The organism is Corynebacterium sp. sy017 (assembly GCF_017918135.1).
Lineage (GTDB): Bacteria > Actinomycetota > Actinomycetes > Mycobacteriales > Mycobacteriaceae > Corynebacterium.
Genome location: NZ_RZUE01000003.1, coordinates 1 through 57,671, shown reverse-complemented (window position 1 = coordinate 57,671; position 57,671 = coordinate 1). Strand labels below are relative to the sequence as shown.

Genomic DNA, 57,671 nt, shown 5'->3' with positions numbered 1-57,671 from the left:
GTCAGTAGTTCTTGCCTGAAAAGGATTATTGTTTACGTATTCATTCATCGTTTCTAACCTACAACGTCTTAGCGACATAGGGGGTTCTTCACCCTACCCCTACCGAATTTTTCGCCTTTTCTTCAAGAAAGTACAGTGCAAAAACCTTGCACGGCTTTAACAATTCCTCTTGCACATGGCACAATAATGAGTATGTCTACTGCTGATAGTTCATCTGAAAAACTCATGCCTACAGGCGTTGATGATGCACTTTCCGATGCGGAAATACAAAAATATCGCTTAGAGATCGATCGCCTCGACCGAGAAATCCTCAGCGCAGTAAAACGACGCGCAGAAATATCACAATTGATTGGCAAAACACGCCTAGGTTCTGGTGGCACAAAACTCGTCCACACTCGCGAAGTAGCAATCATCAACCAATTCCGAGCAGAAATCGGTGAAGAAGGACCAGCTTTAGCACAGTTACTACTGCGCATGGGACGTGGCAAACTCGGCTAATTAACGCTAGCTTGGAAGAAGATAATACAAACCTTTGCTCAACCCCCTCAAGGAGCATCACATGAGCACTGACATCACTTCTCTACCCCAGTGGCACAGACTCACCGATCATTACACTGACATAAAAAATACAACTCTATCTGCGCTTTTCGACGCTGATGCTCAGCGTACACAAAACTTTAGCTATGAAGCAGCCGGTCTTTATATTGATCTGTCTAAAAATCTCATCAACGAGACGACTATTGCATTACTCATTGAGTTAGCCGAGGCAAGAGGATTATCTCAAAAAATCGCTGATATGTTTGCTGGAAAACATATCAACAATACTGAAGATCGCGCAGTGCTCCATACCGCCTTGCGCCTGCCCAAAGATGCTGAGTTGGTCGTCGATAAGCAAAACGTTGTCGCTGATGTGCACGAAGTGCTAGAGAAAATGCGTAACTTTGCCACTGCGCTTAGAACTGGCACTTGGCGCGGTTTCACAGGTCAGCGCATTGATACAGTAGTCAACATTGGCATCGGAGGTTCCGACCTGGGGCCTGCCATGGCCACGCGAGCACTACGCAGTTATGCCACGGCAGGCATTAAGGCACATTTTGTCTCCAACGTCGACCCTGCAGACATCAGTGCAGTGCTTGAGCAATGTAATCCTGAATCTACTGTGTTTATTGTTTCTTCTAAAACCTTTACAACTCAAGAAACACTGGCAAATGCTCATGCTGCTAAGCGTTGGCTGATCAAGAAACTAGGAGATGAGGCGGCTGTAGCAAAGCATTTTGTTGCTGTGTCTACCAACACCGAAAAAGTAGCAGATTTCGGTATTGATACTGCTAATATGTTTGGTTTTTGGAACTGGGTCGGTGGACGCTATTCCATGGATTCCGCTATTGGTTTATCCCTCATGGCAGTCATTGGTCCACAAGATTTTATGCGCCTGCTCGATGGTTTTCATGACATGGATGAGCATTTCGCTCACACAGAACTTGCGCATAATGTTCCTGTACTTATGGGACTATTGGGAGTCTGGTACAACAACTTCTATGGTGCGCAAAGCCACGCAGTGCTCCCCTACAGCCAAGACCTTGGTCGATTCCCTGCCTATTTGCAGCAACTAACTATGGAGTCCAACGGTAAGTCTGTGCATCGTGATGGAACGACAGTAACGCTACAAACAGGAGAGATATTCTGGGGTGAGCCTGGCACAAATGGTCAGCATGCTTTTTTCCAGCTCCTACACCAAGGGACAAAACTTATTCCAGCAGACTTCATCGGTTTCGCCCGCCCACAACAAGACATCCCCACAGCAACAGGCGATGGCAGTATGCATGATTTGCTGATGAGCAATTTTTTTGCACAAACAAAGGTACTTGCCTTTGGTAAGACCGCAGCAGCAATTACTGCTGATGGCGTAGATCCCGCATTAGTACCGCACAAGGTCATGCCAGGTAACCGCCCTACCACTACCATTTTGGCACCAGAACTGAATCCTTATGCTCTGGGGACATTAATTGCTCTATATGAGCATATTGTGTTCGTCGAGGGCGCAATATGGGATATCAATTCCTTTGACCAATGGGGGGTCGAACTCGGAAAACAACAAGCCAATGATTTAGCAGCTGCTGTGAGCGGAAAAGAAAAAGCACAATCTGGCGATAGTTCTACTGATGCGCTTATTGGATGGTATCGAAAACATCGTGATGAGCAGACCAACTAAGCACAAGCTAGGTACATGATAGAACGAGCCCCTATAGGAGAACCCCAAACACCGGGGTTAACTATAGGGGCGCTTTGTGAGCGATACGTGATGTTGAAGCACTTTTAGGCACTTCAACTAATGGATGTTATGGGCGCACCGGACGGTCTGTAGTGAGCTTTGCGTTGATAAAGCGTGTAAGCCAAGCAGGAGAAAAATGAGAGAAGGCATACATCACTTTTGTTTGCAGACCTACTGGCTGATGTACCTTAGCGATCTTACCGCGTTCGCTTTGTACCATGTCAGCGACAGCTTGTGCAATATCATCTGGTCCTAGACGCACACCCATCTTTTTAGTACCACTGGTAGATACTCCATCGAGCATTCCTGTGTTTACGTAGAGGGGCCACAGTGATGATACTGTGATGCCGTCCTGTTCCCACTCAAGATTAAGCGCTTCAGTAATACCGCGTACCGCAAATTTTGTTGCAGAATAAACTGCCATATCAGGGGTACCATAGATAGCTGATGCAGATGCAAGGTTTACCAGCTTGGCATCATGTGCTGCTTTAAGATACGGATATGCTGCACGTGAACCGTTGAGCACTCCTTTGACATTGACATTCACTAAGAACTCATCACGCTCGTAGGAACCTTCTTCCATAAAAGGTCCCGCATAAAGGACACCAGCGTTATTAACAACGACTTTAATTTCGCCACCGGTATGACCAGCAAAGTCTTTGAGTGCTTCTTCCCATGACTGTGGATCAGTCACGTCCAAATGCCCTGAATAGATTTTTCCTGAGCCAAGATCTTCGGTTTCGATCCACCCAAAATCATCAACTATGTCATATACGCCTACTGTCCAACCACGTCGAGCCAACTCTAGTGCTGTTGAACGTCCAATTCCGCGGGCAGCGCCCGAAATAAATACTGTTGAAGCCATATACCTATATTAGAACTTCTACTTAGTCTTCAGAAAGCATTTTCTCATCTTTTTCTTGCATAGCCCCTATCAAGGGGTTAAAAATCTTATGGAACCACCACAAACCACATAGCTATCAGGTGCAAAATAGCTGCTACAACTGTAGCGGTATGAAAATGCTCATGAAAACCATAATGACGCGCTTGCCTACCTGGCCAACGAAAACCATACATCACCGCCCCAAGCGAATAGACAATTCCACCAGCGAGAATCAGCCAGACCACCGCTGCACCGGCATTGACCCATAGCTGGGACATCAACGGCACAATCAACCATCCCAAAACCAAGTACACCACTACATCTAACCAGCGTGGGTGATTGATCCATACAAGGTTGAGCACAACACCTAGCACCGCTCCAACCCATACAGTACCGAGCAACCATATTGTTTGTTGCCGCGACAAAATTATAAGACTCAATGGCGTGTAGGTAGCAGCAATAAACACAGCGATCATGGCATGATCTGCCCTACGCCACCATTGCACGGTTTTCTTATGACGCCACGGTCCTAGGTGATAGGCAGCAGAAACACCAAATAGCGCACATAGTCCCACCGCATATACGCATACTCCCATAGCTTGCCACCACGGCAGCGTCATCCAGGCATAGGTAGAAAGAACGGTACCAGACACAAGACTTAGTACCGCACCGATAAAGTGCACTTTGCCACGCCCGCTTGGTCTTGGACCACGATTCCACACATAGCGGGTTCGCGCAATGAGGTCTTCGTGTTGCTGTTGGGTCATAGCAATCCAGCTTAGTCCAGGAAGATAATACAGAAAAGATAGACAGATCTGTCTATACAAAATATACCAGTCTGTTAATTTGCTCACATTATTCGTCGGATAGCCCCTCACGCGGCATAAAATCACCACTTATGCGTTGAACCATGACGAGCATGAATATGATTCATCAAGCATATGGAAGAACAAGCAAACTAGAAAAGGAAATACATGACTACACCCCACCCCACCCGTAAACGCACCACATGGATAAGCAACTTCGGTGTTCAAGTCATTATCGGCCTGATTGTCGGTCTTGTACTCGGCTTTCTTGCCCGAAAGAATAATGAAAATAATGACTGGCTCACCAATGCACTCGAAGCAATCGGCGACACTTATGTGCAGCTACTTAAATTACTCATTCCGCTCCTTGTCTTCACCGCCGTTGTCACTTCCATCGCTAATTTGCGTAAAGTAACCAATGCAGCACGACTAGCAGTTTCGACGCTCATGTGGTTTGCCATTACGGCATTCTTCTCTGTAGTGACTGGCATTATCGTCGCCCTGCTCATAAAACCAGGAGAAAATACCACAATCGACCCGAGTAATGCCGCCGATCCTTCCAAGGTAGGAAGTTGGTTCGGATTTTTAGAATCCATAGTGCCAGTAAACTTTCTCGGGTTAAGCGCTAGCGCTACCGATTCTGGGGCAATCAACATAAATTTCAATGTGCTACAAATCCTCATTCTTTCTTTAGCAATTGGCATTGCCGCAATCCAAAGCGGTAAGGCAGCCGAGCCTTTCTTTGCTTTTAACGAATCTTTGCTAGCCATCATTCAGAAAGTTTTATGGTGGATCATCCGTCTCGCCCCCGTTGGCACAGCTGCACTCATTGCTCACGCAATCGCTAGCTATGGTTGGGAAGCACTTGGTTCACTAGGTAAATTTGTTATCGCTGTTTATCTTGGTTTAGCGCTGGTACTCGGCATTATTTACCCAGCTGTACTACGTTTTGCACGTATCCCGGTCATTGGATTCTATCGACGCATCGCTCCGGTCACGTCGCTTGGCTTTGTTACTCGATCTTCCATGGGCGTAATGCCAGTAACACAGCGAGTATCTGAACAAGCTCTTGGTGTTCCTCGCGAATATGCGTCTTTCGCCATTCCACTAGGTGCAACAACAAAAATGGATGGTTGTGCTGCTGTTTACCCTGCTGTTGCCGCTATTTTCGTTTCACAATTCTATGGTGTATCACTCGACTTCACAGATTATTTGTTGATTATCTTCGTCTCAGTAATTGGTTCCGCTGCCACAGCAGGCACCACTGGTGCCACTGTTATGCTTACTTTGACACTTTCTACACTTGGTTTGCCATTAGCAGGTGTAGGCTTATTACTTGCCATTGAACCTATCATCGATATGGGACGTACCGCAGTCAACGTCACCGGTCAGGCTTTAGTAGCAGCTGTAGTGTCTAAACGCGCAGGTATTCTCAACGAACAAGTATGGAACCATGATTAATTTTTCAGAACCAGCTGATGTAGTAGCGCCACAGCTTTTAGGCTGCGTACTACATCATGCCGGTGTTTCTATTCGATTAACTGAAATAGAAGCCTATCTGGGAACTGAGGATGCTGCCTCACATACGTACCGCGGACCAACACCACGTAATCGTGCAATGTTTTCTGCTGGTGGCTGCATGTACGTCTACGTCTCTTATGGTATCCACCGAGCAGGAAATATTGTCTGCGCACCTCAAGGAGTAGGACAAGGCTGTCTCCTACGTGCAGGTGAAATAGTCGAAGGGGTTGAACTGGCACGTCAACGCCGTGGCAACTCTATCCCCTTTGCACGTCTGGCACAAGGGCCAGGAAATCTCGGCTCAGCTCTAGGACTTGATCTTATTCATAATGGCGCATCCATACATGGTCCGGATTTTATTTTGACGCCCAGAACCCAACAACCACACTGGGTTCGTGGACCTCGAATCGGCATTTCTAAAAATACTGAAGCCCCTTTGCGCTTTTGGATACCAGGAGACAAAACCGTTAGCTCACCGCGCAGCGCACCAGCTCACATCTAGCCGCATGGAGTTAAGTATTCTGCTTGATTACTCAGAACACGAGCATAAGAACCAGGATAATTCTGCTGAGCAGAGCATACGGCACTCTTGTCAGAACCGTAATCATAGTAAATGGGAATGATATACCCACCATCATATCCAGCATCGCTAAGAGAACGCCCCTGCGAATCATCTTTCCAAGCTCGCAATGAAGGACACGCTCCTGGTTTTGTTGTTTTCGCCCCAGGATATGCACTCAAACGCTCTTGAACAGTTTGAGCTTCATATGGCGTCGATTCGGCGAAAACAACATTATCGACGATAAGAATATAGTGACCATCACATTGTGGTTGTTCATACGCAGCCAAACTACTCACCCCAGCAGAATTAGATCCTGCAGAAGGGGCTGCATTGTTTATCACATCACCTGCATCGCACGTCACAACATCTGCTAATAATTCTCCCGGAATACCCATGCTGATCAGCTGCTGCTTATCCCAACATGACCTTGCCAAGCCCATACCACTTGTTGTTCCGGCAGAACGAACATACTCCCATTCGGTTCCCGTCCAATGCTGTAACCCCCGACCAGAATCAGAGGCATAAAGACCAGTCTTCGCCCATTGTCCATCACAAAATGACACAACCGTATCACCAGATTCACCATGTGATATTGAATCACCATGCTGAAAAATAAGATTGCCGCCATCTTCTACTTTGTTCAGCGCATTGCAATCGCCATAACCTACTGCTGGTTCTACTGCTACTACATCAAGCTCTTCTTTTGCGTTCGACGTCGGCTGTGCACTTTCCTGTGCAGAAGTAGCATATGTAGAACTAACAGATGTAACAGAACTTTTCTCTACTGATTTTTCACTCGTACCATTGCTCACCGTAAACTGCGCAGCAGAATCAGCGGTGTGATTAGTCGACCTACCACTTAAAAAGAACCAGCCGATAGCGATAAGAGCAAGGAGAACAATAAACACAACAACCAGAACAATAAATTTTTTTCCTTTGCCAGAATTGCCGGGTCTAGCATTATTGTGCGGTACTGACTGCGGGGTATCCCAAATGCTATTGTTCATCTGCTCTCTACCTTTTCCTGCTTTCTTTCCTGTGTTCCTGGAAAAAAAAATTTCACTACGACTGTTATGTCGTCGATAAGCGTTATTTATTACACACAACGTGACCCAAGTCTGATTATGCGCCCACAAAATAATCCCGAAGACAACAACTTAAACTTGTCTCCGGGATATGCAAGAACCACCCGACGTTCTTTGGCTAATAAATGCTTAAGGCTCTATCTCAAGCACAACCATGCGGTGATCGCTACTGGTCTTAGGATCCATCAGCTCACCCAAAGGCTGGTCGCTCTTTGGCCACACAACGTGTGAACCCTTCACGTTCAGACCGCGAGAAGGTAATACATAATCAACACGCAAATTACCCGGCGTTGGGTCAGAAAAATCGGCAGTGTCATTTTCTGCAGGGTTACTGTGCGTATCGTTGCCTGGTTGCCTTGCCGCCTCCACTGCACCTTCCGAAGTTGGTTTCGGATCTACCACACGCTCCTGCTCCAGCAATTGCTTCACGCCTGTGAAACCTGCGCCACCATCACGCGGGTCAGAGTTTTGGTCGCCGAAGACAATGAATTCCGCATCTGGTGCTAAACCACCGCGTTGCCCCTGGTCATCAATGATCCATTCTGCCTCTTTGCCGCCATGAATGTAATCGGCAGTGAGGCGAATTTCATCGGAATTGCGGCGCCCATTGCGTTTCTCGGGTCCATCGAAAGACGGCGGTGTGGGGTGGGAAATAAGAAGGTGAATCTCTTTGTTTCCAATTTCTACTGGCAAATCCCAGTGTGACTTACTGGATAAACGCAGCTTGTCAGCATTGGCACCATAATAATCTGCGGGCATGAGATTATTTGGCATGTCTTTCCATAGAAGTTTCTGGAAACTTCTTAGAGCATCCGTTTTGAGTGGGTATTTCGAGAGTACGGCTATTCCGTATTGGCCAGGAAACTCACCATATCCCCATGCGTCGTTTGCCTCATGTAAAACGTCGTTATTGTCTAGATCAAGCCCTGAATCCACACCGGTATTCACTTCGGCGCTGAATGAGTACTTGTAGGCGTTATCTAGATAATTCTCCTGGAACAATTTCAGTGCTTTACCCTCCGGGTCATAGTCAAATTCGTTAATGACAAGCACATCTGGGTTCTCGCTCTTGATGATTGTGGCAATAACGCCTGCCTGCTCATTATTAGGTGTGGAGAGATCTTCAATAAGCTTGCCCTCCGCCTTGCGATTTAGGCTGGCATTATAGGTTGCAAACTTGATGGATTCCTTTTCCTGTTTTTCTTTCTGTCCTTCGTTTTCTTCTTCGTTTTTATCATGTGCCACTGTGCTTGCCGACGCCTGTGCTGATTCTTTGTTGCCTTGTTTCTCTGTACTGTTCTCATCGGTGGAACATGCGACGAGAGCACAGGTTAATGCTGCTGTGCTGAGGAGGGAGATGATTGTTCTTTTGTTCATGTTTTCATGCTAATGCGCGCAGGTGAACATGAAGGGAACGCTGTATAAACACGGGATATAAACTCTGTTGCTTGAAATTCCGTGCGTGATGGTGTTCTTGAAAGAATATGCCGGTGCGCTGCTGGGACTCGAACCCAGCCACCTACCAACTAGGCAGCGCCAGTAGAGGAAACTGATTGTTCCTCACTACGAGTGATATAGCCAAACTCTTCCAACTGGAACCGAAGAAACAAACCAGGCTCATTATCCTCTAGCCACTTATCAACAGCAGCTTGACGCTCTTCACGGGACTTACCTTCAACGCCAAGACGTTCCATAAGAACAGGAACATTCGTGGGAGGCTTATCATCACGAGCAAAAGACATATCATCCCACAACCGCTCAAGAAACACCTCATGCGCCGTTGGCATAAGACACCTCCACATTTATCATCGGCAATTCGCCAGGCTCAACAGAAACAACTTTTATAGTAGCACCAGGCGGAATCAGAAATTCTTGCTGCATAACTAATTTTTCTTCGTCGCTACCATTCGTCGGCATCCAGATACCGGGTGTACCTTTCTTCGCCTCCACACGCAGCAACGCACCCGCCTTGCCGTACGTGGTGAACTCATTTGTAGCAACTTCACGAGAAGAAGTGATAGGAGTAAAACGCTCCTGCTTCTTCTTCCAGCCAGGAAGAGTATCTAAGTCGTCAGTACCAAAAGTATTGTGCCAGTTACGCACACCACGCCACATCAACACATCCGACTGCAACGGAGTCTGCCTAGCAGCACGATCCAAATCACGAGCAACACCAACCGCCTCTGCATTATATTCTCTTCCCTCAACAAACGCCTGCACCTTCTCATAAAAACGATCCCTCCCCTGCCACCGCTCCAAAGCCGCACGAGTCGAATCATCCACCAAACGATACACACGCTGATTCAACGGATTATCCGAACCAGTAAACTCACGCCGAGTATTCAACGCCAACCCAAAATCACGCAACGTCCGACTACCAGAGGCACGCCACACATCTCCCAACTCACGATTAATCCGCGGCAACTGCTCATCATCAGTCACCTCAATCCCCAAACACCGACAATTATCGTGATACCCACCCAACTGACCAAACACCGTCTCAGAAGAATACACACCACCACGAGACGCCAACATCAAACAAAAATCACACGCCCCAGGCTCAGGAACACGCGCATACCGCGTACCAGCACGCGCCACCCCCAACTCAACCGTGCGACGAGCAGGAGCAACCACCAAACGATTCACCACACCCTGCAACTTCCGCAACGCCACAGCCACCTGCGCCCCATCACCGGTATCATCAACACGCATCCCCCACCTATACGACGCCACCGCCTGCTCATACCCCACAGGATCAGCAACCTCAGGATATGCCAAGTTAGATAACTCATCGTCAAGAGAACGCTGCAAAAACAAATAATCCGCTGCGGCATACGCAGCCTGCTCACCATAAGCAGCAACAATGGCAGCAAAAGGCTCCTCGAGAATACGTTTCCGCTCTAGAAAACCCGTCCCCTCAGTCGCTTTCCACCACGCCAACAAATCACGCTGTGCCAACAGCTCTATCCCATTAAGCGTCATGGACACACGCTAGCTGATACTTTTATTTGGTCCTGACCATAATTCTTCCGTACGCACAAAAATGTGGATACCTTACATCTGTGCGTAAGATATCCACATTTTCTTGTGGGCGAAGGGGGACTTGAACCCCCACGTCCTTAAAGGACACTGGCACCTGAAGCCAGCGCGTCTGCCATTCCGCCACTCGCCCTTTAGTTCATCTTCCTATTTTCATTAGAAAGTTTAGAAAGATTAAGTTCATGGAAAACTCTATACTTCTGGTTTTCATCTGACAAATGAGCAGCTTATTGAGGCTATAGTGTTCTTCTAGAATAAGATAAACGTCGAAAGTGAGGAAAAAGCCTTACAAATCCCTGCGTTTCTTGTAAAGAAGCTCATAACCTCTTAAAGTCTTTAACAAGAAAATAGCGTCCTTTCAAGAATAGGTAGCATTATGAGCAATCCTTTTATCGACCCAGTACAACAAAACCAAAATCAGCATAACTTTAACTCTGTCCCCCAGCCTTACCAGAGTTATCCGCCTCAAATCATGCAACAAGCTCACTTTGCTCAAGCACCAATACAATCAAATAAGAGTGTCCTCATTGCTGCTGTTCTTGCTTTCTTCTTGGGTGGTCTTGGGCTACACAATTTTTACTTAGGGTACACCAAGCAAGGTCTGACCATGCTTATCCTACTCCTCATAGGATCAGTGCTCACTCCAATTCTCATCGGTGTCCCTATTGTTGTCGCAGTCGAAATCTGGGCTTTCGTCGAGTTCATTATGATTCTTACTCGATCAGGTCGATTCCAGACAGATGCTCATGGTTTCCTGCTCTAAACATTCATCATCTGAATTTTTCTTACAACCTATCTCAGTTCACATAAAGCTCCGCAGAGCACTTGTGGACTGAGATTTTTGTGCATATGGGGAGCATAGGGCAAAAGGCAAGAGAAAAAAGCTACAAAGACTTATGATGGTTCCAGCTAATCTCTTTGCCAAAGAAAGAATATGGAGCGTATGAAAAACCCAAGAGTTGTTGCTTTTATTGCTATTATTCTCAGCGCCTTAAACTTGCGCACGATGATCGTAGCTTTGCCACCACTTATGCCGCATATTAGCCAAGAACTCGGGTTCAATACGACGACTATTGGTGTCCTCGGTACCTTGCCTACCATTATGTTCGCAGTTTCTGCATTTGCAGTGCCGCATATTATGAGATTCCTCAATATCCCTCAGGCACTATGCGTGGCCATGCTCATTACTGGACTTGGGCAATTTTTTAGAGTTATCGGCCCCAACCCAGTATTTCTATTTTTAGGTACGGGCTGTGCTCTTTTCGCCATTGGTATGGGAAACACTATTTTGCCTTTGGCATCACGTGAGTTTTTCCCAGAAAAAGTTCCCACGATCAACACAACATATCTCTTTACTATGCAAATCACTATGGGATTGGCACCAGTTGTGGTGGGCTTGGAGTCTATGCCTGGTTGGCAACTCACCCTAGGAATGTGGGGCATTTTAGGTATTGCTGCAGCAGCTGCGTGGTTACCACTAGCTCGTATTCGACGACCTCACACTCCACAGCATGAACAGCACAGTAAGAATGATACTGGAAAGAAAAAGGCAAATATCCCGGTATGGAAGACAAAAGTTGGCTGGGGACTAGCATTCATGCTTGGCTGCACTTCTTTTGTTACCTACACCTTAATTGCCTTTATCCCGCAAATATATGTGGAAGCAGGAATGTCCAAGCAGTTTGCTGCCACTATGCTAGGCATTTGGTCTTTTACTGGCATAATCCTTAATGCAAGTGGACCTTGGTTGGTCGGAAGATTCAATAGTGTGTTCATTTTTGTGGTGATTTCTGGAGCTTGTTCCATCGTCGGCACGCTAGGGCTGGTGTTTGCCACTAATTCTGCACCAGTATTATGGGTTATTATTTCTGGTCTTGGTCCGCTTTCTTTCCCAATGTCACTCACTCTTATTGATTCACGTGCACGCACTATGCAGGGCGCGACGTCCTTATCTTCTTTCATGCAGGGTATCGGGTACACAATTGCATCTCTTGGCCCGTTTTGCGCCGGTCTTTTGCATGATATTTTCCACGATTTCCATGCAGCAAGCATTTTGACTGCAAGTTTCACCGTTATGATGATCGTCGGTGGCTATTTTGCTACGCGCCAAGTATTTGTGGAGGATCAACTTGCCCGTCGCTTGTCGACGTCGCCGCAAAGTGCATAAGGCAACTGCGTAATCTTCTCATAAGCCTATGTTCTGGTGTCAAAGGCAGTAGAATCATACGGTATGAGTGCACAATTCGATGACGCAACGTTGAGCAAGCGCCTTGCCCTAGGTACAGGGGAAGTTCTCAAAGGAATAAGAAATGTCGGTGTCTTGCGTGGGCGAGCTTTGGGCGAAGCAGGTGATGATCTCGCACAGAATTGGATTGCTCGTGCGCTGAAGCAGCATCGCCCGCAGGATGGTTTTCTTTCTGAGGAAGCTGCTGATAATCCTGAGCGTCTGCACAAGAACCGAGTATGGATTGTGGACCCGCTTGATGGGACTAAGGAATTTGCCACTGGCAGGCAGGATTGGGCAGTGCATATTGCGCTGGTAGAAGATGGGGTTCCTTCTCATGCGGCCGTTGGGTTACCTGATTTGGGCGTGGTGTTCCACACATCTGATGCACGTGCTGTGACCGGTCCTTATGCGCAAAAAATTGTGCTTTCGCATAATCGTCCTCCAGCGGTAGCAGTGCATATTGCCGATAAGCTTGGATTCAGCACTGATTCTTTAGGTTCCGCAGGTGCTAAAGCAATGCATGTCCTGCTTGGCGACTATGATGCTTATATTCATGCTGGTGGACAGTATGAATGGGATTCTGCTGCTCCTGTTGCAGTATGCCAAGCAGCCGGGTTGCATTGTTCACGCCTTGATGGTTCCCCATTACGCTACAACAACAAAGACACTTATCTTCCTGATCTGCTTATTTGTCGTATGGAACTTGCCGACGAAATCCTCCGCCTTGCTGCGCAATTTCATGCTGAGCACGGCTCATATTCTTAGGGATATATCTTCTATCAGCTTTTGCGTTAAAGTAGTGTCCATGACTGCCAACAATACAGCGACAATTGTGACCCCTTATGAGGATCTACTCCAATCGATTCTTGACAATGGAGTGCATAAGGATGACCGCACTGGAACTGGCACAACCAGTCTTTTTGGTGCACAGTTAAGGTTTAATCTTGCCGATTCATTCCCATTGATTACGACAAAAAAAGTGCATTTTAAGTCTATCGTCGGAGAGCTTTTATGGTTTTTACGTGGCGATTCTAATGTTTCTTTTTTGCATGAGCACGGCATTAGTATTTGGGATGAATGGGCAGACGAAAATGGCGAGTTAGGTCCCATTTATGGTGTGCAATGGCGTAGTTGGCCTACTCCCAATGGGGCACATATTGATCAGATTTCTAAAGCCCTGGATATACTGAAAAATAATCCTGATTCTCGACGCAATGTAATTAGTGCATGGAATGTGGCAGAACTGGATAATATGGCACTGCCACCATGCCATTTGCTGTTCCAGTTATATGTTGCTGATGGCAAACTCAGTTGCCAGCTTTATCAACGCAGCGCCGATATGTTCCTGGGCGTTCCATTTAACATTGCGTCTTATTCCCTGCTCACCCATATGCTGGCTCAGCAAGCTGGTTTAGCTGTGGGTGAGTTTATCTGGACTGGTGGCGATTGCCATATCTACGATAACCATCGTGATCAAGTAGCACTCCAGCTTTCCCGAGAGCCACGACCTTATCCACAGCTCAAGCTCAGCAAAGCCTCGAGCATTGATGCATATTCTTTTGAGGATATTTCGCTTATTGGTTATGATCCACACCCTGGCATTCGTGGTGAGGTTGCAGTCTAGTGCGCGCTATTTGGGCACAATCCATAGATGGGATTATTGGCGATGGCGTCGATATGCCTTGGCATCTGCCGGAAGATCTTGCTTTTTTTAAGAAAACCACTACTGGTGCGCCAGTGGTGATGGGGAGGCGAACATGGGAGAGCATTCCTCGTCGTTTTCGTCCGTTACCTGGGCGAGAGAACTATATTCTTACCCATCGTGATGCTGCTCAATGGTCTGCTGGTGCACAGTGCGTTGACTCGCTTGAGACAATTCCGGGCGACGCCTGGATTATTGGTGGCGGAACTGTCTATCATGCGACTTTGCCTTTGGTGGAGGAACTGGTCGTCACAATTATTGACGTAGAACTCCGCTCATTTTTAGGGGAACAAGCAGTATATGCACCTGCGCTTACTGATTTTCATGTCACGCATGATTCTGGGTGGTTACTCTCCGAAAAAGGAAAGCTCACCCATCCTGCCGTAAGCACTCACAACACCGCTCCTGTGCGCTATAAATTCCAAACCTTGCAGAGAAAAACTCACAACAGAGAGGATTAGCAATATGTCTGATGAACACATAACTATTTATGCTGCCGATTGGTGCCCCTTCTGCCAACGCCTACTCAAAGCTCTTGACCGTACCGAAACGCCTTATACGCTTGTCGACGTTGAGGCCGATCCAGAGGCTTCTGCCTGGGTAGAATCTGTCAATAATGGTGATCGCATTGTGCCTACTGTTAAGTATTCTGATGGCACCACTGCCACTAATCCCGCTGCTTCTGAAGTTCGCAAGAAACTTGAAGAATTAAGTGCCTAACCAACATTTTCCAGGTTTTCTGTGCTGTTGTGGATGCGTATTTTAGCGAGATAACTCGCGTAACAAATACGTATCCATAATCCACCCATGCTCGCGGCGCAATTGTGCTTTGAGCTGAGCAAGTTCTTGTCCAATCTCATGCACATACCCTTCACGTATTATTTGCTGCTTTGACCCTAAATATGCTCCCCACCAGATGTAGGTATGGTGAGTGTAGGAATCAAGCCAAGCATGACCACCATCAAGCATGACCACACAGTTGCTACGATCTTGAGCAGATAATGTATCTAATTTACGTGCCGTACTAATCACAATAGGCTCGCCAATACGGTTTAAGGGGATGGCGTGAGCGGCAGTCAGTGCTTGAAAAGCAGTAATCCCAGGTACTACTACCACTTGTGCTTCCAGCCCACAATCGCGTTTCATCGTATCAATAATGCGCAGGGTTGAGTCATAGAGCGCAGGATCGCCCCACACAAGGAATCCAATGGTTGCTGTTGCAGCAGAATGCTGAACAATTGCTTCAGCTAATTTTTGGGCACGCATCTCATGCCACTTTTTTACCTCTGCGGTATAGTCCTGTGGGTTTCGATCACGTTCAGGATCGAGCACACTAATAATATCTATCTCAGGCGCAAACTTATCGACGATGTTGCGTCGTAAAGCAAGCAAATCTGCTTTTGCTTCTCCTTTGTCCAGGGCAATCACAATATCGCACTGACGTAGGTGCTCGATTGCATCGAGAGTAAGCATTTCGATACTGCCTACGCCAATGCCAATAACGTGAATGGTACGCACCTGATGACTCCTTATTATGAAATGCCCATGAGCTTAGTCATTGGATATATGTGTATCTTATACGGTAACCTTGAACAGGTTGTGATACATATTTTGCCCTAGTAGCTCAGTGGATAGAGCACGGCTCTCCTAAAGCCGGTGTCGGAAGTTCGATTCTTCTCTGGGGCACAAATTTTTGTACTGGTATGCGTTGAATTGAGTCTACAAGCTCAATTCAATGCCAGAGTCATGTCCGTAACGCTGATATGGTCATATGCGCTTACAATGTTTAAGGTGACATACGAACGACCAAAACCATATCATCGGAAAACCGCTTCCCCCCCCCATACAGTTTTTTCCGAAAAATGTATGGATTGTAGGTAGCATTTTTACTGTTCTCACCATTATTGCGCAGCTCAACTTCGGGCATGGCGACGATTTGGCCGCATGGTGGATTGCTGCGCGATTAGTTGATCAAGGACGTAGTTCAGCGCTTTATGCTATCAATCCCATGGATTTTGCACTTGCCACTGGTGAGGACTGGCAACGAGAAGCACTCCTGATTTCTGATGCGGCAGCTCTTGCTCACCCTTATGTTCATCATCCTTTGATTGCGTATATGCTTGCACCGCTGACAAAAATCATTACTTTCCGTGCGTTTGTCATCATTATTGCTGGTATCAATGGTTTCTGTTTTGCGTTGCTTACTGCAAGCTCCATATCGTTATGGACCAGACAGGCAACCCCTACTGGGGTACTTGTTGCAGGCACTTCTGTTCTATGGCTCAGTACAGCAGGACAATTAAGTATCTATCTAGGGCAAACTTCTCCTCTTGTGTTTGCGCTTATTGCCTTATCGCTGGTTTTGAGTAGGAAAAATCCCATTGCTTCTGGTGTATATATTGCTCTGGCAGCACTTATTAAAGTAACACCAGCAATAATTATTGTGGTTTTTCTTGGTTTTGCCTCACGTCGAAAAGCTGGAGTGAGTGCTTTGTTCTTCAGTTCCATCATGATTGTCGTCACATATATGTGGTGTGGACGAGCGGTCATGAATAGTTGGCTCGATACTTTGTCTTGGATAAACGAAAAAACGTTAGTATCGCCGATTAATTCTTCTGTTGATTCTCTCTTTGCCGGAACAAGAAATCTCACTGCGATTGTGCAAGTCATTTCTGATACGCCTGTGGCTGTTACCGTCATAAAACTCTGTATTGCACTGGTTTTACTTGGTTTGTTGCTCCTGCAGTGTGGCAGTAAAACGCAACATCTCTTTGAGATATGTGCGGTCACTGCATTAATAATGCAGCACAGCCTTATCAGGTTTAGTGTGGCTCCATTATGCGCTTGTCGCAATCATTCCTATTGCTGGCACCATTATCATTCGACGCAATTGGGGTGTATTGGCGGTGTTGCTCATACTATTCCCACCATTTGGTGCTTCCTACGATAATGATTTTTCAACGCCATTATCTCAGCCTTGGGCAGCACTAGCGGCATTATTAGTCCCGCTTAGTATGCTGTTGCTGAGTGGGATAGACAAAAAATCTATTACTCTCGCACGCATTGTCTCTGGCATAGCGCAGGAGTTCTGCGGATCAGCACGTCCATCGCCGAGGTTGTCTGGAACTGGGCATAGGAGCTCGAATAGAAACTCAGGCAGAAACTCACTGCGCCCTGCCCCACACAATCACAAAACATGATACGGGTCACATTTTTGCGGTACTGTAGGTTATATGAATGATCAGGATATTGTTATCGTTGGTGCAGCTCGCACCCCTATCGCAAAACTTCTTGGTGGGCTAAGCACTATTCCAGCAACTGAACTCGGCGCACACGCCATTAAGGCAGCCCTTGGCACCATTGATCCACATCTTGTTGACGCCGTCATCATGGGGCAAGTATTACAAGCAGGTGTGGGGCAAAATCCAGCCAAACAAGCAGCTCTTGGCGCCGGCATTAGCCCTACCGCACATACCACAACAGTCAATAAAGTGTGCTTATCTGGTTTAAGCGCAGCTATCGACGCCACCCGTATGCTAAAACTCGGCGAGGCACACGTTGTAGTTGCTGGTGGCATGGAGAATATGTCCCAAGCACCACACCTGCTTAACGGCTCACGTCGAGGCACCAAATATGGCGCCACTACTTTGCTTGATCATATGGAACATGATGGTCTCAGCGATGCCGCACTGGGCATTTCGATGGGAGAACTCACTGAAAATCATATAGAGCACTATCCCGTTTCCGCTGATGATAGAGATTTTTGGGCAGTTTCTTCCCATGAACGAGCGCATAAAGCCTGGGAAACTGGCGAGTTTGATAATGAAGTAGTTGCTATCGAAACCAAGAAAGCAACCATTACTCGCGACGAGGGGATTCGACCCGGTCTTACCCTTGCCGATATCCGAGCATTGCGCCCCGCTTTCAAGCCACATGGAGTTTTAAGTGCAGCTCACGCTTCCCAAATTTCCGACGGAGCAGCAGCGGTAGTCTTGACCACCCGAGAGATGGCAACTAAGCATGGCTGGAAAATTCTTGCAGTTGTGGGAGCACCCGGACAAACCGCAGGACCAGATTCCAGTTTGCAGCACCAACCAGCGACTGCTATTAAACAAGCACTAGAGCGGCAGGGTTGGCACTCGCATGAATTGGATTTAGTAGAGATCAATGAGGCTTTTGCCGATGTAACAGCTTACTCAGCAGCCCTGCTTGAGATAAGCGTCGACATAGTTAATCCACATGGTGGCGCACTTGCTCTTGGGCATCCTATCGGAGCTTCTGGAGCACGTTTGCTTGTCCATGCAAGCCATCAGATTGCCCAGCATAAGGCAACAAAAGCTGCTGTTGCATTATGTGGTGGTGGCGGTCAAGGAGAAGCACTGCTTATTTATGCCGACAACCAGTAGAACTCTATAACACGAAGAGAAATACTCAAAACCACACACTAGAGCAAGTAATGTACGCTAGAATCAACTTTCATCAATATGTGAACCAAATCTCAATATAGATGAAAGGTTGATTCATGTCGCACAACATTCCCTTTCCCGATCCTGACCTATTCCAATTCACGCGCCTACTCAACAAAGACGAACAAGCCTATTTTGCTAAGGTACAAAAAACCTTGCAGGAGAAAATTCGCCCAGCAGTAGGTACCTATTGGGATAAAGAAGAATTCCCCTTTGAGCTTCTTGATCCTCTGGCTGAAGTCGGGCTAGGCGAACTAGAGTTTAGCGGTTATTCCCGCCTGCTCAAAGGAATGATTTACGCAGAAGTTACCCGTGCCGATGTCTCCCTATCCGCACTAGTTGGCATTCACAATGAACTCATTGTCGATCTGATAAACGAGTTTGGATCCACGGAGCAAAAAGACACATGGCTCCCAGGGCTGCGCCAATTCCGCAATATCGGCTGTTTCGCTTTAACCGAACCAGATCATGGCTCAGACATCGCCGGCGGTCTAGCCACCACCGCCACTCCAACCGATGATGGTTGGATTATTAACGGTCAAAAACGCTGGATCGGCGCTGGAACTATCTGCGATTTTGCCATCGTCTTTGCTCGCGACACCACCGATAATGAAATTAAGGGCTTTATCGTAGAAAAAGAGCGTGATGGTTTCTCAGCGCAAAAAATTGATCGCAAAATGGGATTACGCATTATGCAAAATGCCGATCTCCATTTTGAGAATGTTCTTATCCCTCGAGAGAATCTCATCCCAGGTACTGCAAGTTTTGCCCAAACAAACATCCTATTGCGCAACTCTCGGGCTTGGGTCGGATGGCAAGGCGCAGGAGTACAGCTAGCCATTTTTGATAGTGCACGCAACTATGTTCTTGACAGAGAGCAGTTTGGCAAGCCACTGGCAAAATATCAGCTTGTTCAAGAACCGTTATCGCGCATTCTCGGCAATGCAATGGCAAGTTACGGTATGCTCGCCCAAATCGCCTGGCTACAAGATAATGGTGGTTTTGATATGGTTCATGCAGCTCTTGCCAAAGCAACCACAACTCGCTTAGCACGAGAATCCGCTGCAGCCGGCAGGGCACTAGCAGGTGGTAATGGCATTCTGACCCAATATGAACTATCCAAGCTGCTCAATGATGTAGAAATCCTCTATACCTATGAAGGAACCTACGAGATCAACTCCCTTATTGTTGGTCGCGCTATCACAGGCTTATCCGCTTTTAAGTAATTTTTCTCAGCAAAGGACATATCATGCAGAACTCCTGTGCTCTTGTCACTGGTGGCGCTTCTGGACTCGGTGCCGCCACTGCCCAAGCACTCTTTGAGTCCGGTTACCACGTTATTGCTCTCGACCTCACCCAAGGGGATAATTCCAATATCACGTACGTCGAATGCGATGTCACAAATGTTGCACAAGTCGCATCCGCTATTGAGCAAGCAAAAGCCATTGCGCCCTTGGCACTTGCTGTCAATTGCGCTGGTATCTGCCCTTCTGCACGTGTTGTGGGCAAGAATGGTGTTCATTCACTTGAGCTTTTTACTAAAACCATCAATGTTAATCTGATTGGCACTTTTAATGTTCTCAGTCAGGCTGCTATTGCAATGCGGGAAAATGAACCAGATGAGAATGGGCAACGCGGCGTAATTATTAACACCTCAAGTGTCGCTGCCTTTGAGGGGCAAGTGGGGCAAGCAGCATATGCAGCAAGTAAGGGTGGTGTACATTCGCTGACCATCTCAGTGGCGCGTGATCTTGCTTCTTCTGGGATACGAGTTAATTCGATTGCTCCGGGTATCGTCGATACGCCAATGATGGCTGCAATAACACCTGAGTTTCGCACGCAACTTGAAGCTCTGGTTCCTTTTCCGCCGCGTTTAGCTAAGCCAGAAGAATATGCGCATCTAGTGCTCAGTATCGTCGAAAATCCATATCTTAATGGCGAAACAATCCGCTTAGATGGAGCATTGCGTATGCCGCCACGTTAGAATACACACTTTCAGGTAAGCACCTATGTTTTTTCCAGCATAGGTGCTTTAATAGGTTAGGTTAAGATAATTAATTTTTATTCAAGGAAACCTACCCAATGCCCCATAAAAAGCATACGACGACACTCTCGCTTTATCGACGTCGAGTCATTGGTTTTTTCATCCTTGTGCTACTGCTAGTCCTCATGATTATCTTGAGCTTTCTCTTTGGCGCACGATATATGACATGGGATACGCTCATACACGCTTTGCCCGACGCATGGCAACAAATTAAATCTGGGCAGGTAGAAAGCACTGATAATAACGCCACCGTCATCTCTCACCTGCGCTACCCTCGCACCGTGCTGGGCATATTTGTGGGCGCAGCCTTGGGTGTTGCCGGCGCCTTAGTGCAAGGGCATACCCGCAACCCTTTGGCTGACCCCGGTATTTTAGGTATCTCCTCTGGAGCTTCTCTGGCTGTTGTCCTTGGATTCACCTTCTTTGGTATTAGTTCAATGCAGGCAACAGTCGTGGTTGCTTTCCTTGGTTCCATTGCTGCCACCATGCTGGTTTTTGGTCTTGCCTCTGTGGGCAAAGGATCCATGAACCCTTTAACGCTGATTCTCGGTGGTGCTGCCTTAGCAGCTGTCCTTTCTTCTATTACTTCTTCTCTCATTCTGAGTAATCAATCCAGTCTGGATCACCTGCGTTTTTGGACAGCGGGCGCTCTCTCAGGGCGGGAACTATCTGTGGCCTGGGGGATTGCTCCTTTTATTGTGCTTGGTGTGATTGCCGCTTTTAGCACTGCATCCTCCCTTAATCTTCTTAACCTAGGGGAAGATACTGCCCAGTCCTTGGGGGTTAATGTGGGACGTCAACGTTTCATTGGCATGGCACTCATTGCTCTGCTGGCAGCGGCAGCTACTGCGGCAGCTGGCCCTATTGGTTTTGTTGGTTTAGTGGTTCCCCATATTGTTCGTGCGATCACTGGCCCTGATTACCGGTGGATTCTTCCGTATTCAGCACTGACAGGTTCGGTGTTGTTGTTAGCTGCTGATGTTGTGGGGCGCGTCGTCGCACGGCCTGGGGAGCTACAAGTAGGTATTGTGCTTGCTTTTGTGGGAGCACCTGTGTTCCTCTTTTTGCTGTATCGACGTAAGGTGGTGAAACTCTGATGCACACTCCTCTACGCATTCCGCCATCAAAACAACAAATCCCGGTTAATCTTGGAGTTTTTTCTGGGCTACTGCGCCCGCGGCTTGTGCTGATCAACGCTGTACTTGCGGTGGGTATTTTCATTCTGCTGGTTGTTTCTATCACGATCGGTGATTACCCTATTACTCCCCATGGGGTGCTGGATGTGTTTTTCGGCGGTGGTACCCGCATTGAGCGCATGGTGGTGCTGGAATGGCGCGCCCCACGCAGTGTTGCAGCTATCATTATTGGCGCTGCCCTGGGATTATCCGGCGCCTTAACGCAGTCACTCACTCGCAATGGCTTAGCAACTCCAGACATTCTGGGTATCACAGTGGGTGCTTCCGCAGCAGCGGTGACTATCATCGTGCTGGGTTCTGGCACCACCAGTGCTCTCATTGCGTGGCTTACCGGGGTGGGCATTCCCATTGCTGCGTTTTTGGGTGCCATGCTCACTGCCACGGTGATCTGGATTATGAGCTTTCAGCGCAAAATTGATACTTTCCGATTGATCCTCACCGGCATTATTGTCAGCGCCCTGTTGCAGGCGTATATCACGTGGATTATGACCCGCGCTGATATTAACGACGCCACCGCCGCAACCTTCTGGCTTAATGGTTCACTCAACTCTGCTTCATGGAGCCGTATCAGTTGGTTGTTATGGGTACTGCCCGTAGTGATTCTGCTACTACCGTGGATTGCGTACCAGCTACGTATCTTAGTGCTGGGTGATGATCTTGCCCGCGGATTAGGCAATAACGTTACTGCTTCGCAGTTCTGCCTGCTGGTTCTCTCTGTTCTGTTGGCAGCTTTGGCAGTGGCAGCCAGTGGGCCGATTGGTTTTGTGGCTTTCGTCGCCCCCCATATCAGCCGCACTCTCAGCGGACTGGCTACTCCCCCACTATTCGGCTCCATGATCAGTGGCGCTTTCTTGCTTATTTTTGCTGATCTATGTGCTCAAACAGTGTTTCCCAAAGAACTCCCGGTGGGTATTCTTACCTCTGCGATTGGCGGAGTGTTCCTTATTTATCTTCTCATTCGCTCTAACCGAAAGGTCAACGCATCATGAGTATTCCGTTCTCTCCTGCTACCTCCGCTGCCCGCATTAGTGCCCGCGGTATTTCTTCTGGCTACGGCAAAGAAAAAATCATTAACACACTCGATGTTGATATTCCACGCGGAGCTGTCACCACAGTCATTGGCCCTAATGGGTGCGGTAAATCAACGCTACTGCGCACCCTGTCACGGCTTTTGCCTACAACCTCAGGAACTATTGCGCTCGACGGCACGGATATAAGCACCCTAAGCCGCAAAGAAATCGCTAAAACTCTCAGTGTATTACCGCAATCCCCTCTTGCTCCGGAAGGGTTACTAGTCTCTGATCTTGTTTCCCGAGGACGCCACCCGCATCAATCCTGGTACCGCCAGTGGAATAAAGAAGACCAACAGGCAGTAACTGAAGCACTCAGACTCACCAACACAGATCACCTAGCCGAGCGCACAGTAGATTCCCTCTCAGGAGGACAACGGCAGCGAGTATGGATCTCTCTTGTCCTAGCCCAAAATACAGACCTCGTTTTCCTCGACGAACCCACCACCTACTTAGACCTCGCTCACTCCATTGAGATCCTGGAATTAGTAGGACGGCTGCGTTCCCAGGAACAAAAAACAATAGTGATGGTTCTTCATGACCTGAACTTGGCGATTCGCTATTCCGATCACCTGATTGTGATGAAAGATGGGCAGATCATCACCACAGGAACGCCTGCGCACGTGATCACGAGTGGTTTATTGAAAGAAGTTTTTGGGCTTTCAGCTATCGTCGTCGCAGACCCTGTTACAGGAGGTCCGCTTGTGGTACCAACGCAACCAGAGCAGACCCAATCCGAATTAGAATCACACGCAGTAGGAGCAGAAAAATAGGGTCATAACCTGTAGCGGTTATGACCCTAGGAGCTAACAATCATGAGAGCTTAAGACGTTGTATTCTGTGCAAGCAACGCATCAAGTTTTTCCACCGACCAAGGAATACTCAGTGGGTTCGGAGTGCTCATGGCATTACCGAGCTGTTTTTCAATAAAGAACACCCGGTTTTCCTGCACTAACTTCAGATTTGCATATACCGGGTTCTTTTTTAGCTCATCTTCATTATTGTCATAGGACAAAATAAATAGATAATCCAGCGACTCCAGTACGTCGTAGTTTTCCGGAGAAAGCTCAAAGTAGAAATTATCCTGAGCGCGCTCATTGAACTCCTCAGGAACCTCAAACCCTAATTCTTCAAGCAAAGCTCCACGCCCATCAGCATCAGTGTAGAGACTGAGCTGACCGTTATATGGTAGCCCAATGGCAACTTTCTTCCCAGCAAGTTCAGGGTGTTTGTCTCGGAATCCCTTAAGCGACTGCTCAGTTTTCGCAATAAGTTCCTTGCCTTCTGCTTTCTTATCGACCGCCTGCGCCACGCTCTCTACCTGTGAACGCCACGGAACCTGCCAATCTTTATATTGCTTGTCATGGTAAGTAACAGGAGCAATGGCTTCTAATTTTGCTTTAGTGTCCTCATCTACCTGTGCATTCACCGCAACAATAGTATTGGGTTCAGCCGCCGCAATTTTTTGCAAATGCTCCGAGGTAAAACCAGTACCGGTACCATAAAGCACCTCAGGTTTTTTATCTTTCGGCAGATCATCTGCTGCCCAAGGACCAAGCCCATTCGGGCTATCACTATCCTCAACCCATGCAGCGAACACACTAGGGGTAATTCCTAACGCTAATAGCGTATCGACGTCCCCCAAACCCAAGCTCGCCACATTTTCTCCCGCTTCTGCCGCGGTGGACTCTTGTTGTTTGGATGAGTTTTCTGCGGTGTTGGTAGAACACGCACCTAGTAATAATGCGCAACTAGATAAAGCAGCAATAAGCGCACGCTTAGAGCCTCGTTGTGCATACCATGTACTTGGTTTCTTCATCGCTATGCAGTCTCCTTGTTCTTATCGCACCCTTGGTGCACACCTCGCAATCTGCGAGAAACTTAGTTAATCCTACCTTAATTTTTTCGGTAATGAAGAGGCTAAAATGGCAAAAAAGCAGAAAGTGCTAGCTTAAAATTTTAAGTACGAAACTCACAGATCATGCACCGGAGAAATCATGCAGGAAAACTCAACTCACAATGCTAAGCATCACAGCCAGCGCACAATGATTGTGGCAGGCAGTCACCGTATCGGTTCTTATTCTTCTGTCCTAGCACACGTCGTCGGCAAGCGGCTCACTGACCGAGGGCAAGAAGTAGATCTGATCGAGGTATCCACTTTGGATCTTCCGCTGCATAATCCAATCGATCACCGCAACCCAGAGGGTTCAGCAGATCCGCGTGTGCGTGATTTTTGCCACCGAGTACGACAAGCAGACTCCTTTGTATGGATCACTCCCATCTATCATGGTTCATATTCCTCAGGATTAAAGAAAATAATTGATCATGTCAATATCTCTTTAATGGAAAATAAACCTGTAGCAGTGATGGCTCACGGAGGCGGTCGGTTCAGTGGTTCAGCCATAGATCACCTTCGAGCTGTCGGCGTTAATCTTCACGCACAAGTCATCAATGTTGCCGTAGCCACCAACACAACAGACTTCACCGAAACAGAAACTATGCCAATACTCACCAGCGAAACAATTATTGCCCGAATAGATCGAGCAATAGAGCAATTGTTACACTAATAAAAATCAAAATATCCTATAGAACTGCTCTTTAAGAGCACCATTGCGTTTATCTTGTCGTTTCTACTATCAAGCATATTTCTGACCATAGGAAATATATATTGGGCAACTTTTCTGCAGAAGAATGTTCCTCACACTTTACTAGCCAGAGTCATCAGCATAGATTGGTTTGCTTCTCTCGCCCTTGTTCCCTTGGGGTCGGCATTAGCAGGGGTAACGCTCGAGACGATTGGGATGGAAAATATGCTTTTCTTGCTTTCTTTCCCCATATTGGTTAGCGGATTCATCCTTGCCACGAGGATGAGGATGGGCAAAAATAGTTAATAGCTCATTTTTGGCAAAGAAAATCACGAGAAAACGAAAAGCCCCTACAAACGTAGGAGCTTTCACGAGATATCTTTGCGACTACGCAGCGCGCAGGCGACCACCAGTAGTTACTTTAGGACGGTCTTTCTTCGCTACAGTCTTAGCCTGCTTAGCGACGTTATCCTTCACACTTTCAGAGATAACGGTCTTAGACTCAGGCTTAGATTCTGGCTTAGACTCAGCGGGGTTACCCTGCTCAGATTGAGCAGATGGTACAAACTTACTCTCAGAAGAAACAGGTTCTTCACTAGAAGTAGATTCTCCAGGTTCCTGTGTTTTCTTAGAAGATGTAGGTTCCGCAGACTCCCCAGGTTCCTCTCTAGAGGTTGGTTCCTCAGATTCTTTAGAAAGCTTAGCAGGACCGACCTCCTCTTCTTCAGAAGGCTTTGGTTCTTCAGATTCTACAGGCTCTTCACTAGGCGGCACCTCAGACTCCTCATCAGGACAAAGAGTAATATGCTGGAAACCCTGGTCACAATTATCTTCATCACCATTAAGCGAACCATAATAATTCACCGCAGGATTCAAGCGAAGATGAAACTCCTGTGCGTAAGCACCATGCTTGCCATCAACAGCCGGCTCTATATCAGCACCAATAGTGTCAAAACGACCAATATCTGCTGTCACAGCACACGCACCAACACCAGTCAAACCATCAACGTTCGCCTGCTTCTTATATAGTTCGACGATCTTGTTACGAGTATCCTCAGACTGTTCTTTGGTAGTAACAGGAGGCAACTCACCAGTACGACCCCACTCGTAATTTTTTAGCCCCTCGCAACCTTCCTCAACACTACCAGGTCCACCACCCTCAGCAGAACACTTCCACAACATATTATCCGCGCGAATCGGAATATAGGTATCCTCACCGACTGCTTCCACAGTACCGGTGACCTCGAAGGTATAAACACCCAGCGCGTTCAAGCCGATTTGGTAGAAATCCCACTCAGGCTGCTCAGCAAAAGACGAAGGCTGAACACCATACCTTCCCTTTTCATCATCAGCTAAAGAACCATGAGGATTCTTCACAAACGACGACACTTTATACGTGTCGTTATCTGTTAGTTCCGCCGTCGAATCAACGATCGGAACCTGGTACTCTACTTCTTTGGTAGGAACATAAGTATCATTACCCCACCCAATGATTTTTTCTTCAGGTAACGGATTACCATCCAAATCCTCCCAATAAGTTTTCTCAGGATCTTCCCCCTGAGCGGCAACACCTCTATGCCATTGCACATTAGGCATATGCGTCAATTTAATAGACACGTCCTTGACTGTGGACGGGATCATAATCTGCGCACCGCGAGTAGTTTGGATGTGATCTTCATCCATCACCAAAGGTGATAGTTGTACTTGCCAGGTGACCTGTGTTTCATCGCCTACTTGTTTCACACAGGTAGAACCAGTGTCACAGTTCGCACCACCCCACGAACCAAAAACATTATCAGCATCGCTGCCCTGGGAGCCACTATCATCAGAACCGACAGGACCAGCGGCTAATACTGAGGGGGGGGGCTAGAAAACCCGCACCAAGCATACTTACGGCAACAACCGCCGCAGCACGCTTAGCAAAACGTTGTAAAAACATATTTCCTCTTACTTTTCTTCCTAGGAAAAAGAACAAAAATACTTTCCAAGCCATCCTCAGCCATAAACACAAAGCTGAGAAAAACATAAAAGCATTTCTCATCATAACCCATGTCATAAAGAAAGTCCTAGCACCATCGGTGCTAGGACTATTGTGCAAAACAAAAATTACGCTACGCGCAAATGACCACCCGTAGTAACTTTAGGACGGTCTTTCTTCGCTACAGTCTTAGCCTGCTTAGCGACGTTATCCTTCACACTTTCAGCGATAACGGTCTTAGGTACAGGCTTAGATTCTGGCTTAGACCCAGCGGGGTTACCCTGCTCAGATTGAGCAGATGGTACAAACTTACTCTCAGAAGAAACAGGTTCTTCACTAGAAATAGGTTCTCCAGGCTCCTGTGATTTCTTAGAAGATGTAGGCTCCTCAGATTCCTGTGACTCATCACTAGAAGTTGGTTCCTCAGTGTCCTTAGAAGGCTTAGCAGGACCAACCTCCTCTTCTTCAGAAGGAGTAGGTTCTTCAGATTCCTGTGGCTCCTCAGAAGGCGTTGGTTCCTCAGACTCTACAGGCTCCTTGCTAGGTGGCACCTCAGACTCCTCATCAGGACACAGCGTAATATGCTGGAAGCCCTGATCACAGTTATCCTCAGCACCATTAAGCGGACCATAATACCTCACCGCAGGATTCAAGCGAAGATGAAACTCCTGTGCGTAAGCACCATGCTTGCCATCAACAGTCGGCTCTATATCACTACCAATCGTATCGAAACGATCAATATCTGCTGTCACAGCACACGCACCAACACCAGTCAAGCCATCAATTTTTCCCTGCTTCTTATATAGTTCGACGATCTTGTTACGCGTTTCCTCAGACTGCTCTTTGGTAGTGACAGGAGGCAACTCACCAGTAAGACCCCACTCATAATCTTTCAGACTCGCGCAACCTCCCTCATAACTACCAGGTCCACCACCCTCAGCAGAGCATTTCCACAGCATATTCTCAGCACGAATCGGAATATAGGTATCCTCACCGACAGCCTCCACAGTACCAGTGACCTCAAAAGTGAATACACCCACTGTGTTCAAGCCGATTTGGTAGAAATCCCAATCAGGCTGATCAGCAAAAGAAGAGCGCTGAACACCATATATACCCTTGTTACCATCAGCTAAAGTGTTATTATCAGCTAAAGAACCATAAGGATTCTTCACAAACGACGACACTTTATACGTGTCATTATCAGTAAGCTCTGCTATCGAATCAACGATTGGAACCTGATAGTCCACTGCCTTGGCAGGAACATAACTATCATTCTCATCGGTAATGATATTTGCTTCAGGTAATGGATTACCATCTGCATCTTCCCACTGAGTTTCCCGGAGATGCCCTTTGCCATCATCAACTGGTCGCATGTAAATATCAGGCATATGCGTGAGCTTGATGGATACATCTTTCACAGTAGATGGGATCATAATCTGCGCACCACTAGTAGTTTGGACGTGATCCTGAGAAAAAACCAGTGGTGACAATTGCACTTGCCACGTGACCTGTGTTTCATCCCCCACTTGTTTCACACAGGTAGAACCAGTGTCACAGTTCGCACCACCCCAAAAACCAAAGGTATTATTATGGACTGGATATTCTTCCGTACCACCGTTACCTGCTAATACCGAGGGGGGGGGGATAGAAAACCCGCACCAAGCATACTTACGGCAGCAACAGCCGCAGCACGCTTAGCAAAACGATTCAACAACATTATTTCCTCAATTTCTTCCTAGGAAAAAGAACAAAAACGCTTTCCCAATTCCCCTCAACCACACAAAGCTGAGAAAAACCTAAAAGCACACTCATCATAACCATATAATCGCCAGATATGCCAGAACGCATCTTCGCCATCCCCACCTCCAAAACAACCAAAGTGGCAATACATAACCAATGAGACTAACGTGACTGTTGATGTTCTGTGGCATTCAAGTAATCGCCCACCACCAGATTATCGAAGCATAGGAGTCTTTATGTCCCCGCACCTTAATCGCCGAGGTTTCCTCAAAGCATCGGCTTTTACTCTTGGCAGCAGCGCAGCATTAGCCGCAACGTCGCCCCGCGTTCATGCACAGGCACAAGCGCCAGGTAAAATCCTGGGCACTGTCATTGACTTTGCGGCTGGAGTACCAGACGCACAAGCCATCAAAGCGGCTGGCCATAGTGGTACGGTTCGTTATGTTTCTGGTCGTCGTCCCGGCACTGAATCATGGATGCTCGGCAAACCCGTTACCCTAACCGAAACCAAAAACAATGCAGCCCTCGGTCTAGCCACCGCTTCGGTTTACCAATTCGGCAAAGAGGCGACTGCAGACTGGAAATCAGGTGCAGCCGGCGCACTTATACACGCTCCACAAGCAATCGATTTTCACCACAAAGCAGGTGGTCCGCTGCACCGCCCCATCTACGTCGCTATCGACGACAACCCGAGCAGAGAACAATACACCACACTCATCCGTCCTTATTTGCAGCAATTTAATGTGCTATTGGCACAATCAAATTATCAACTGGGGATCTACGGAAATTACAACACTATCGATTGGGCTATTCGCGATGGTCTTGGCAGTTTCTTCTGGCAACATGATTGGGGTTCTCGTGGGCTTATTCACCCTCGAGTCACCATCCATCAAGTAGCTGGCTATCAGCGCAATGTTGGTGGCGTTATTGTAGATGTCAACAATGTCTATGCCAAAGATTGGGGTCAGTGGTTACCGGTTTAACTCCCAATCCGCCCTTAGCATCAACAAACCCCAGTTCAACACAGGAACTGGGGTTTTAGCGATATCTACAGCTTAGTGATCTACTGGCGCCTCCACACCGACACCGGTGAGTGACCGTACTTCCATCTCAGCTTGTAGATCGTCGAGGTTATCTGGTTTTCCAACGAGAGTACCGATATAACCCGCGATGAATGCTAATGGGATAGACACTAAACCAGGGCTAGTGAGTGGGAACCACGCAAAATCAACATGAGGGAACATGGATGTTTCCGCACCCGACACTGCTGGCGAGAAAAAAATAAGAACAAGCGCAGACCCTAAACCAGCATAGATAGAACTTACCGCCCCCAAGGTATTAAAGCGCTTCCAGTAAAGGGAGTAGAGGATCGTCGGCAAGTTTGCGGAAGCAGCGATCGCAAACGCCAGCGATACTAGGAATGCAACATTTTGTTCCATCGCCAAAATGCCAAGAATAATCGAGGCGATACCGACCACAATAACTGTGATCCGAGAAACACGAACCTGCTCTTCCTCGCTAGACTTACCATCACGAATCACTGCGTCATAAATATCATGCGCAACTGAAGCAGAAGCAGTAATCGCCAGACCTGCAACCACGGCCAGTACCGTCGCAAAAGCTACTGCCGAAATCGCCGCCATGAAAATTGGACCAGCAAGCTCAAGAGCAAGCAATGGTGCCGCAGAATTTGCCCCACCAGGTGCTGCCAAAATGCGATCCGGACCAACCAAAGCAGCCGCACCATAACCAAGAACCAAAGTCATAAGGTAGAACGCACCGATGATTCCGATTGCCCACGTTACTGAACGACGCGCCTCTTTAGCAGTAGGCACGGTGTAAAACCGCATGAGCACGTGTGGCAAACCAGCAGTACCAAGCACCAAGGAAATACCCAAAGAGATAAAGTCAATCTTGGTGGTGAGAGTCTTACCGTACTTCAGACCAGGTTCAAGAATCTGAGATGCCTCATAGCCTTTATGCGCAAGGTATTCCGAAGCACTATGCGTCATAACAGCCTTATCTAATAGTGAAGAGAAGCCACCTTTTACCATGACAAACACAAGAACAGTCATGATTAAAGCACCGCCAACAAGCAAGACCGCCTTAATCATCTGCACATATGTGGTTCCCTTCATACCACCGATGAGCACATAGAGAATCATGATAATACCGACCACAGCAACAACAATGGATTGCGCAAGACGTCCGTGGAGGTCAAGGAGCACCGCAACCAATGCACCGGCACCAGCCATTTGGGCAATGAGATAGAACAAAGAAACGAACAAAGTACCAAAAGCTGCAGCAACACGCACTGGTTTTTGCTTTAGGCGGAATGAAAGCACATCAGCCATAGTAAACCGGCCCACATTGCGCAATGGTTCAGCCACCAAAAGCAATGCGGCAATCCATGCCACGAAGAAGCCAATGAGGTACAAGAAGCCGTCGTAACCATTGATCGCAATTGCGCCAACGATACCAAGGAAAGAGGCAGCAGAAAGGTAATCACCTGCGATAGCCAAACCGTTTTGACGACCGGAGAAACTTCCACCGCCGGTATAGAAATCAGAGGCTTCTTTTGTGCTCTTTCCGACCCGAAGCACAACTGTCATCGTGACCACGATGAATGCCAAAAATACACAAATGTTAAGAATGGGGTTACTTGCAGAGGATCCTGCGGCAAGATAGGTAGTCATCATGTCTTAGCCTTCCATCTTCTGACGAATTATCGCAGCACGCGGTTCGAGATTCTTATTAGCAAACTTGATGTAGATCCACGTAATGATGAATGTGGTAAGGAATTGTGCCCAACCAAAGATGAAACCGATATTTACCGTTCCAAACACTGGTGTCGCCATAAAATCCGATGCAAAGGTTGCGGTCAGCACATAGCACACATACCAAAGGAAAGATGCGATTGCCATAGGGAACGCAAATGCTCGAAATGTTTTCTTAAGATCAACAAACTCTTTACTTGTCTGCATCTCACGGAACTCTTGCGCCGTGGGCTGATGACGTTGCGTAGGGTCTGGTGCAGCAGCACTCATATCAGATCCTCTCTTTTGCGGACATAATGGAAAGACTAGGCGTGCACACTATGCACTTTGACGTGATGAACTTTTGCTCAAAAATGTCATACAGCACGTTCACCTTATAGAAAGTTACCTGCCTCACAAATTTTTACAAAGACGTAATGCGTTATGTCCACTTAAAATAATGCCCCCTACCCCCATTCACCCACTTTAGCTGCACAAACTTCGCACCAAATCCACCCCCTAGCCCCCTGTCCCCTTCGTGGGCACTTAGCGTCGCTCAAAAACTGGTGCTCGTTTTTCTTTACGCGCAGCCTTCGCCTCAGCAGCATCAGCGCTATCCCAACATTGCTGGTATTTTTCCTGTTGGTTGGCGTCGAAAGCATAAGAACTATCGCCCGCATTCAGCACTCCTTTAAGCTGCGCCACCGCCAACGGAGCAAGTTCACTGAGCTTTTCGACGATCCCCCATGCTTCTTCCTCACTGGCTTGAGCAAGAGCAAAACCACTTTCCACTGCTTGCTGCGCACTTATTGTGGTAGCAGCGAGCAACATATTACGAGCCACAGCCCCACCAAGTAACTCGCGCGCACGATTAATCGTCCAAGCATCTAAAGCAAAACCCAGTTCAGTAGCAGGAACCTTAAACCATGCCCGCTGCCCCACGATACGCACATCACAAGCAAGTGCCAGCTGACTGCCAGCCCCAACAGCGGGACCATGAATATCTGCCACAACAGGAATCGGCGCATTGACACAAGCACGCAACATAGCCCACAAAGCATCATGGAATCCTCCACCATATACACCACCGCTGTTCGTCGCGGCTTGCTCTTTGGTCGATCCCAAATCTGCCCCAGCACAAAATGCTTTCCCGGCGCCACGAATCACCACAAGCCTTATGGAGTCATCTTCCTGTGCGCGCACCCCGGCGCGTTCAATAGTGTTAGCAATGCACTGACACATCTGTGCATTCAAGGCATTACGTTGTTCATCACGATCAAGAGTGATGAGCAAAATTTTTCCTTTTTGTTCAACTCGAACATATTGGTCAGCATATTGGTCATGAGCAAAAGTGTGCGGTAGCGTTTCAGTCATATTTCCATTGAACACTGTTATCAGGAAAATCGCTGCCAAAAACGAAAACTTTTCCGTTCATGGGCATTACAGTCATTACTATGAACCACACACGTGCCCAAGACTTAATAAATGATGTACTAGACCCAAACTCCTTTATTTCCTGGTCCACGCCAGTACGGCATGGTCGCATATCAGAAAGCTATGCTCACTCTTTAGAAAAAGCTCAGGAAAAAACCGGTTATGACGAAGCAGTTATCACAGGCGAAGGCACAGTGTTTGGACAACGCGTCTCTCTAGTGCTGAGTGAGTTTGATTTCCTGGGCGGATCCGTCGGGGCTGCCACCGCGCAACGCATTATTGACGCTATTCACCGTGCCACTGCAGAAAAACTGCCGCTGCTGATCTCGCCTAGCTCTGGTGGTACTCGTATGCAAGAAGGAACCCCTGCCTTTGTGCTCATGGTATCCATTACGGCAGCAATCTATAAACACAAGGATGCTCATTTGCCTTATTTAGTCTATCTACGCCACCCCACCACAGGTGGTGTTATGGCATCGTGGGGAGCTGCAGGGCATTTCACTTTTGCCCAGCCTGGCGCGCTACTCGGTTTCTTAGGACCGCGTGCTGTCGAAGCAGTTACTGGCAAGTCCTTGCCAGAAGGAGTGCAAACAGCAGAGAATCTAGCAAATAAAGGCATTATCGACGGTGTTATTTCCCCTTCTGAACTGCGCTTTTCGATTAAAAAAATTGCCACGATTGTTCTTGGCTCTCAAGAAAACACCACAACACATTCTTCCACACCTCATCATTACACACCGATGCAGAGCACACCACCAAAAGATGCCTGGGCAGCAATCAGTGCTACTCGACGTACCGACAGACCAGGAATCAGCCAGATACTCGCAGCACTTGGCGACGACAATATCATTGCTCTTTCCGGAACCGAAAGCGGACTCACCTCTCCTGCTATCCGCGTACTGCTGAGCAGAATTGATGATCAATGCGTCGTTATCATTGCTCAAGATCGTCATGCTCAGCCCCCTCACGCACACACTGAATTAGATTCAGCAGCTCTGCAATGCGCCAGGCGCGGCATTGCTTTAGCCAAGCAGCTCAATCTACCGATTATTACTGTTGTAGATACTCCAGGTGCTGAGCTATCTGCTAGTGCCGAAGAATCTGGAATTGCGCGCTGCATTGCTGCCACCCTTGGCGATCTTGTCAGTGCAGATGTGCCTACTATTTCACTTATTCTCGGTCAGGGCTGTGGCGGTGGTGCACTTGCACTATTACCTGCTGATCGTACGCTGAGCATGAGCAATGGCTGGCTTAGTCCGCTCCCGCCTGAGGGTGCATCAGCTATTGTGTACCGCGATAGCACCCATGCTCCTGAGATGATGGATGAGCAGCACGTTGTGGCACAGGCGCTCTATAAGCATGGCATCGTTGACGAGATTATTCCGGAACCAGATTGCGAACATTATGGTTCAGATGAGATACATACTTTTGCACAAATGGTTCTGCAGCACCTACGTGATTGTCTCCAAATGCTTAAAGAAAATCCTCAACGCGTTGGTCGCAGCGCGCGTTTTGCCCGCTACGAGAAACTCGTTGAGGATATTTTAGCTACTCGCTAAAGAGGCTAAAGGTGCAGCCAATGTAGCTGCACCTTTCATGGGTTACTTTAACGACCGACGCCCTGCTCTATGCGCCAACGCCTAGAAGATCAATAACGAAAATGAGCGTACGACCAGATAAGCGATGACCGCCACCTGCTGGACCGTATGCCGCCTCTGGTGGAATGATAAGCTGGCGACGTCCGCCAACCTTCATACCAGGGATGCCCTCTTGCCAACCAGCGATAAGACCTGCTAAAGGAAATTCAATACTTTGACCACGATCCCATGAAGAATCAAATTCTTCACCGGTTTCATAGTCCACACCAACATAGTGCACTTCTACCAAGCCACCAGGTTGAGCCTCTGGACCATCTCCTTCAACGATATCGTAGATAACGATATCTTCTGGTGCTGGACCTTCAGGTTTATCAATATGCGGCTTTTCCATACGTCACACAACTCCTTGCTGTATGTTTTTCACGAAAATTCGGACGATTATTTAATCATTTTGAGGTATAAAAAAACAAAAGTCCGAGCGTACCTTTACCATTTTAGAGGGAAAAGATATGCTCGGACTACCAAGGCAACCCTAAAAATTAGAGATTAATGACACAAATCAACTAATCAGTGATACCGTATTAGCGCTGTTCACGAGGGGTAACAGGTCGCAATGCCTCGCCGGTGTAAATCTGGCGCGGACGGTTAATCTTTGTGGTCATAGTAAGCTGCTCACGGTACTGAGCAATCCAACCTGGTAGACGTCCAATTGCAAACAATACAGTGAAGAAATCGGTTGGGAAGCCCATAGCGCGGTAAATCAAACCAGTGTAGAAGTCCACATTTGGATAGAGCTTACGAGAAACGAAGTAGTCGTCGTTAAGCGCAATTTCCTCTAGGTTGAGTGCAAGATCAAGCAACTCATCGCCACCGAGGTGCTCAAGAATCTCATGTGCGGTTTCTTTGACGATTGCTGCACGTGGATCATAGTTCTTGTACACACGGTGTCCGAATCCCATGAGGCGAACACCCTTTTCTTTATTCTTCACGCGAGTCATGAAGTCAGTAGCATCGCCACCATTAGCCTTGATTTCTTCAAGCATCTCTAGCACTGCCTGGTTTGCACCACCGTGAAGCGGACCAGACAACGCATTGATACCACCGGCAATAGCAACAAACATATTTGCCTGTGCAGAACCAATCATACGAACAGTGGAAGTAGAACAGTTCTGCTCGTGGTCAGCGTGCAAAATCAATAGCTTATCGAGTGCCTTGGACACAACTGGATCTACTTCATAGTCCTCGGTTGGGTAACCGAACATCATGCGCAAGAAGTTCTCACGTGCATTGAGTGCATTGTCTGGGTACATGAACGGCGCACCCTTAGAAGCGCGGTATGCATAAGCTGCCAACATTGGCACCTTCGCCAAGAGACGTACTGTTGCTTTGTCAAGCTGCTCTTCGTCTAGTGGGTTAAGTTGATCTTGGTAGTAGGTGGAAAGGATATTGACTGACGACGCCAATACACTCATTGGGTGAGCATTACGTGGGAAAATGCTAAATTGCGCCTTAAAATCTTCATCGAGCAAGGTGTGGTGGCGAATTTCCTCATTGAACGCGCGGAGCTCATCAGTGGTAGGTAGATGACCCTTGATAAGTAGGTAAGAAACCTCATTAAAGGTTGCGTTCTTAGCAAGGTCAGCGATGTCATAGCCACGGTGGCGCAAAATACCAGCATCACCGTCGATGAAAGTAATCTTTGATTCTGCTGAACCAGTGCTTACATAGCCTGGGTCGAATGTAACAAGACCGGTTTCTGCAAGCATATTGCCAAGAGCTACTCCATCATAACCTTCTGTGGATTTGATGATTGGCATCTCATACTCGCCACCAGGATAGTGAAGAACAGCTTTGTCTTGGTTCTCTGTAGCCATGACTTCCCTTTCAGTTCAGTTTTTTAACTAACGAAGTTATCCGCCTCAACAACACACAATGTATGCAATACATATGCATTCACGCATTTACATATTGAGGCACTTTTCCTATTTTCTCACCAGATTAAAATTAGGGCTAGTTCATAAGAATACTCACCCCTTTCTGGCACTGCACACATGGTGCACACAGTGCGATGCGAAGAAAAATATGAAGTTATATCCATGACCGCTTGCCGACGGAGCATATTTTCTTCTGGTCTTACTTGGAACCAGATCCAAAGCCTTGACCTTTAATTATGAGAAATATCGCGAACAAATAGTCACAGACTTATCGCACAGTATAGCAGAAAATGTGACACAAACTACAAGAGTTCCCGTGGCTTTATCCCGTTCTTCTCTGACAGCCTTACTACCCCAAGCAATACCCCCGATATGGTCACAACGGTTCAGTATTTATGCATAACTATCCCATACTTTTCGCTATCGACTATCTCTAGTTCTAGACTTAACACATCATCAAAAAAGAAAAAATTGAACCCCCTCCAGACAGGAAAGCAGAACACTATGAGCACCTACCCCACCTTGCCCAGCCAGCTACTTCCCGCAGATCCACGCTTTGGCTGCGGTCCTTCTAAAGTGCGCTCCGCACAGATTCAGGCAATCGTCGAGGGTTCCACTCATATTATGGGCACCTCGCATCGCCAACCAGCAGTAAAAAATGTCGTACGCAGTATTAGAGAAGGACTCAACGACTTTTTTCAGCTACCTGAGGGATATGAAATTGTCCTTTCCCTCGGTGGCGCTACCGCTTTTTGGGACGCTGCTACTTTCGGACTGATAGAGAAAAAATCAGGTCACCTAAGTTTTGGTGAGTTCTCAGCAAAATTTGCCAAAGCCGCACAAAACGCCCCTTGGCTCGATGACCCAACCATCATCCAAGCAGCTCCCGGGGACGCTCCAGAACCAACTGCACTAGCAGGGTGCGATGTCCTGGCATGGGCACATAATGAAACCTCTACCGGCGCTATGGTGGAAGTTACTCGACCAACAGGGTCAGAAGGTGCCCTTATCGTTATTGATGCCACTTCAGGTGCCGGTGGTCTTCCAGTAACCATGAGCGACGCAGATGCCTATTATTTCTCGCCGCAAAAATGCTTCGCCTCCGACGGAGGACTATGGTTGGCGGCCTTTAGCCCGGCAGCACTCGAGCGTATTGAAAAAATCAATAGATCCGATCGGTTCATTCCCGCATTCCTTAATCTACAAACCGCTGTAGAAAATTCACGCAAGGATCAAACATACAATACCCCTGCTGTGGCTTCTTTACTCATGCTAGATAATCAGATCGCATGGATGAACGAACATGGTGGCCTATCTGGAATGGTTGAGCGCACTCGCGCTAATGCTCAGGCACTTTATTCTTGGGCCGAGCAACGAGCTGAAACAACACCTTTTGTCAGTGATCCAGCAAAGCGTTCCTTAGTAGTGGGAACTATTGATTTTGATGAAACAATTGATGCTGCATTGCTTGCAAAAATACTACGCGCAAATGGCATTGTCGATATTGAGCCTTATCGCAAGCTCGGACGCAATCAGTTGCGTATTGGTATGTTCCCAGCAATTGATACCGTGGACGTCGAAAAGCTCACTCAAGCCCTTGATTTTGTACTCGATGGAGAATACGCCAAAAAATAAATAAGATTTTTTAAGCCAATAAACACAGTGCTTGCTGCACCAGCTCTACCTTTACGTTAGAGTGATAGCAAGCACTTTTTGTATTTCCTAAGGAGAATATATGCGAGAACTCGTCCTCATTAGTGAGGAATCAACAAGATCTTCTCTGGTCTTTAGCGTAAAAAACGACACAGACACCACAGAGCAGTTCTTCTTCGCAGTCGATGATTCCCTCCGCGATATTCTCCTCAGTGACACAGCCACCACTGATACTGCACGTAATCCAGAGAAAAACACCCCCGTCGAATCACACGAAACTCCCGCTGCTGCTACCGATGCTGGAGCAGCAACCGAGGCTGAACACAATGTTCCACAAGGATATGCCACGGCAGTATCCACACAGTCTGACTCTACTGCTGCAACCCCAACTCAATCATCAACAGGCTCAAATACCCGACCACAACGCGAGGTAGATCCACGCCTTTCCACTCCATTAAAAATGCGTCCACGGGAAATTCAAGATCGCATTCGCCAGGGTGCAACTATTGAGCAAGTCGCTGAAGAAAATGATGTCACCGTTTCTCGCATTGAACCCTACGCACATCCTGTGCTCTTAGAACGCGCGCGCATTGCAGAGATGGCAAAACAAGCTCATCCTGTACGCGACGATGGTCCAGCTACCTTAACTCTTTGGGAAATACTCGCTACCGCTTTTGCCGCTCGAGATGTTGATTTAAGCACCTGCACCTGGGATGCCTACCGCGACAGTGCTGGTCAATGGGTTGTAAAGGTAAGTTGGAAAGCAGGATTGAGTGAAAATAGTGCTGAATGGTCCTATCTGCGCCACGGCATGAGCAGCGCTACCGCTGTGGCACGCAACAGAATGGCAGCTGATCTTACCGACCCTGATCTTGCCCGACCAGTACGTACCTTAAGCCCACTTCCCATCTCTTCTACTACCGACGAAGATTCCGCAGCAGAAAATGATGTGCCTGCCACACAACGCACTCGTGACGATATTCCTGTGGTTTCTAGCGATAGCAACCCAAAAAACCAAGACAAAGCCTCCGCTAGCACTGCAGACACAGTGGAAATGCAAAGCGGTGAGTTTTTGCAGCACCCTGATACTAAGCCTGCAACGAAACGTCGTCGGAAAGCAGTAACTCCACATTGGGAAGACGTATTACTCGGAGTTCGAGCAAACACCAAGCGCCCCCGAAAATAATTACTAGGAAGCAAACTCATGACTGATTTTTCAGGTAATCACGAAGAATACATATCACAAGGTGTGGTGACCTTGTGGTTTGTTACAACTGCTGATCCGAAAAAAGTCATTGCCACGTGTCCTAAGGCTGATCGAGGTTTTGGGCGCAAATACTTAGCACAGCTCAACCCACAATTTCCGATCACTTTCATTGGGCAATTTGCACTAAATCGTTCAGCCACTGCCTCAGTAGGTGAATTCTACATCGCTGGTTTCCCCGGCATTTCCATCGTGCAAACCGTCATTGAGAATCACGAGCAACTATCAAAATTAGACCCTGCCCTATTGACCTCACTGCCTGCCGCAGATGTCTATGCCTTTTCCATAGATACAGACACCGGATTAGGTGGCTTTGCCCATTGGTCAGGTGGACAACTTCGACGCAGTTTCTGTGCCCGACGCGATAGAGTTCATGAGGATCTCGGCGTTCCTGAATCCTTTGAGACTCCTTTTTGGGCAGGTGAACGAGCCGAACAGCAAGGCGGAATTGCACTGCCCTTTGTACCAATTGATTTAGTGCATGAAGCTGAACAACAGTGGTTAGGTTTTGATCCACACTCAGGCGACGACATCAATATCGTTGCTTATGCCGTAGACGGTCGCCCAGAACCAAAAATTGCGCACACCACTCCGCCACACACCACTCCAACGCATCTACGCGCCGAAGCAGACACAGACCAAGAGTCAGCTCAGGACTATACCCCATCCGACGATACTTCTAGTTCTACTGGTGATGAATTTACTCAATTAGCAGTCGCGTCTTTAGCTGCTGCACAACGCGTAGGGCGTAACGCCAAACATTATGCCGGCAAAGCAAAACAATTAGTGGGAAGGCTTAAGAATAAACTCAAACACCTTGACCGGAGCAGTTCGGATCATAACTCCGCACCAGAGCTAACCCCCGATGAAGGCGATACCACAACCCCTAGCTCTTAGGTGCGTAAACTACGCTGACGCTCATAAAAAGCAATGGCAGCAGCGGTAGCTACGTTAAGTGAATCAGTACCACCTGCCATAGGAATACACGCCTTAACATCTGCCGCACGCATAGTTTTCCCGGTTAAACCAGGTCCTTCTGCACCAACAATAAATGCCACTTTGTCATATGGTTTACCCTGTGCATCTACAATGGCATCGGCTATGTGTACTGCTTGATGATCAGGTGTGAGTGCCACCAAGTGAAAACCTGCGTCGCGAAGTTGCGCTAAGTGAGTTTGCCAACCAAAACGCTTTCCAGGAAAGCTGCTAAAGGGAGTGCGCAGTACGTGTCCCATTGATACCCGCACCACGCGTCGATAAAGCGGATCTGCGCAACCATTGCCAAAGAATACCGCGTCAATATCCATGCCTGCTGCATTGCGGAAAATCGCCCCGATATTTTCATGATCCCCCACACCTTCTAACACAACCACGGTGCGTGCTTGGGAGATAATTTTTTCCGGTGCTAATTCGGGTACACGTTGCGCACTTGCCAGTAACCCTCGGTGCATATCAAACCCAGCAACCTGTGCCAATGTGTGCCGTTCCAGACTATGCACAGCGATGTTGTGCTGACTAAGATATTCTCGAATATGTGCGTGTTCTAGAAAAGAATCGAGCTTGCTGGGAAAACCAATGAGGGCGCGTACTGGGAAACGGGAAAAGAGCAGCCGCTCCACCACCAGTGGTCCTTCAGCAATGATGAGTCCTTTCCCGTCGGGAAGATCTGGTCGATTATCGGAGTGATTGAGATTCCGAAAATCATCTAGGCGCGAATCCTCAGGATCACTCACATGGCTCATTTGCACGCTAGGTAGCACAGGTATCAGTTTCCTTTAGTTCACAAGGTTCATAATCGGATCAACGGCAAAAAATACCACAAACAGTGCAGAAATTAACCACATAATCCAATGCACTTCTTTTGCTTTTCCAGCAGCTACTGCCATAATGCTGAAAGTAATAAAACCAACACCCACTCCATTGGCGATGGAATAAGTAAAAGGCATCACGACGATCGTCAAAAAGGCAGGCAGTGCAATGTGGAATTGTGTGAAATCAATTTCGCGTACTTGAGAAATCATCAGTGCTCCCACGATAACGAGCACTGGAGCAGCTGCTTCAATAGGAACAACCTGGTACAGCGGGGTTAGGAACATTGCTAAAAGGAATAAAATTCCGGTAACCACATTTGCTAGTCCAGTGCGAGCACCATCAGCGATACCCGCAGAAGAATCAACAAATACTGTGTTAGAAGAAGCAGAAGCACTACCGCCGACTATTGCACCGCAGCCTTCGACGATAAGAGCTTTCTTAAGATCGGGTAGAGTGCCGTCGTCGGTAGTTAATTGAGCCTGCTTCCCTAGGGCTGTCATGGTTCCCATTGCGTCAAAGAAATTCGCAAGAACCAAAGTAAAAAGGAGCAACGTCGCAGATAGTGCACCTATTCTGGCAAAAGAACCAAAGAGAGAGACATCACCAACGATACTGAGATCAGGTAATGATCCTAAACTCTCGGGTATTTTGGGCACTGCTAAGTTCCAGCCACCTGTAGGGTTATCTGCAGAGGAGCCCACACCGGTAAGTGCTTCAAGGATCATGGCAATAACTGTGGTAGCAACGATACCAATAAACAATCCACCACGTACTTTACGCACTACCATAATGCCGCATAGCAACAAGCCGATAACAAACACCAGTGTTGGTACGGAGGCAATAGAACCATTGACGCCTAGTCCAACCGGGACTGTGGTATGTGCAGCATCAGGTACGCGACGAACAAAACCGGAGTCAACAAGACCGATGAATGCGATAAATAGCCCAATACCCACGCTCATTGCCGCAATCATCGGTTGTGGGATAGCTCGAAAGACTGCAGTACGAAATCCTGATGCAGCCATGATGACAATGACGATACCATCTAGTACCACAAGCCCCATTGCTTCTTGCCATGTCAATCCTTCAGTAGACACCATGGTGACCGCTACTAAAGTATTGATGCCCAGTCCTGCGGCGATACCAAAGGGATAGCGTGCGATAAGCCCAAAAGCTATGGTCATGATGCCTGCGGCAAGAGCAGTGGCAACTGCTACTTGGGGAACACCTAAGGTTTTGCCGTTGATATCTGCGCTGGTGCCTAAAATCAGTGGATTGAGGATAATGATGTAGGCCATTGCGAAGAATGTGACGATGCCGGAGCGTATTTCTGTTCCTATTGTGGAACCGCGTTCGCTAATGCGGAAATAGCGATCCAGTGCGCTAGTATTTTTGTGCTGCGCTGCAGGTGCAGTGCGAGAATTAACTGGTGTAGACATAAGTGCTCCCTAGAATACGAACAAATATGAAAAACAAAACGAATAGGACAATAGAACGATAAAGACACTGAGAAACAAAATAAATTGTGTGTCTTATTCTAAAGAACCTGCCGACAAAAGTAGAAACCAGTCTTAAAAAATGGATTGTTCTTCGTCTACTTCCGTGCTATCCGCAAAGTTAATATCTAATGGTTGTTCGTCATCAAATGCTTCTGCCCCATTATGTCCCAGCGGTTGTTCAGGTGGGGTATCAGAATGTGCGCCACAGCCATAGGAATGATGGATAACGTGCCCGTCGGCAGAAAACTCATTAGTACATACGCCATAATGCGCACCTATGGGTTCAGGCATAGGAATGAAAAAAGCGCAGGTCTTGCAATATAAACTAGCGTGTTCAGCAAAATCGGAATCAGGACCATATTTCCCTTTGACCCACCGAGTTTTAGCTGCTGACAAACCAGCGGGCGTAAGTTTTTTGCGTGTTCCTCTGTCTAAGACACTCTGCGATTCCTCTTCAGTTAACCGTTCGTCGTCAGGGCGCGGTGGTAGTACGTCTGTTGGTCCTAAATCTCCTGGGCGTACTCGCTGTTCATAAGGAATCCATCGAGGTGCTTGTAGGGCACTTCTACCTGGAACTAGCGCAACTTCACTGACCGTAATATAGTTGCTACCTTCTGCACAAGCAATAACCGCATTCCATTCCCACCCACGGTAACCGCTGACATGGGCACGAAACCGATGTGTTGCCTCATGCGGACCAATATGCCCAATGCCAATGTGCTCGCCTACTTCTCCTTCACCTAATTCCGCCAAAGCATTGCGAGCAACCTTTACTGCACGTGCGCCGACAAGAACCCCCGTATTTCTTATCTTTTGTTTTCGTCTACTTGACACTCATTCATTATTGCTCATTAACCTCAGAAGTTCTAATGGCATGATAATAAGTATGCGCAATAGAAAAATACTTGTCGGTTTCCTATGCTTACCGACGCTCCTGCTCAACTCTTGTGCTGCCCACAGCGCACGAGAAAGCGTCGACAAGCTTGGAGTTGAAATTATCAACACTTTTCCTTTTGATGAGACTTCTTTTACTCAAGGTCTGGAAGTAATGGATGATGAGTTATTAGTGGGCACAGGTTGGTATGGGGAAAGCAGAATCTATCGCAGCGATTTATCTGGAAACCAGCGTGATAGTCATGCTCTTGAACCAGAACTATTTGGTGAGGGGGTTACTCGTTTTGAGAACACCATATGGCAGCTGACTTGGAAAAATAATGTTGCCATTCAACGCGACGCCAGTACCTTAGCTGAAATTTCTCGAGTGGAATTACCTGGTCAAGGCTGGGGGTTATGTGCTTTTTCCGATCGACTGATTCTTTCTGACGGTAGCGCTATTTTACGAGTGCTTGATCCGCACACTTTTGCTGAAATAGATAGGATCACTGTGCGCAAAAACAATGAGCCGGTGTCGCAGCTCAATGAGCTAGAGTGCGTTCCGACCGCCACAGGAGATAAAGAAGGAGGCGATATTTATGCAAACATTTTCACGAGCACTGACATTGTGCGCATTGATGCTCGTACTGGGACAGTAACAGCAGAAATCGACGCTTCTACTGTGCCTAATACCGCTGAGCCAGACCCTAATCACGTTCTCAATGGGATTGCGCATATTCCTGGAACTGATCACTTCTATATCACAGGAAAGCGGTGGAAAACTCTCTATGAAGTTCGTTTTACCGCCAACGACAACTAGCAACTAGGATGAACATATGGTCAGCCGTAAGACAAAACGCAAAAATTTCAAGCAATTCGCTCTCCTGATTTGCGCCGTCGTGGTACTCGTGGGCGCCTCGATTGTATTCCAAAACTGGTGGAAATCACGTCCTGGACCAGATCCAAAAGAAATAACGATTACTGCAAAAGTAGGTAATCGTACTGTCGACGTTACGCCTTACTCCATCTGTGAATTAGATGCCGAGTGCGAAGAAAAAACAGTGACCACACTCGACGTTCAAGAAAATGACACGCTTAGTATTGAAGTACCCGAAAGTATTTCTGATCATGACTGGTCACTTCTAACAATTTATGATGATCCCACGGCCAACGACCAATTCTATTATGGCGCTAATGAACAAAGTAGCGTGGACATAGCTGGATCAGTTAAAGCGCAAGAAGGAAAAACCAAAGCAGGCAACACTTCTGCTAGCTCTCATTTACTCGTCGCGGAGGTGTCCTCGGTTTTTGTTGCAAAAAATGCTCAGGGCGAAGAAACCGCTTATACGGTAACGTGGTCCATCAATACAGAAAATGCCCAGAAACTTACTGCTGAAACCACTCCAGCACCGGCGCAAACAAACAAGTAGCAGTGTGCATTCATGTTATGGCGAATGCACACTGCTGTCTTCTAGGTTCAGTTTGTTTGATTATTTTTGCAGCTAAGCATCAAGTTCCTTTGCAACTGCACGTAAAATGCTAGCAATTTGTCGTGCTTCTTTGCGTTCTGGATAGCGCCCATTCAACAAAGCTGGCTGCACACGTGTTTCAAGTAACGTCGCTAAGTCTGCAATCATGCCATGTAATTCTTCGGTGGAATATCTATGCTGAGCTTTTGGCGGTTTAATAGGATCAAGCAGTTTCACTCTCAAGGCTTGCGGTCCTTTACGGCCAGCAGCAAAATCAAATTCAATGCGCTGACCAGCGTGTAATTCTTCTACGCCCTGTGGCAAAACTTGTTTGCTCACGAAACAGTCTTCTTCGCCTGGATTGCTCACAAAGCCAAACCCGCGCTCTGCGTCATACCATTTCACTTTACCGACAGGCATTTTTTATTTCACCTCTATCTATTTTGATATTTTTACTCTCATCATCTTCAGTGCACTCACACGGAGCAGCCATGCTTTCGTGCGATTGGCATTTTCATCATGAAGTTACTAAGGCAGTACAGTTTACGCCTATCCCCGTCATTCTTGCCAAAAGTCGACACGCATTAGGTTAAAAAACGACAAGGTTAATTTTAGTTGAATTAACTATTGACACTTTAGTCACAAATTACAAAAATGTTTTTATTGCCAATAAATGCGCATTAAGCTGCCATTTTTCCGCATAAACCTTTAAGAAAAGAAGGAAAATTCCGCTATGCGACGTGACATATTCGTTACAAAAGTATAAAGTCGGTACCTAAGCACCACGAGAATGTATTGCTGATGCTTTCGCATATCCTCTGTTTGAGTATCACTAATTCTCGTTATGTAAGAGTGCGCTTGAAGGACTTAACCGTTGATGGCTCGTCTTTCGCGCTGACATCCAGTTAGCTGCAAATACCATGAGCCAGTGTACTGACTCACTAAGCAAACAGAGGTTTTGCATTGCCCATTTGGGAATGATGCTCACAGCATCAACAGTGCAAAAATACTAGCGACACAACCCGAGAGGAAACTTTCATAATTATGGCACGTCACGCACGTAAAACTGCTTCTTCTTTTACTAAGTTGGCAGCTTCTACCGTTGCATTAGGAAGCGCTACTGCTGTACTAGCACCTACCGCTTCTGCTGCTCCTGACTCTGATTGGGATCGCCTAGCTCAATGTGAATCCGGTGGAAACTGGGCAAGCAACACTGGTAATGGCTACTACGGTGGTTTGCAGTTCAGCTCTGCAACATGGAATGCTCACGGTGGTCAGCAATTCGCTGCCTTCGCACACCAAACTGGGCGCGCTGAGCAAATCATTATCGCAGAACGCGTACTCGCCAGCCAAGGTTGGGGCGCATGGCCATCATGCTCTGCACAACTTGGCCTCAACTCTGCTCCTACCCCACGTGAGGGCGGTGTAGCACCAGCAGCACCTGCACCAGCAGCTCCTGTTGGCTCTGTTGACCTCAACTCAGTTGTTAATGGAGTAAAATCCCAGCTAGAGCAATACAACATCCTTATCCCTAACGAGATTAACTCACTTGTTCAGAACTATCAGGATAGTTTCAACAACCTGATTCGTTTCTAATCTCCCAAGGTTGCCCAAGGTATAGCCTGTCCGCAAATACCTTAACTTAGGCTGATAAAAATAATGTGGCGCAAGCGTTCTTGCGCCACATTATTTTTATTTATGGTTATTTGTTAATGCGAGTATAAGGATGAACATAACCAAGTTCTTCCGCAGGAAGCGGCAATTCAACATCACCATAAGGGCTATCTGCACCTGGCAGCTTAGCGATGATTTCTGTTACTACATGTCCGTCACCAGGAATGTTCTTTGGCCAACCTGGATCGACATAACCTTTTTTCTCAATACCTGACATAGTTCTCATTCTCCCAAATCTTGACCACAAAAGTCATATAGAAAAACTACAATTATCTTTATTATGCCTCAAAACCTGCAACATTCATCATCCTTTTCTGTCGAAAACACCCGAAAACTATTCCAAGGATGGCTAGAATCTCGAAGCGATGACCACTTAGCGAGGATACTTTTTAATCGGAAAGATACGTTATATCCACTGCCACCAAGTATAAGTTCGCTGGCAGTACGATTAGAGCTAAAAACATCCATCACCAAAGCACTGCGGCAGCTTAACGCTGTTGAACTAGCGATTATCGAACTTCTCAATGATTATGAACACACTGCAGGCATAGGGGGTAAAATCGCCTCAATAGATTGCCCCCAGCTCATTCATCTGGTGGAAACCACGCCCGAAGCGCAGAATATGCACCCGCCTCTAGAGCATGAGCATATGACAAAAGCAATACATGATGCGCTTGATCATCTATACGATCTGGCCTTAGTCTTTAGCCACGATGAGCATTTATTTTTGGCACCTCATGTGGCACAATCGCTACCGACGTGGGCAAAAATCATCTCCGATTCCCCTGGCTTAACTGAATCCCAGGCTCATCAGCTCCTCGCACAACTCACACCTGAGCAAAAGAAAATCGTCGAAACGCTCCATAAATCTGGCGGCGTTGGTATTACTAAAGACGCACGTGCAGACGCAGATCCCAGTCGTCCCATTCCTCAAATGATTAGCGCAGGTATTCTCATAGCTGTCGACGAAGCCACAGTGCGATTACCTCGTGTCATTCGCGATACCCTGCGCGGGTATAGCAGCGCGCCACTGCCACTATTTCCACCGGCCAATACCCACATCCCGATTAACCTTGAGCAACAGTCTCATCATGGTGCTGGTACTGGTCTAGAGATGATCCGTCTTTTGCGTGACCTGCTCGATACTCTCGCGCAAAATCCCATAGCTTTACTCAAAGACGGTTGTATCGGAGTGCGCCATGTCCATGTTTTGTGCAAACAATTGGATTGTCAGCCACTTGTACTTGCCAGACTTATCTCTTTTGGTATAGCCAGCGGGCTTATCAGTACTGGTGTGCTCAAAGAACTACCCGAAGGCGCCCCGATGGATAATTATTGCGCCCCTACTGAGCTCTATGATGAATGGCTTGACCTTGAGCTTGGTCAGCAATGGGCGTGGATCGTATGGCATTGGTGGACCTATGCCACCATGTTGCCTTGGTTAGTGGGTGAAACAGACCATAAAGACAAACCTATGCGGTTATTGCACCCAGACACTTTCCATGAGCAATTCCCAGAAATTCGTACCCTTTTACTGAAGCAATTTCATGCGCTCTCCACCACAGATACTTCTGCCGATACTTCTTCACCTCAAGAATCCACTGGCAGTGCTGTGAGTATAACAACTTTACGCGCTCATGTCGGGTTTTGCTCCCCTATTCAGGCAGCGCAACTTGCTGAGCATACGTATCAGCAACTCTTAGCTGAAGCAGCTTTTCTTGGCATCCTCAATCCTGTTTCTGCATCAGTGGACGAGTCTGGTGCGGCTGATACGCCTTTGCCGCAGCTCTACGCAACAACTTCTATGCTTGGCGCACTCACCTACCACGCTAGTCAGGAACAAGAAACACAACTCTATGCCACAGCCAAAGCACTTACTCCTCAACCGATCGACTATGTGATTTTTCAATCCGATTTGACCATATTGGCACCTGGACCACTCACGCATAAGCTCTATTCAGAAATATCTTTACTTGCTGACCGGGAATCTAGTGGTTTAGCGAGTGTGTTTCGTATAAGCGAAACCTCGCTTTCCCGAGCTTTTTCCGCTGGTCGTAACGCAGATGACATCCTACACTTCTTGGACAACCATACTCCCATGCCCATTCCCGATGCAGTGGCATACCTTATTCATGATGTCGGAAGAAAATACGGAAACATACGTATGGGAACGGCACTATCCTATATCCGTTGCTCCGACGACGCACTACTTGCGCAGGTGTGTAATAGTGTCAATGGTCAAGGAAATACATTAAGACAACTTGCCCCCACTGTGGCTATCTCTACACAACCACTCCGATTATTATTGGAGCAGATCAAAGAAATGGGGTTTCACCCCAGTGTAGAAAATGAACAAGGACTAACTATTGATATTCGTCCACCTGCGGCGCGAGTAAGTTATCAAGAGAAAAAGAAAAAAGCAGAACCTGAGATTGACGAGCTACTCCATTGCGCATTAGACACATTGCGTCATGCGCAAAAGCAAGGAAAGGACACCGCCGTGGGATTGCCTGCCACAGATATGATCAAAGCAGCTATCAAACAACGCACCAGTGTCCTCGTACATTTTGTAGATCGAACGGGAACAGCGCAGCACAAGGAAATTACCCCCATTGCTATTACTGGTCAGCAGGTATCAGCCGTCGATAAGCATACTGGTGCGCCCCTGAATTTTTTGCTCCCGACGGTGACTGAAGTCGCCGAGATTCTGTAGTGTAAGAAAATGTTAGCAACAAGGTTTTTATATATCTTTTATATCTGCTGAGAGGATTCTTCGTGCCATCTGGTGCATTTGATGCTGGACCCTTAATCGTCCAATCGGATAAAACTATTCTGCTCGAAATCAACCACCCACAAGCCGAGCAAGCACGCCTTGCGTTAGCTCCTTTTGCGGAACTCGAACGTGCACCAGAACATATCCATACTTACCGTATTACTCCCCTGGCACTGTGGAATGCCCGTGCAGCCGGTCATGATGCTGAACAAGTAGTGGATCTGTTGGAACGCTATTCTCGTTTCCCAGTGCCACAATCTTTACTCATTGATGTGGCTGAAACCATGGCGCGCTACGGCAAAGTGCGACTATTGCGTCATCCTGCGCATGGGCTGATTTTAGAGTCTGATACTGCCGACATTGTGGTGCAATTGCAAAGAGATAAAAATATCGCCCCCATGTTAGGAGCCACTATTGATGAGCTAACCCTAGTTGTTCATCCTTCGGAACGCGGTCGGCTCAAACAGGAGTTACTCAAAATTGGGTTGCCTGCTGAAGACTTAGCAGGATATATCGATGGCGAATCTCACCCTCTTGCCTTGAGCACTGACGCTGAACCGTGGCAGTTGCGCGATTATCAGCGTATGGCTGCCGATTCCTTTTGGGAAGGTGGCTCAGGAGTCGTGGTCTTGCCATGTGGTGCTGGTAAAACTTTGGTTGGGGCCAGTGTGATGGCAAAAGCGCAGGCTACCACGTTAATTCTGGTTACGAACACCGTTGCCGGGCGCCAATGGCGTGATGAGTTGCTCAAACGTACCACGCTCACCCCAGAAGAAATTGGTGAGTTTTCTGGTGAGAAAAAAGAAATTCGTCCCATCACCATTGCAACCTACCAAGTAGTTACCCGAAAAACCAAAGGTGAATACCGTAATTTAGAGTTATTTGATTCAAGAGACTGGGGATTAATTATCTATGATGAGGTTCATCTACTCCCCGCCCCTATTTTTCGACTCACCTCAGATTTGCAATCCCGACGCCGCCTCGGACTTACTGCTACTTTAGTCAGAGAAGACGGCAGAGAAGGCGATGTGTTCTCACTTATTGGCCCCAAACGCTATGATGCGCCGTGGAAAGATCTTGAGCAACAAGGCTATATTGCCACCGCGCAATGCTTTGAGGTGCGCTCAACTATGGATAAAGACGAGCGCATGGTCTATGCCACTGCCAGTGCTAAGGATCGGTATCGGGTTGCTGCCTGCGCGCATACAAAACTAGCTGCATTGCGCACTATTGTGGCTCATCACCATGAGCAACCAACACTCATCATTGGTGGCTTTGTGGAACAGCTAGAAGAAATAGCGACAGCTCTTGACGTACCTTTGCTTGATGGCAGGACACCAAATAAAAAACGAGAACAGCTATTCGACGCTTTTCGCAAAGGCGAAATTACCACATTGGTTGTTTCTAAAGTTGCTAACTTTTCTATCGATCTTCCTGAAGCCGCAGTCGCTATTCAAGTCTCTGGTACTTTTGGTTCACGCCAAGAAGAAGCACAACGCCTTGGTAGACTATTGCGGCCTAAGGCGGATCGTCGGGAAGCATATTTTTATTCTCTTGTCAGTCGCGATAGTGTCGATGCAGACTTCGCTATCCACAGGCAACGCTTTTTAGCTGAACAAGGCTATGCGTACCGCATCGTTGATGCTACCGACCTAACTACGATTTTGCCCCCTATTCAATGAGGAACCCATGTCTACCTTTCACTTTGATATTGACACAGCTCACGCTAAGAAAAACAATGAAATTCTCAAAGATACTCGTCGATTGCAAATATCTGCTTTTATCTTCGCGCTTATCCAGCTAGGAATTGGAATTGCTCTGTATTTTTATCTGAATAAAGACATAATGGGGCTATTTGTGCTCGGCGCTTTTGGTGCTATGGCAGTGTTTACTCTTGCTTTTATCTTTATCATTCCTAGAAAAGTAGGTACTCCACAACAGCTCTACCAAAAGTATGAGCTTGCTCCGGCAATCATTGCCCAAGTAAATCCGCGCGACATGGTGCTTTTGGCCTTGGTAAATACCAATGTAGACCCAGATATTTCTCCTCGTTGGGCGTTAGCTGCACGTACTGTCACCGCTTTGCCAGGGCATAATCTTAAAGTTGGCGAACAAGTACCCTCTGTTGCAGTAACTGGACGACGTTCTCTCAAAACAGAACACAGCTGGGATCACATCACCCCCATGCCTATTGCCTGGGCGACGAAAGACGCAGAGGTCATACAGCGTGCGAAAAAAGAGATACCACAACAACTGTGGGCTAAATTAGAAAAAAATCTGCCGAAACTAGCACAAGTACGCGAAACAAAGTTTGATCTGCTTAGCATTGACTAAAAGCGTGAGCTTGAGATATCGCTCTTCTGGCGAGTGCTGTGTTCTAATCGACCAATATGCATGGCAACATAAGCAATTTCATCTGCACCAAAATCATCGCCTTGTTCTGCCACTGCACAAGCAATCTCCTCAGCAATAGCATAGGCACGTGGCAACGCATGAGCGATGGACTCCGCAAATCCACGAAAAGGTGTGCTGGCTTGTTCCCCACGGGCAAGACGTGCAAAAAGATAACGCAAATGGGTGATGAATCGAGCGACAGCAGTAGAATGCGGATCCAACTCACCCACGTGCTTGGCAACGATACCCAAAATCATCGACAACTTTGCAGTAATACGCTCAGTAATATGCACATCACCACCAACAATGCTGGCATCGACAAAACGCATCGCAATGATGAATGCTTCTTCCTCAGGTAGTCGCACACCGGTGGCATCATGAATCAGCTCAATTGCTTTATGTCCAAGCCTCACCTCATGCGGATAGAGTTGTTGGACTTCCCAACGCAGCGGAAAATCAATGCTCATTGATTGTTTTACGCGTTCGACGGCAAAGCTAATGTGATCGCCAAGACCAAGAATAAAAGATTGGCTTGGTTGGGAACCAGCAAGTCGAGCAACACGTGCCCCCAACTCGATCATGTCTAGTGGTATATCTGCAACCATCTGCACCAACGTAGGCATAGGTTGCAGATCATTGGGCACAAAAACTTGTTCTGCTTCGTCTGTATCGATGACATCACCCAAGCGCTTCCCAAAGCCTAAACCACGACCAAGCAAAATGGCTTGTCCTGTTTTTCCTTGGCATAGCACCGCATTATTATTCAGCACTCGAATGACATCCATACGTATTATCTAGCACCTAATTACCATTGGTCGCAATAAGCTGCTGATACCACGCGAAAGAAGGCTTAGGGGTGCGATCGAGCGTGCCTTGTCCTTCATTATCTCTATCCACATAGATCATGCCATAGCGCTTCTTCATCTCACCGGTGGTAAAAGATACCAGGTCGATAATGCCCCAAGGGGTATATCCCATCACTTCGACGCCGTCCTCAGCAATAGCCTTGCCCATTTGCTCAATATGAGCTGATAGGTAATCTATCCGAGGTTGATCAAGTTTGATATTGCCCTGCTCATCGAATTCATCAACCATGCCAAAACCATTTTCCACAATAAAAAGCGGCAACTCATAACGGTTATAGAGCTGATTGAGAGAATAGCGTAAAGACACAGGGTCAATAGTCCAACCCCAATCTGATGCGGAGAGATAAGGATTAGGAACAGAATTGCGCGTACCTGCTACGATCTCGGAAATATCTTGGCTGGCACCATCTTGCACAGTAAACGACATATAGTATGACAAACCAATATAATCCACAGTTCCCTGCGCAAGGATCTCCTCGTCACCAGGAGCCATTGTAGGGGTAATTCCTTCACGCTCCCATAGCTTCTTTACATAGCCTGGATAATGACCGCGGACATGAACGTCGGCAAAGAAGAAACGATCACGATTAGCGATCTCTGCAGCCATAACATCATGAGGATTACAGCTATAAGGCAGTGCAGGAGTAAAAGCAATCATGCATCCAATCTGATTATCAGGATCAATCTCGTGACCAGCCTTAACAGCTAATGCACTCGCTAATAATTCATGATGCGCAACCTGATAGAGCACCTGATATGGGTTTTCATTCTCAGTAAGCTCTACACCAGAGTTTACCCACAGAAAAAGTGGATTATCGACATTCATCTGATTATTTATCTCGTTGAACGTCATCCATTTAGTCACTTTTCCCTTGTAGCGCTCAAAACATACGCGAGCAAACCGCTCAAAAAAACCTATGACCTCACGGGACCGGAATCCGCCATAAGAGCGTGCCAAATGCAGCGGCATCTCAAAGTGGCTGAGTGTGATAACTGGTTCGATGCCATGAGCGAGTAATTCGTCGAAAAGCTCATCATAGAAAGCTAATCCTGCTTCATTGGGTTCGCTTTCATCACCTCGAGGAAAAATGCGACTCCAAGCAATCGACGTGCGGAAACACTTGAGCCCCAACTGAGCAAATAATGCCACATCCTCGCGAAAACGATGATAAAAATCAATCGCATCATGGTTAGGATAAAACTCCTCCGGCTCAACCTGCTCAGTTATCCGACGCGGCACTCCATGAGCACCGGCAGTAAGCACATCGACGATACTTGGTCCTTTTCCGCCGGCTTGCCAACCACCTTCTAACTGGTGAGCTGCAACTGCTCCGCCCCATAAAAATCCTTGTGGGAAAGTAGACATGATTATCCTTTCTGATGAACTATTTTTTCTTTTACTGGCAACAATAAAGGCTGGCCAACATGAATTTCCGACTCTGGATCTGCCACACAGATTACCTCACCAAACGCTTTTGTGTTTGTCAGGATTACTGGGGTAAGCGTCGATAGCCCAGCTTGCTCGATATATTCTTTGTCAAACTCAAGCAAGAGCTGCCCCACACGGACACGATCTCCTTTTGCAATATGCGTCTTAAAAGGCACACCCTCGAGCGTAACCGTATCAAGCCCAACATGAATCAACAGTTCAACCCCTTCATCACTGATAAGGCCAATAGCGTGTTGGGACGGTAGCACAGTGACAACCTTTCCGTCGAAAGGCGCTAATATCTTTGTGTCATTGGGTGCAATGGCACACCCTGTACCCATCGCGCCCCCAGAAAATACCGGGTCAGGGACCTGTTCTAACGCAATAATTTTTCCACTCACCGGTGCCATAACTTCTTCTCCGGCAGGCGTACTATGCGCCATTGCAGTAGTTTTCTCCGGCGTGTGTTCCCGGAAACCTAAGGTGTAGGTTAAAATCACTGCACCGATAAAAGCCACAGCATATCCAATAAGCGCTCCGACGAGAGAATTAGTCCCCGGATGATAAGCATTGATTGCGGTCAAAGGACCAGGTAGACCAGCATAAACGTATTGCCGCGAACCGAAGAACGCAATAACCATTGCCCCCAATGAGCCAGAAACACACCCACAAATAAAAGGTTTCTTTAGCGATAAGGTAACTCCATAAATCGCCGGCTCAGTAATACCAAAGATACCCGTCAACACCGCAGAACCAGCAACACGTTTCCTTTCTTTATTTTTGGATTTCAATAGCACCCCAAAAACAGCACCAATTTGCCCGACGACGGCAGCAGTTTGGAATACTTGGAAAGAATCAGAACCATATTGATCAAAATTAGACAAAATCACTGGTGTGATTCCCCAATGAACACCAAAAATCACAATGACTTGCCATAAGCCACCAACGATAGCAGCTGCAACTGGTGGCGCAATCTCTACCAACCAGTTATAACCATTAGCAATGGCATTAGCTCCTCCCGCAGAAAGTGGCCCCAAGACCATAATGGTCAGCGGCACCATGATGACAACACAAATCAGCGGAGTAAAAAGCTGAGTCACCACAGCAGGAAGCAACTTCTTGCACACCCGCTCTACGTATGACAACAGCCACACCAAAATCAAAGCAGGTAATACCGTTGAGGTGTACGTCGTAGAGTTAAGCGCCATACCAAAGAAAGTAAGTTTTTCCCCTGCACTCATCCGAGCAGCAAGTTCTGCCCAAGTCGGGCTAACCAAAGCCGCGACGCACAACAATGCGACAAAAAGATCTACCTTGAAGAATTTTGCTGCAGTAATAGCAATAAAAATGGGGAGGAAGGTAAACGGCGTCCAAGAAATGAAATCAAATACCGCAAAGGTATCCGTTTGCTTCACCGACGGTGCGAAAGCACTGATGATGATCAAAATTCCTTGAAGCAACCCAGCCGCGGCAAGCACATAGATAAAAGGAGCAAAAACCGCAGAAACCATTGAAACAATACGGTTGAAAAACGATTGCTGTGTTTCAGTCACACTCGTGGTATCAAGATTGACATAGGTACTGAGTGCATCAAATACTTCGCCCACACGATTACCAATGACAACCTGAAACTGCCCAGCGTTTTCCACTGTTGTAATCACGCCAGGCAACGCACTGACTTTCTCTTTGGCATCAGCAGGAGTATGACCCAGCACTAAACGCAAGCGAGTTGCACAGCGAGAAAGATTAGTGATGTTTTCTGCACCACCAACCAACTCGACGATCTGAGCCGCGATTTTTTGATAGTCGCGTATCTTCTCGACCATAACTTTATCCTTAGAAATAACGTGAACTATACGACGGGGTGAATATCCCCATTCACCTGTGCTGTCTAGCCCTTTAGCCTCTTAACCATATGCCTAGTTGAACACGTTATTTCTGATATCAGAATAAAAAACGTTTCAGATGCATGAACTAAGAACGGAAAAAGAACCTGCATACACAGGTGTTTCGCTCTCAGATTCTTGCCTCCGAAACGAGTAACAGGTCTGATAAGTCGATACCGGCATTATACCAAGATGACCAGATATACTAAAAGCACTTTTACGTACTTTTCCCCCTTCTCGCATAAAAGTTTTTATTATAGGCGGATTGTGGATATCTGCCCAATTTTTACGAAGCAAACACTAGAGAGCACAAAAATAACAACAAAAAAGCCCACCGCAGGCACCCGTCCCACAACAAACCCACACACACAACACACACCCGGACAGCGTGCACACACCCGTGGAATTAGCGCTTCTATGTGTGGTGTTAATTTTCTTCTTGCCTTGCTAAGCATTTTCCGTGGGCGCATCAAAATCAGGTGATTCCTGCGGCATTGGACGCATTTAAGTTGATTAGCACTACTGTTCTTGGTTTTGTTTTTGGGTCAAATACTCTAAATAAAAAGTAAAGACTAATACTTCTTTTTCACGTCCCTTATCTTCTCTATATCCTGAACTTTCCATAGTGGGGTGCGCGCGTCAAAGTGTTCTGCTGGTTTTGGCGCGTATCCACGGCTAACATAGGATGTCCAGGCTGTTCGGGATATTCCTAGATGTTGTGCGCATTGCTTGGCAGTGAAGTATTGCTGTCCTGTATTAGTGTCAGTGATGAGAAGCATGGTTTGTGATTGCCTTGTGTGTTTGGTATCCAGCATTAAAAGCGGTGGGGATTAGAACAAGCATAATAAGCCACGGGTTGTGGTTCGTTAGAAGAATGAGGACTAGCGCTATCGCGGCAATTAAGTATGTAACATAGTGCATTATTTTCATGGTTTTCCTTGGTGTTTATTGAGTATTTGCTGGTAAGGTAATAGGGGAGCCACAACTTCCTGAATAAAAGCACGTCCAGGAAGTTGTGGGTGCTATTTCCTATGTTTTCCGTGAGGCTTGCTATCTCGAATATCAGGTGTCTTACCGGATAAACCAAAGGAACAAATCGCTATCGGACTATGCTCCCCGATAAGACGCTCAAGCTCTACAAGACCACCATCATACGTCACAGGCAATTGTGCCCTAAGAAT

54 protein-coding genes, 2 tRNA genes and 1 pseudogene (1 of these 57 running past the window's edge) are annotated in these 57,671 nt (G+C 47.2%); 30 read left to right on the top strand and 27 right to left on the bottom strand.

Features of this window, described 5'->3' with window-relative positions; genetic code table 11:
* Nucleotides 1–48, bottom strand: the 5' end (the start) of a protein-coding gene (gene pcrA / locus EML15_RS06755) for a DNA helicase PcrA (RefSeq protein ID WP_144274281.1). Its footprint begins 2,370 nt before the window's first position; only the first 48 of its 2,418 coding nucleotides appear in the window; the start codon lies at nt 46–48; the stop codon falls past the left edge of the window.
* A 144-nt stretch (nt 49–192) separates the two neighbouring features.
* Here pcrA and EML15_RS06750 point away from each other — a divergent pair, with 144 nt between their 5' ends.
* Nucleotides 193–498 (top strand): chorismate mutase, encoded by a 306-nt coding sequence (locus tag EML15_RS06750; RefSeq protein ID WP_144274279.1) that lies wholly within the window; start codon nt 193–195, stop codon nt 496–498.
* A gap of 61 nt (nt 499–559) precedes the next feature.
* Complete coding sequence (pgi, locus tag EML15_RS06745) at nt 560–2,212, top strand: glucose-6-phosphate isomerase (protein WP_144274277.1); 1,653 nt, start codon at nt 560–562, stop codon at nt 2,210–2,212.
* A 127-nt stretch (nt 2,213–2,339) separates the two neighbouring features.
* Here pgi and EML15_RS06740 read toward each other — a convergent pair whose 3' ends face one another.
* Nucleotides 2,340–3,137, bottom strand: a complete 798-nt coding sequence (locus tag EML15_RS06740; protein ID WP_144274275.1) for an SDR family oxidoreductase — start codon at nt 3,135–3,137, stop codon at nt 2,340–2,342.
* Nucleotides 3,138–3,223: 86 nt separating this feature from the next.
* Nucleotides 3,224–3,922, bottom strand: a complete 699-nt coding sequence (locus tag EML15_RS06735; RefSeq protein ID WP_144274273.1) for a hemolysin III family protein — start codon at nt 3,920–3,922, stop codon at nt 3,224–3,226.
* 207 nt (nt 3,923–4,129) lie between these two features.
* Here EML15_RS06735 and EML15_RS06730 point away from each other — a divergent pair, with 207 nt between their 5' ends.
* On the top strand, nt 4,130–5,422 hold the full coding sequence (locus EML15_RS06730; protein WP_144274271.1) for a dicarboxylate/amino acid:cation symporter: 1,293 nt from the start codon (nt 4,130–4,132) through the stop codon (nt 5,420–5,422).
* The gene (locus tag EML15_RS06725; protein WP_144274269.1) at nt 5,415–5,984 is read left to right on the top strand and encodes a DNA-3-methyladenine glycosylase; all 570 of its coding nucleotides are present in this window, start codon (nt 5,415–5,417) and stop codon (nt 5,982–5,984) included. The genes EML15_RS06730 and EML15_RS06725 overlap by 8 nt, the downstream gene beginning before the upstream one ends.
* Here EML15_RS06725 and EML15_RS06720 read toward each other — a convergent pair.
* From EML15_RS06720 to EML15_RS06700, 5 genes are all read right to left on the bottom strand, one after another.
* Nucleotides 5,981–7,051: a hypothetical protein gene (locus EML15_RS06720; protein ID WP_144274267.1), complete on the bottom strand. Its 1,071-nt coding sequence runs from the start codon at nt 7,049–7,051 to the stop codon at nt 5,981–5,983. The genes EML15_RS06725 and EML15_RS06720 overlap by 4 nt on opposite strands.
* A gap of 207 nt (nt 7,052–7,258) precedes the next feature.
* Complete coding sequence (locus tag EML15_RS06715) at nt 7,259–8,506, bottom strand: endonuclease/exonuclease/phosphatase family protein (RefSeq protein WP_144274265.1); 1,248 nt, start codon at nt 8,504–8,506, stop codon at nt 7,259–7,261.
* Nucleotides 8,507–8,655: 149 nt separating this feature from the next.
* On the bottom strand, nt 8,656–8,916 hold the full coding sequence (locus EML15_RS06710) for a hypothetical protein (RefSeq protein WP_144274263.1): 261 nt from the start codon (nt 8,914–8,916) through the stop codon (nt 8,656–8,658).
* Complete coding sequence (locus EML15_RS06705; protein ID WP_144274261.1) at nt 8,900–10,111, bottom strand: hypothetical protein; 1,212 nt, start codon at nt 10,109–10,111, stop codon at nt 8,900–8,902. Before EML15_RS06705 ends, EML15_RS06710 begins: the two co-directional genes overlap by 17 nt.
* A 106-nt stretch (nt 10,112–10,217) precedes the next feature.
* Nucleotides 10,218–10,301, bottom strand: a tRNA-Leu gene (locus EML15_RS06700).
* Between the two features lie 243 nt (nt 10,302–10,544).
* Here EML15_RS06700 and EML15_RS06695 point away from each other — a divergent pair.
* The 6 genes from EML15_RS06695 (at nt 10,545) to EML15_RS06670 (ending at nt 14,817) form a co-directional block, all read left to right on the top strand.
* Nucleotides 10,545–10,931, top strand: coding sequence for a TM2 domain-containing protein (locus EML15_RS06695; protein WP_246858192.1), 387 nt, complete (start codon nt 10,545–10,547; stop codon nt 10,929–10,931).
* Between the two features lie 180 nt (nt 10,932–11,111).
* The gene (locus EML15_RS06690) at nt 11,112–12,335 is read left to right on the top strand and encodes an MFS transporter (protein WP_185967208.1); all 1,224 of its coding nucleotides are present in this window, start codon (nt 11,112–11,114) and stop codon (nt 12,333–12,335) included.
* Between the two features lie 63 nt (nt 12,336–12,398).
* Nucleotides 12,399–13,160 (top strand): 3'(2'),5'-bisphosphate nucleotidase CysQ, encoded by a 762-nt coding sequence (locus tag EML15_RS06685; protein WP_144274257.1) that lies wholly within the window; start codon nt 12,399–12,401, stop codon nt 13,158–13,160.
* Nucleotides 13,161–13,200: 40 nt separating this feature from the next.
* A complete protein-coding gene (locus EML15_RS06680; protein ID WP_144274256.1) occupies nt 13,201–14,019 on the top strand; it encodes a thymidylate synthase in 819 nt (272 codons plus the stop codon).
* Nucleotides 14,019–14,558, top strand: a complete 540-nt coding sequence (locus EML15_RS06675; RefSeq protein WP_144274254.1) for a dihydrofolate reductase — start codon at nt 14,019–14,021, stop codon at nt 14,556–14,558. The genes EML15_RS06680 and EML15_RS06675 overlap by 1 nt, the downstream gene beginning before the upstream one ends.
* Before the next feature lie 4 nt (nt 14,559–14,562).
* Nucleotides 14,563–14,817, top strand: coding sequence for a mycoredoxin (locus EML15_RS06670; protein ID WP_144274252.1), 255 nt, complete (start codon nt 14,563–14,565; stop codon nt 14,815–14,817).
* Between the two features lie 42 nt (nt 14,818–14,859).
* Here EML15_RS06670 and cobF read toward each other — a convergent pair whose 3' ends face one another.
* Nucleotides 14,860–15,615 carry a precorrin-6A synthase (deacetylating) gene (gene cobF, locus EML15_RS06665; RefSeq protein WP_144274250.1) on the bottom strand — a complete coding sequence of 252 codons (756 nt, stop codon included), beginning with the start codon at nt 15,613–15,615 and terminating at the stop codon, nt 14,860–14,862.
* Nucleotides 15,616–15,710: 95 nt separating this feature from the next.
* Between cobF and EML15_RS06660 the strand changes: the two genes are divergently transcribed.
* Together EML15_RS06660 and EML15_RS06655 are read left to right on the top strand one after the other, a co-directional pair.
* Nucleotides 15,711–15,783 (top strand) — tRNA-Arg (locus EML15_RS06660).
* 250 nt (nt 15,784–16,033) lie between these two features.
* Nucleotides 16,034–17,047, top strand: a complete 1,014-nt coding sequence (locus EML15_RS06655; RefSeq protein ID WP_144274248.1) for a glycosyltransferase family 87 protein — start codon at nt 16,034–16,036, stop codon at nt 17,045–17,047.
* Between the two features lie 21 nt (nt 17,048–17,068).
* On the opposite strand, the gene EML15_RS06650 is transcribed toward EML15_RS06655, so the two are convergent.
* A complete protein-coding gene (locus EML15_RS06650; protein WP_144274246.1) occupies nt 17,069–17,284 on the bottom strand; it encodes a hypothetical protein in 216 nt (71 codons plus the stop codon).
* 46 nt (nt 17,285–17,330) lie between these two features.
* Between EML15_RS06650 and EML15_RS06645 the strand changes: the two genes are divergently transcribed.
* The 6 genes from EML15_RS06645 to EML15_RS06620 all read left to right on the top strand — a co-directional run bounded on the left by EML15_RS06645 (nt 17,331) and on the right by EML15_RS06620 (nt 23,646).
* Nucleotides 17,331–18,503 (top strand): acetyl-CoA C-acyltransferase, encoded by a 1,173-nt coding sequence (locus tag EML15_RS06645; protein WP_144274244.1) that lies wholly within the window; start codon nt 17,331–17,333, stop codon nt 18,501–18,503.
* Nucleotides 18,504–18,619: 116 nt separating this feature from the next.
* Entirely contained in the window at nt 18,620–19,789 is a 1,170-nt protein-coding gene (locus EML15_RS06640; RefSeq protein ID WP_144274242.1) for an acyl-CoA dehydrogenase family protein, read from the top strand.
* Between the two features lie 23 nt (nt 19,790–19,812).
* Nucleotides 19,813–20,547, top strand: a complete 735-nt coding sequence (locus EML15_RS06635) for an SDR family NAD(P)-dependent oxidoreductase (protein ID WP_144274241.1) — start codon at nt 19,813–19,815, stop codon at nt 20,545–20,547.
* A gap of 98 nt (nt 20,548–20,645) precedes the next feature.
* Nucleotides 20,646–21,704 (top strand): iron ABC transporter permease, encoded by a 1,059-nt coding sequence (locus EML15_RS06630; RefSeq protein ID WP_144274239.1) that lies wholly within the window; start codon nt 20,646–20,648, stop codon nt 21,702–21,704.
* Entirely contained in the window at nt 21,704–22,792 is a 1,089-nt protein-coding gene (locus EML15_RS06625; protein WP_144274237.1) for an iron chelate uptake ABC transporter family permease subunit, read from the top strand. Before EML15_RS06630 ends, EML15_RS06625 begins: the two co-directional genes overlap by 1 nt.
* Nucleotides 22,789–23,646 (top strand): ABC transporter ATP-binding protein, encoded by an 858-nt coding sequence (locus EML15_RS06620; protein ID WP_144274235.1) that lies wholly within the window; start codon nt 22,789–22,791, stop codon nt 23,644–23,646. Before EML15_RS06625 ends, EML15_RS06620 begins: the two co-directional genes overlap by 4 nt.
* A 50-nt stretch (nt 23,647–23,696) precedes the next feature.
* Here the strand turns inward: EML15_RS06620 and EML15_RS06615 are convergent, their stop codons facing one another.
* On the bottom strand, nt 23,697–24,692 hold the full coding sequence (locus EML15_RS06615; RefSeq protein ID WP_144274234.1) for an ABC transporter substrate-binding protein: 996 nt from the start codon (nt 24,690–24,692) through the stop codon (nt 23,697–23,699).
* A 178-nt stretch (nt 24,693–24,870) separates the two neighbouring features.
* On the opposite strand from EML15_RS06615, the gene EML15_RS06610 reads away from it, so the two are divergent.
* A complete protein-coding gene (locus EML15_RS06610) occupies nt 24,871–25,440 on the top strand; it encodes an NADPH-dependent FMN reductase (RefSeq protein WP_144274232.1) in 570 nt (189 codons plus the stop codon).
* 204 nt (nt 25,441–25,644) lie between these two features.
* Here the strand turns inward: EML15_RS06610 and EML15_RS06605 are convergent, their stop codons facing one another.
* The 3 genes from EML15_RS06605 to EML15_RS06595 form a co-directional block, all read right to left on the bottom strand.
* The gene (locus EML15_RS06605; protein ID WP_144274230.1) at nt 25,645–25,830 is read right to left on the bottom strand and encodes a hypothetical protein; all 186 of its coding nucleotides are present in this window, start codon (nt 25,828–25,830) and stop codon (nt 25,645–25,647) included.
* A gap of 15 nt (nt 25,831–25,845) precedes the next feature.
* Complete coding sequence (locus tag EML15_RS06600; protein WP_144274228.1) at nt 25,846–27,201, bottom strand: hypothetical protein; 1,356 nt, start codon at nt 27,199–27,201, stop codon at nt 25,846–25,848.
* Between the two features lie 363 nt (nt 27,202–27,564).
* Nucleotides 27,565–28,962, bottom strand: a complete 1,398-nt coding sequence (locus EML15_RS06595) for a hypothetical protein (protein ID WP_144274226.1) — start codon at nt 28,960–28,962, stop codon at nt 27,565–27,567.
* A 450-nt stretch (nt 28,963–29,412) separates the two neighbouring features.
* Between EML15_RS06595 and EML15_RS06590 the strand changes: the two are divergent.
* A pseudogene (locus tag EML15_RS06590) lies at nt 29,413–30,153 on the top strand (DUF1906 domain-containing protein); the annotation flags it as partial.
* A gap of 78 nt (nt 30,154–30,231) precedes the next feature.
* On the opposite strand, the gene EML15_RS06585 reads toward EML15_RS06590, so the two are convergent.
* The 3 genes from EML15_RS06585 to EML15_RS06575 all read right to left on the bottom strand — a co-directional run bounded on the left by EML15_RS06585 (nt 30,232) and on the right by EML15_RS06575 (nt 33,306).
* The gene (locus EML15_RS06585; RefSeq protein WP_144274222.1) at nt 30,232–31,875 is read right to left on the bottom strand and encodes a cation/acetate symporter ActP; all 1,644 of its coding nucleotides are present in this window, start codon (nt 31,873–31,875) and stop codon (nt 30,232–30,234) included.
* A 3-nt stretch (nt 31,876–31,878) separates the two neighbouring features.
* The gene (locus tag EML15_RS06580) at nt 31,879–32,223 is read right to left on the bottom strand and encodes a DUF485 domain-containing protein (protein WP_168195025.1); all 345 of its coding nucleotides are present in this window, start codon (nt 32,221–32,223) and stop codon (nt 31,879–31,881) included.
* A gap of 255 nt (nt 32,224–32,478) precedes the next feature.
* Nucleotides 32,479–33,306: an enoyl-CoA hydratase gene (locus tag EML15_RS06575; protein ID WP_144274220.1), complete on the bottom strand. Its 828-nt coding sequence runs from the start codon at nt 33,304–33,306 to the stop codon at nt 32,479–32,481.
* Nucleotides 33,307–33,386: 80 nt separating this feature from the next.
* Between EML15_RS06575 and EML15_RS06570 the strand changes: the two genes are divergently transcribed.
* Nucleotides 33,387–34,925 (top strand): carboxyl transferase domain-containing protein, encoded by a 1,539-nt coding sequence (locus EML15_RS06570; RefSeq protein WP_144274218.1) that lies wholly within the window; start codon nt 33,387–33,389, stop codon nt 34,923–34,925.
* 67 nt (nt 34,926–34,992) lie between these two features.
* Here EML15_RS06570 and EML15_RS06565 read toward each other — a convergent pair whose 3' ends face one another.
* Entirely contained in the window at nt 34,993–35,355 is a 363-nt protein-coding gene (locus EML15_RS06565) for an FKBP-type peptidyl-prolyl cis-trans isomerase (protein ID WP_144274216.1), read from the bottom strand.
* 190 nt (nt 35,356–35,545) lie between these two features.
* Nucleotides 35,546–36,838 (bottom strand): citrate synthase, encoded by a 1,293-nt coding sequence (locus EML15_RS06560; protein WP_144274214.1) that lies wholly within the window; start codon nt 36,836–36,838, stop codon nt 35,546–35,548.
* 564 nt (nt 36,839–37,402) lie between these two features.
* On the opposite strand from EML15_RS06560, the gene serC reads away from it, so the two are divergent.
* The 3 genes from serC to EML15_RS06545 all read left to right on the top strand — a co-directional run bounded on the left by serC (nt 37,403) and on the right by EML15_RS06545 (nt 40,712).
* Nucleotides 37,403–38,533 (top strand): phosphoserine transaminase, encoded by a 1,131-nt coding sequence (gene serC, locus EML15_RS06555; protein ID WP_144274212.1) that lies wholly within the window; start codon nt 37,403–37,405, stop codon nt 38,531–38,533.
* Between the two features lie 100 nt (nt 38,534–38,633).
* Nucleotides 38,634–39,737: a septation protein SepH gene (sepH, locus tag EML15_RS06550; protein WP_144274210.1), complete on the top strand. Its 1,104-nt coding sequence runs from the start codon at nt 38,634–38,636 to the stop codon at nt 39,735–39,737.
* Nucleotides 39,738–39,755: 18 nt separating this feature from the next.
* Nucleotides 39,756–40,712 carry a hypothetical protein gene (locus tag EML15_RS06545; protein WP_185967205.1) on the top strand — a complete coding sequence of 319 codons (957 nt, stop codon included), beginning with the start codon at nt 39,756–39,758 and terminating at the stop codon, nt 40,710–40,712.
* Here EML15_RS06545 and EML15_RS06540 read toward each other — a convergent pair.
* From EML15_RS06540 to EML15_RS06530, 3 genes are all read right to left on the bottom strand, one after another.
* Complete coding sequence (locus tag EML15_RS06540) at nt 40,709–41,557, bottom strand: RNA methyltransferase (protein ID WP_144274930.1); 849 nt, start codon at nt 41,555–41,557, stop codon at nt 40,709–40,711. The genes EML15_RS06545 and EML15_RS06540 overlap by 4 nt on opposite strands.
* Nucleotides 41,558–41,590: 33 nt before the next feature.
* A complete protein-coding gene (locus EML15_RS06535; protein WP_144274208.1) occupies nt 41,591–43,066 on the bottom strand; it encodes an NCS2 family permease in 1,476 nt (491 codons plus the stop codon).
* Nucleotides 43,067–43,198: 132 nt separating this feature from the next.
* A complete protein-coding gene (locus tag EML15_RS06530) occupies nt 43,199–43,960 on the bottom strand; it encodes a DUF3027 domain-containing protein (protein WP_168195024.1) in 762 nt (253 codons plus the stop codon).
* Between the two features lie 52 nt (nt 43,961–44,012).
* Between EML15_RS06530 and EML15_RS06525 the strand changes: the two genes are divergently transcribed.
* Nucleotides 44,013–44,819 carry a glutaminyl-peptide cyclotransferase gene (locus tag EML15_RS06525; RefSeq protein WP_246858191.1) on the top strand — a complete coding sequence of 269 codons (807 nt, stop codon included), beginning with the start codon at nt 44,013–44,015 and terminating at the stop codon, nt 44,817–44,819.
* Nucleotides 44,820–44,835: 16 nt separating this feature from the next.
* The gene (locus EML15_RS06520) at nt 44,836–45,429 is read left to right on the top strand and encodes a DUF2771 domain-containing protein (RefSeq protein WP_144274204.1); all 594 of its coding nucleotides are present in this window, start codon (nt 44,836–44,838) and stop codon (nt 45,427–45,429) included.
* A gap of 72 nt (nt 45,430–45,501) precedes the next feature.
* Here the strand turns inward: EML15_RS06520 and EML15_RS06515 are convergent, their stop codons facing one another.
* Nucleotides 45,502–45,888 carry a cold-shock protein gene (locus tag EML15_RS06515; RefSeq protein WP_144274202.1) on the bottom strand — a complete coding sequence of 129 codons (387 nt, stop codon included), beginning with the start codon at nt 45,886–45,888 and terminating at the stop codon, nt 45,502–45,504.
* Between the two features lie 624 nt (nt 45,889–46,512).
* Here EML15_RS06515 and EML15_RS06510 point away from each other — a divergent pair.
* On the top strand, nt 46,513–47,064 hold the full coding sequence (locus tag EML15_RS06510; RefSeq protein WP_144274200.1) for a transglycosylase family protein: 552 nt from the start codon (nt 46,513–46,515) through the stop codon (nt 47,062–47,064).
* A gap of 106 nt (nt 47,065–47,170) precedes the next feature.
* Here the strand turns inward: EML15_RS06510 and EML15_RS06505 are convergent, their stop codons facing one another.
* On the bottom strand, nt 47,171–47,359 hold the full coding sequence (locus EML15_RS06505; RefSeq protein WP_144274199.1) for a hypothetical protein: 189 nt from the start codon (nt 47,357–47,359) through the stop codon (nt 47,171–47,173).
* Nucleotides 47,360–47,422: 63 nt separating this feature from the next.
* On the opposite strand from EML15_RS06505, the gene EML15_RS06500 reads away from it, so the two are divergent.
* The 3 genes from EML15_RS06500 (at nt 47,423) to EML15_RS06490 (ending at nt 52,249) form a co-directional block, all read left to right on the top strand.
* Entirely contained in the window at nt 47,423–49,855 is a 2,433-nt protein-coding gene (locus EML15_RS06500; protein ID WP_144274197.1) for a helicase-associated domain-containing protein, read from the top strand.
* Between the two features lie 62 nt (nt 49,856–49,917).
* A complete protein-coding gene (locus tag EML15_RS06495) occupies nt 49,918–51,597 on the top strand; it encodes a DNA repair helicase XPB (RefSeq protein WP_144274195.1) in 1,680 nt (559 codons plus the stop codon).
* Nucleotides 51,598–51,604: 7 nt separating this feature from the next.
* Nucleotides 51,605–52,249: a DUF3239 domain-containing protein gene (locus EML15_RS06490; protein WP_144274194.1), complete on the top strand. Its 645-nt coding sequence runs from the start codon at nt 51,605–51,607 to the stop codon at nt 52,247–52,249.
* On the opposite strand, the gene EML15_RS06485 is transcribed toward EML15_RS06490, so the two are convergent.
* From EML15_RS06485 to EML15_RS06475, 3 genes are read right to left on the bottom strand one after another with little or no spacing between them, the layout of a single operon-like run.
* Nucleotides 52,246–53,094 (bottom strand): PRD domain-containing protein, encoded by an 849-nt coding sequence (locus EML15_RS06485; RefSeq protein WP_144274192.1) that lies wholly within the window; start codon nt 53,092–53,094, stop codon nt 52,246–52,248. The two genes, EML15_RS06490 and EML15_RS06485, sit on opposite strands and share 4 nt — an antisense overlap.
* Nucleotides 53,095–53,110: 16 nt before the next feature.
* Complete coding sequence (locus EML15_RS06480) at nt 53,111–54,541, bottom strand: 6-phospho-beta-glucosidase (RefSeq protein WP_144274190.1); 1,431 nt, start codon at nt 54,539–54,541, stop codon at nt 53,111–53,113.
* Nucleotides 54,542–54,543: 2 nt separating this feature from the next.
* Nucleotides 54,544–56,430, bottom strand: coding sequence for a beta-glucoside-specific PTS transporter subunit IIABC (locus EML15_RS06475; RefSeq protein WP_144274188.1), 1,887 nt, complete (start codon nt 56,428–56,430; stop codon nt 54,544–54,546).
* Nucleotides 56,431–57,671: the final 1,241 nt, after the last annotated feature.

Bases quoted from the DNA above. Each gene is read 5' to 3' on its own strand.
- EML15_RS06750 (WP_144274279.1), top strand. From the start codon at position 193: ATGTCTACTGCTGATAGTTCATCTGAAAAACTCATGCCTACAGGCGTT.
- pgi (WP_144274277.1), top strand. From the start codon at position 560: ATGAGCACTGACATCACTTCTCTACCCCAGTGGCACAGACTCACCGAT.
- EML15_RS06740 (WP_144274275.1), bottom strand. From the start codon at position 3,137: ATGGCTTCAACAGTATTTATTTCGGGCGCTGCCCGCGGAATTGGACGT.
- EML15_RS06735 (WP_144274273.1), bottom strand. From the start codon at position 3,922: ATGACCCAACAGCAACACGAAGACCTCATTGCGCGAACCCGCTATGTG.
- EML15_RS06730 (WP_144274271.1), top strand. From the start codon at position 4,130: ATGACTACACCCCACCCCACCCGTAAACGCACCACATGGATAAGCAAC.
- EML15_RS06725 (WP_144274269.1), top strand. From the start codon at position 5,415: ATGATTAATTTTTCAGAACCAGCTGATGTAGTAGCGCCACAGCTTTTA.
- EML15_RS06720 (WP_144274267.1), bottom strand. From the start codon at position 7,051: ATGAACAATAGCATTTGGGATACCCCGCAGTCAGTACCGCACAATAAT.
- EML15_RS06715 (WP_144274265.1), bottom strand. From the start codon at position 8,506: ATGAACAAAAGAACAATCATCTCCCTCCTCAGCACAGCAGCATTAACC.
- EML15_RS06710 (WP_144274263.1), bottom strand. From the start codon at position 8,916: ATGCCAACGGCGCATGAGGTGTTTCTTGAGCGGTTGTGGGATGATATG.
- EML15_RS06705 (WP_144274261.1), bottom strand. From the start codon at position 10,111: ATGACGCTTAATGGGATAGAGCTGTTGGCACAGCGTGATTTGTTGGCG.
- EML15_RS06695 (WP_246858192.1), top strand. From the start codon at position 10,545: ATGAGCAATCCTTTTATCGACCCAGTACAACAAAACCAAAATCAGCAT.
- EML15_RS06690 (WP_185967208.1), top strand. From the start codon at position 11,112: ATGAAAAACCCAAGAGTTGTTGCTTTTATTGCTATTATTCTCAGCGCC.
- EML15_RS06685 (WP_144274257.1), top strand. From the start codon at position 12,399: ATGAGTGCACAATTCGATGACGCAACGTTGAGCAAGCGCCTTGCCCTA.
- EML15_RS06680 (WP_144274256.1), top strand. From the start codon at position 13,201: ATGACTGCCAACAATACAGCGACAATTGTGACCCCTTATGAGGATCTA.
- EML15_RS06670 (WP_144274252.1), top strand. From the start codon at position 14,563: ATGTCTGATGAACACATAACTATTTATGCTGCCGATTGGTGCCCCTTC.
- EML15_RS06645 (WP_144274244.1), top strand. From the start codon at position 17,331: ATGAATGATCAGGATATTGTTATCGTTGGTGCAGCTCGCACCCCTATC.
- EML15_RS06640 (WP_144274242.1), top strand. From the start codon at position 18,620: ATGTCGCACAACATTCCCTTTCCCGATCCTGACCTATTCCAATTCACG.
- EML15_RS06635 (WP_144274241.1), top strand. From the start codon at position 19,813: ATGCAGAACTCCTGTGCTCTTGTCACTGGTGGCGCTTCTGGACTCGGT.
- EML15_RS06630 (WP_144274239.1), top strand. From the start codon at position 20,646: ATGCCCCATAAAAAGCATACGACGACACTCTCGCTTTATCGACGTCGA.
- EML15_RS06625 (WP_144274237.1), top strand. From the start codon at position 21,704: ATGCACACTCCTCTACGCATTCCGCCATCAAAACAACAAATCCCGGTT.
- EML15_RS06620 (WP_144274235.1), top strand. From the start codon at position 22,789: ATGAGTATTCCGTTCTCTCCTGCTACCTCCGCTGCCCGCATTAGTGCC.
- EML15_RS06615 (WP_144274234.1), bottom strand. From the start codon at position 24,692: ATGAAGAAACCAAGTACATGGTATGCACAACGAGGCTCTAAGCGTGCG.
- EML15_RS06610 (WP_144274232.1), top strand. From the start codon at position 24,871: ATGCAGGAAAACTCAACTCACAATGCTAAGCATCACAGCCAGCGCACA.
- EML15_RS06585 (WP_144274222.1), bottom strand. From the start codon at position 31,875: ATGATGACTACCTATCTTGCCGCAGGATCCTCTGCAAGTAACCCCATT.
- EML15_RS06580 (WP_168195025.1), bottom strand. From the start codon at position 32,223: ATGAGTGCTGCTGCACCAGACCCTACGCAACGTCATCAGCCCACGGCG.
- EML15_RS06575 (WP_144274220.1), bottom strand. From the start codon at position 33,306: ATGACTGAAACGCTACCGCACACTTTTGCTCATGACCAATATGCTGAC.
- EML15_RS06570 (WP_144274218.1), top strand. From the start codon at position 33,387: ATGAACCACACACGTGCCCAAGACTTAATAAATGATGTACTAGACCCA.
- EML15_RS06565 (WP_144274216.1), bottom strand. From the start codon at position 35,355: ATGGAAAAGCCGCATATTGATAAACCTGAAGGTCCAGCACCAGAAGAT.
- EML15_RS06560 (WP_144274214.1), bottom strand. From the start codon at position 36,838: ATGGCTACAGAGAACCAAGACAAAGCTGTTCTTCACTATCCTGGTGGC.
- serC (WP_144274212.1), top strand. From the start codon at position 37,403: ATGAGCACCTACCCCACCTTGCCCAGCCAGCTACTTCCCGCAGATCCA.
- sepH (WP_144274210.1), top strand. From the start codon at position 38,634: ATGCGAGAACTCGTCCTCATTAGTGAGGAATCAACAAGATCTTCTCTG.
- EML15_RS06545 (WP_185967205.1), top strand. From the start codon at position 39,756: ATGACTGATTTTTCAGGTAATCACGAAGAATACATATCACAAGGTGTG.
- EML15_RS06540 (WP_144274930.1), bottom strand. From the start codon at position 41,557: ATGAGCCATGTGAGTGATCCTGAGGATTCGCGCCTAGATGATTTTCGG.
- EML15_RS06535 (WP_144274208.1), bottom strand. From the start codon at position 43,066: ATGTCTACACCAGTTAATTCTCGCACTGCACCTGCAGCGCAGCACAAA.
- EML15_RS06525 (WP_246858191.1), top strand. From the start codon at position 44,013: ATGCGCAATAGAAAAATACTTGTCGGTTTCCTATGCTTACCGACGCTC.
- EML15_RS06520 (WP_144274204.1), top strand. From the start codon at position 44,836: ATGGTCAGCCGTAAGACAAAACGCAAAAATTTCAAGCAATTCGCTCTC.
- EML15_RS06515 (WP_144274202.1), bottom strand. From the start codon at position 45,888: ATGCCTGTCGGTAAAGTGAAATGGTATGACGCAGAGCGCGGGTTTGGC.
- EML15_RS06510 (WP_144274200.1), top strand. From the start codon at position 46,513: ATGGCACGTCACGCACGTAAAACTGCTTCTTCTTTTACTAAGTTGGCA.
- EML15_RS06505 (WP_144274199.1), bottom strand. From the start codon at position 47,359: ATGTCAGGTATTGAGAAAAAAGGTTATGTCGATCCAGGTTGGCCAAAG.
- EML15_RS06500 (WP_144274197.1), top strand. From the start codon at position 47,423: ATGCCTCAAAACCTGCAACATTCATCATCCTTTTCTGTCGAAAACACC.
- EML15_RS06490 (WP_144274194.1), top strand. From the start codon at position 51,605: ATGTCTACCTTTCACTTTGATATTGACACAGCTCACGCTAAGAAAAAC.
- EML15_RS06485 (WP_144274192.1), bottom strand. From the start codon at position 53,094: ATGGATGTCATTCGAGTGCTGAATAATAATGCGGTGCTATGCCAAGGA.
- EML15_RS06480 (WP_144274190.1), bottom strand. From the start codon at position 54,541: ATGTCTACTTTCCCACAAGGATTTTTATGGGGCGGAGCAGTTGCAGCT.
- EML15_RS06475 (WP_144274188.1), bottom strand. From the start codon at position 56,430: ATGGTCGAGAAGATACGCGACTATCAAAAAATCGCGGCTCAGATCGTC.